A 57,671-nucleotide genomic window follows, 5' to 3' on the forward strand; every position below is an offset into this window, starting at 1 on the left:
GTCATCGTCAGCTCTCTATTCTAGATAAAGCCCCCTTCGCTAACGCGTTGGGGGCTTTTCTTTGTCAGCAGTTTGGTAATAATTCTTAGATTAACAGCCGCCAATCTCATTCAGTAAAATAATTATATTTGGTGCCAGTGCTCGATGTCAGAAAGTTTAGCGCTAGATATTTCGGTCAAAACTCAAACCTTCCTACTTACCAATTTGATGTGATACTATTTATTCACTTCTAGAATCTACTATCTGTCATTTATTTTGGAGCACATTATGGGCGTTTCACTCTACTATACTGCTGAACGTTCTACTCTTTTGACTCAACAGGAGCAAGAAAAGATTGCGTCAATAGTCGATGACTATAATGAAAATTTTGAGCATGCAGATGATGCGGAGACTTTTGATCTCTATGCATATGATGACAGTGAGTCAGAGGTCATATTAGCAGGAGCTACAAAGCTGCCTGCTAGTATGGATGTAGAAAATCTTATGTATACCCTAGAACATTGGCTACAATGTTTGACTCAGATTCGCCTTGCGATAACTGATGCAGAATGGCATGTACATTTAGACGATAACGATGCTGTGTGGGTAAATGATAAGTGGCAGATGGAAGAGTAGCGCTTTATTACTATTATTATTTGTATAACTGCCTAGAGCAGCTTCTATAAGCTCATAAAATATTTACACAAAAAAGCTCTCAACTGGATAACAGGCTGAGAGCTTTTTTATGAGAAATTATTTTAGTCTGCTTAATTTTTACTATTATCTATATAGACAATTCAAGTATCAGAAATATATCTATAATATGAATATACCCTTCATAATCTGCTCAAAATGATTTGACTTCTATCATTATAGCTGCTAATTTTAAACTGTACTTTTATTACAGGTATGTAAAAAATATATCTAAACCTTGTAGCCAATTTAATCTAGGATGAGTCAAATTGTCTGCTCGTAATACCTTACTCTTATTCTCATAATTATCAAAAGGAATTGATAATGAAGTTAGCTCCTCTTTTTTCAATTGGTGCTTTAGCCGCTATTAGCCTTCTTGGCTGTTCTAACCAGTCTGCTGATACGACTGATGGTTCATCAGCTACTTCTCAAGAAACTACCGTACTAAGGTTTTCACATTTTTGGCCAGCAACCTCATCTATCAGTAAAGAAGTCTTCGAGCCTTGGGCAAAACAGATAGAAACAGATTCTGACGGCCGTCTAAAAGTTGAGCTGTATCCATCAGCGGGTCTTGCTAAAGCAGACGTTACTTATGAATCTGCTGCCAAAGGTACGATCGATATCGGTTCACAAGCGCATGGTTATACCAACGGTCGCTTTCCTTTGACTCAGATCACTGAACTTCCAGGTTTATCAAATTCAGCAACCCAAATGGGCTGTATGCTACAGACCTTATATGATGACGGTACTTTAGCAGGTGAATACGAAGACTCACATTTATTATTTATGTACGGGGCTGGACCTGGGGCGCTTCATACAACTGATAAGCTAATTCGAACACCTGAAGACATGAAAGGTATGCGTATTCGCCGTCCTTCAGCTGTTGCTGGTGATATTATTGAAAGCGCTGGTGCTTCGCCAGTAGGTTTACCTGCTAATGATATGTATACCTCGTTACAGCGCGGCGTTGTTGATGGTTTGAGTTTCCCTTGGGAAGCAGTAACAGCATTTAAAATTGATGAGATTACCAAGTATCATACCAATATTCCTTTCTATAGCTCAGCGCTTATGGTCACGATGAATAAGGACAAATATGACAACTTACCTGATGATCTAAAACAAGTTTTGGATAAAAACTCAGGGATGGCATTAGCTAATAAGGTCGGTGAAGTGTTTGATAAACATGACCAAATGGCAATTCAAGCTGCTAAAGATAAAGGTGATGAAATTATCGAAATTCCTGATCCATTAAATGATCCAGACTGGAAAGGGCCACTTGAAAGAGGAACACAAAAATATCTAAAGGATGTTAATGCTTTGGGGTTGGATGCTGATAGTGTCTATGAAAAAGCAAAAGCTGCCAGTGCTGCCTGTAAGGTTTAACCTATTGGAGGTGTCACATGGCATTTTTAGTCAAGCTCAGCGTCTTAATCTCTAGATTATGCCAATTTATCGGTGGGATCAGTCTCATCATCATCGTACTAACCACCATGCTCGACGTCAGCGCGCGCTACATATTCAAACTCACCGGTGGTGAGTTTGGCTTTACCGTCAAAGGCAGTGTAGAGATCGTCTCCTACTTCATGCTATTTGCATTACTAGCTGCCTTTGCTGCCTTCGTTGAACGCTCACAAATCATCGTCGACGTCTTCACCCAGAAAATGCCCCAATCTATAAAGGGCTACCTCATGGCTATCTTTATGCTGGGCTTCTTCGTCATCGGCATCGTCTTCTCATGGGGACTCTACGAGAGCGCCATTGACGCTATGGAGTTTGGGAAAGTTACCCAAGACTTAAGACTCTCTATGATGCCTATCTACCTGATCAGTGCCTTGTTAAGTGCTTTTCTAGCCATACGCTCATTGATCGAATCTATTAACATATTTAAGACAGGCGAATTCTTTGACGCCGAGGAGACAGGCGCATGAGTCCAGAAATTATCGGTGCGATTGGCCTAGTTGTCATGATCCTGCTTGTCGTCTTACGCGTACCCGTCGCACTTGCCATGTTAGGGGTGGGCTTAGTCGGTTTTGGTGCGGTCACCGCGCTTAGTGGTGCTCTGCAAATGCTCAAAGACATCCCAGTTGATGTCTTAGCAAAGTATGACTTTAGTGCCATTCCCTTATTTATTCTGATGGGCGTGTTTGCAACTCACTCCGGCATGGCAGGTAAACTCTTTGAAGCCACCCGAACTATATTTGGCGGGGTGAGGGGGAGTCTTGGTATTGCAGGTATCGGTTCATCCGGTATCTTTGCCTCTATCTCAGGCTCATCACTCGCCACTGCCTCCACCATGACCAAAGTGGCGTTACCGCAAATGGAGAAGTACGGCTATCAGCCAGGCTTTGCCTGCGGTATTTTAGCTGCTGGTGGTACGCTTGGTATTATGATTCCGCCCAGTATTGCGCTACTGGTCTATGCCATCTTAACCCAGCAGTCAGTAGGTGACATGTTCATCGCTGGGTTCCTACCGGGTATGCTCGGTATGGTGATGTACTCACTTACCGTCATGGTGATGGTACGCTGGAAACCACATTTAGCAAAACGTGGTGAGAAAACCACGTGGAAAGCCAAGCTACTGTCACTAACGGGTCTGATACCATTTAGCTTTATCTTTATTGTGATTATTGCCGGTATCTTCTTTGGGTTATTTACTCCAACAGAAGGCGCCGCAGTAGGAGCGTTTGTCTCATGGGCTTATGCCTTTGCTAAAGGCATGCGTCTAGATGGTCTTAAGCAGTCATTGATTGAGACGCTAGCACTCTCTGCAGTGGTGTTCTTTATGCTATTGGGTGCAGAGGCATTGGGGTATTTTATCTCAGTCTCACGCTTGTCTTATACGCTGGCATCTTGGATCGGTGGGTTGGCGGTCAGTCCAATGATTGTGCTGATCTGTATCCTGTTCATGTACTTCCTATTAGGACTGTTCATGGATGCGTTAGCAATGCTAGTAATCACCATTCCCGTGGTATATCCAATCATTCTAGCGTTAGGGTTTGATCCAGTCTGGTTTGGCATCATTGCGGTATTGACGGTGGAGCTTGGTTTGATTACGCCGCCGATGGGGATGAATATCTTTGTGATTAAGGCGATGGCACCGCACATTAAGCTGAGTGATATGTTCCGCGGGGTGGCTCCATTCATTGTCTCTGATGTAATCCGTTTGGTTATCTTGGTGATGTTCCCTGCCATCTCGCTTGTGCTGTTGGGGTAGCGGAATATAAACTGAAACTTAAACCATAGCTTATAAGTTATTGTATGAAGCCATATTGCTTACGCAGCAGTGTGGCTTTTTTAGTGTCTGATATTTTGACTAAGAATTAAGAGAAGGATATTTTAGAAACTCACAATCTATGACACTGCGTGATGGTAACTTTTCTTAGTGTTATAAAGGCTTATGAATGTAGTAAACTGGTTTTCATTCATTTTCCTATATAACTTTATAAGTAGAGATAGTCATGGCTGTCGATTTTAGTAATACGCTCATCGTCGCAATTTCTGCGACGGCACTTTTTGATTTGACTGAATCAGAAAACTATTTGCTAAAGCTGCTAGAGCAACGACCTACAAATGCTATAAAAGAGTTTAGGGAGTACATGACCGAGCGTGAAAATGATCCCTTGAATATCGGTGCAGGTTATCCGCTGATTAAAGCGTTACTAAACCTAAATAAGTATTCTGATAATAGTGATGGACGAGATTCAGACATTGAAACACCATTGGTCGAAGTCGTGATTGTCTCAAAAAGCAGCCCAGACACTGGTATTCAGGTGCTTAATGCAATTCTAGAACATGATATCAATATCTCCCGTTCTGCTTTTATTTCAGGTAGCCCTGTTGCGCCTTATATCAAAGACTTTAATGTTGATCTGTTCTTGACCACCAATCGCGACGATGCCCAGCAAGTTGCGGATGCCAATATCTGTGCCTGTGCCATACTAGACGCTACGCCTGTGAATACTTATGAGCTGGATACTGAGCAGCTGCGTATTGCCTTTGATGGGGATGCAGTGCTTTTTGATGATTCAGGTGAACTGCTATACAAACAAAAAGGGCTGCGAGCCTTTCATGATCGTGAAGTACAAATGCGTGATTTGCCGATTGAAAAAGGCCCTTATGCTGAATTGTTAATTAAATTGTCAAATCTGCAAGAGCGCCTACCTGCTGGTCTAAAATACTCACCAATAAAAATTGCGCTGGTGACCGCGCGCAATGCACCAGCTGACTTGCGTGCTATTAAGACATTGCGAGAGTGGGGAGTGAATGTTGATATGGCGTTTTTTTTGGGAGGATTAGAGAAAACAGCAGTACTCAGAACATTTGCGCCGCATATCTTCTTTGATGATTCAATCAAGCACATTGATGCAGCACGTCGGTTTATTCCTACGGCCTTGGTTCCGTATCATTCGACGTCATTATTGCATGGTGACAACTATCTCACTGTTGATGAAGATGCATCACTGTTGTCGTTCAAACCTGCTGTGCACCCACTATTTGCTGTAAATCATTAAGTAGGCATAAAAAATCTAGGTAATAAGGATAGGATGGTATATGAATTGGCAGCAATTGCTTAATTTGATTGTAGTACGAATAAAGCAGGTCATTGGGCTGTATGCTTTTGTGCTTATACCGATGTGGGGCATGTTTTTTCTAAATGAAGTGGCCCTATTTGGTATGTGGAACATCTTTGGCATCGTACCGCGTGCTTTAGATGTGGGTAGTATTATAGGGGTGTTTGCTTCATGGACCATGCATGGCAATTTGTCACATTTGACTGGCAATACGGTGACGCTATTACAGATTTTGTTTTTGTTTGGACTGTTTGAGAAGAATGCTTATAGCACGGTGATTAAACTGGTGGTTGCCTCGGGACTGGTCACTTGGGTTATAGGGTCGCCATCTTCTATTCATATTGGCGCATCAGGACTTTGTTTTGCAATGTTAGGTTATATGATAGGCGGGGCTATATTTGCGCGGCGCTGGGGTTATCTGATTGCTTGTATTGTTATGGGAACTGGCTATTGGCTGACCATTAAGCAAGGATTGATGCCGCAACAAGGTATCTCATTTGCGGCACATTTTGGTGGCTTGTGCGCTGGGCTACTCCTAGGAGCTAATTCAAAGCATACTTATTCAGCCGCTTCTCAACGCTATTAAAAGCAACTGGATGTCAGTATTTAATGAACCAGCATAATCATAACCGTACTAAGCGTTATAGGATCAGACGATTTCATCAGTACAGATTTTGATAAATAAAGGATCGTCTGTAGTCAGCTCTCGCCACGCAGTGGTCTGTTTAACATGTTCATTCACCGTCAGTGTGTTACCTTTTTCTGGTATTACGTAGTCTGCTCGGGCAGGTGTAGTGCAATCTATTACCTGTAAAATCTTCTGCACGCTTCTGCGTCTTTCAAACAAATACAAATTAACTAAATGCATATCTGGATTGTCAGCATGCATGCTAGCATTGCCCGTATCTGCCGCAATAAAGCGCAAGACTTGTGGTTTAACATAAGACCATGGGCGAAACCATTCCGTGCTTTCTGCTGTTTTGACAACTTCTACGCCTTCTGGCAGATCTCGCACTTGTTGACCATACCAGCTGTATTCCTGGTTTATCTGAAATGCAAACATCCCAATAGCAGCAAATAAGGGAATCAGCCATTTAGGTGCACGTTTGCCTGCCAGTTTGCTGAGGTGAGTTATGATAAGTGCTAGTCCAGCCATACCAAATGCGGCAGCGATGGTAGCGATAAACTCAAAAAGCATAAAATATTCCTTAATGCGTTAGATGTGTCTAATTGAACCTATTAGATAAAGTAAAAATCTAAAATTTAGTTATTATAGCTATAGGATAAAAAAATCACCCACAAGCAGCTACTGCCTGTGAGTGATATATAGTAACAGAAGATATATCCTCAGTTGTGAGCTTAGTGGTCGACTGCACCGCCAGCGCCACGTGGAGAACGTACGCTCTCAACCAGCTCCTGAATATGTGCTGGTGGTGGCGCAGTAGCATAAGATACAGCGAATGCTACGATGAAGTTAAGCAATGCACCAACTGCACCAAATGATAGTGGTGAGATACCAAATAACCAGTACTCTTCAGTATCAGGGAAGTTCGCTGTACCACTGATGAAGAACCAACCTTTGAACATAAAGATATAGACAAGAACGACTATTAAACCAGTCAACATACCAGCGATAGCGCCAAGATTGTTGATGCGTTTAGAGAAAATACCCATCATTAACACAGGGAACAATGAAGAGGCAGCAATACCGAAGGCCAGTGCTACGACCTGTGCGGCAAACCCTGGCGGATTCATACCTAAGTAAGTTGCTACTACAATCGCCACACCCATAGTGATACGAGCATATTTTAGCTCTTGTTTATCAGTGATATCTGGGTTTAAGTTACGTTTGATTAAGTCATGACTGATGGCTGATGAAATTGCGAGCAGTAGGCCTGCAGCGGTTGATAGTGCTGCTGCCAAACCACCTGCAGCAATCAGACCAATAACCCATGGTGGAAGCTGTGCAATTTCTGGATTCGCTAGAACTAAGATATCAGCGTTAACATCAAGCTCGTTACCTGCCCATCCAGCGTTAGCAAAACGACCATCAAGCTCTGCATCATGTGCAATACGAGCGGTTTCTACCGCTGCAGTTGCTGCAGCAACATCGCCACCGTCAGTTTGAGCAGTATTGAGGGCGATCTGAGCAGCACCTAACCCACTATCACTGTACAACTGAATACGACCATCATTGTTTAGATCGTTATACTTGATAAGACCTGTTTCTTCCCATGTCATCATCCAGTCTGGACGTTGATCATATTCTAGAGGCGCTTCTGCAACCCCTTGTGGGTAAACGGTGTCAATTAGGTTTAGACGAGCCATAGCACCTACTGCTGGAGCAGTAAAGTATAGTAGCGAGATAAATACCAGTGTCCAACCTGCTGTCCAACGTGCATCAGCCACTTTAGGTACAGTGAAAAAACGAATGATAACGTGTGGTAGACCTGCTGTACCGATCATTAGCGTCAAGGTAAATAGCACCATGTTTAGCTTGTTAGGAACATCAGCCGTATAAGAGGCAAATCCTAAGTCAGTCACAACTTGGTTAAGCTTAGTCAAAATAGGGACACCTGACTCGACATGGTTTGAAAACAAACCAAGGCCTGGAATCGGGTTACCGGTCAACTCAAGTGAAATAAAGACAGCAGGAATAGTATAGGCAATCATCAGAACCACATACTGTGCAACCTGCGTATAGGTAATCCCTTTCATACCACCAAGTACGGCATAGAAGAAGACAACAATAGCCGCAATGATAAGACCAGTACTACTCTCAACTTCTAAGAAGCGCGAGAATGCAACACCAGCACCGGTCATCTGACCGATAACGTAAGTGGTCGATGCGGTAATCAAACAGACCACAGCAATCATAGCAGCCGTTTTTGAGTAAAAACGATCGCCGATAAAATCAGGAACCGTGAACTTACCGAACTTACGTAAATAAGGCGCTAAAAGCATCGCTAGCAGAACGTAACCGCCAGTCCAACCCATCAAATAGGTAGAAGCGCCATAACCACTAGCAGCAATAAGACCTGCCATTGAGATAAATGACGCCGCACTCATCCAGTCAGCAGCTGTTGCCATACCGTTAACGACCGGATGGACACCACCACCAGCAACATAAAATTCACTGGTTGAACCAGCACGAGCCCAAATCGCGATACCGAAATAGAGAGCGAAGGATAGACCCACAAAAATAAGATTAATTACAAATTGACTCATGGGGCTATTCCTCGTCTACGCCATATTGTTTGTCTAACTTATTCATACGCCAAGCGTAAAAGAAAATTAGGATGATAAATATACCAATGGATCCTTGCTGAGCAAACCAAAAGCCCAGATCAGTACCACCGATTTTGATACCAGCTAACAATGGACGAAACAAGATACCAAAGCCATATGAGCATAGCGCCCAAACAACCAAGCTGCCGAGAATGAGACGAATATTGGCGCGCCAATATCCAGATGGATCGTTGTGGTTTTCCATAGGACAACTCCTTTTGTCTTACCTAAAAAATATCAACCATATAAAAAGAACTGCGATTATTTCTTACCACGAAAAGTATAAAAAATAGTCAGGTACTGCTTTATATAGTGAAAACGATGATGCGTGATAGTACGTTTAATGCTCGGTAATTCTCTACTTCAAATAAAAGTAGTTAACTATTTAAGCATCGTATTGACCTAAACCATCGAATGGCAAAAATAACGTTTCTTGAGGAAGACAGAAGGGTGGACTATCCAGTGTCTTTTTAACAATCTCGTCTTCCTGACAAGAGTTTTAATCTTTTTAACACGCTAACCTGTTGTGCTTCTTGTACTGATTAATAGCCTCGATAACCATAAAACAGTCTAAACGGATATAGAATTTATATTAGCACGGTTTAATAAAGATAATTGCAAACTACTACGCATAAATAATAAGTAAATTACTAAAAATTAGTTTGCTAAATATTTATTAAAGAACCTAACGTTACGGCAACCGAGTAATTTATACGATTAAATTATCACTTAATCTATTCTATATAAGATGAAACATAAGCATTATTTATTTTAAAAATAACTATATAAAGTCGATAAGTAAACGTGATGGTCGCATGTCGCTCAATATCTATATCATGCACGTGTCTTTTTGGTATCAGGTATTTTGCACAGAGGCTTATATAGTCCATGGCAATCAAAATATGATATCGATATGAAATTTAAGTAACGCGTATAAAGAATGAATAAGGAGCCCATATGAACGAAGGGATAGTAGGTTGGTTTAATAACATCGTAAATTATGGTGTCGGTATTATCTGGGGTAACAACGATTGGCTGATTGCTAGTAACCCTTGGTATGGATTACTGATGTTCTTACTAATTGGTGCGGGTCTTTACTTCACCGTCGTGACACGTTTTATTCAGTTTCGTCATTTTGGTCATATGTGGAAGTTGCTACGCGTGTCCAACCAAGGACGCAAAGATGGTGGTATTAGCTCATTTGAAGCATTGATGACGTCGCTGGCCGCGCGTGTTGGTACTGGTAACTTGGCAGGTGTGGCAATTGCCATCTATTTGGGTGGACCAGGTGCTGTATTCTGGATGTGGATGACGGCACTGGTCGGTATGTCGACCAGCTTTATCGAGTCAACCTTAGCACAGGCATATAAAGTACCGCACAACGATAATGTGTACCGCGGTGGCCCTGCTTATTACATCGAAAAAGGTCTAGGCAAGCGCTGGCTTGCCGTGTTTTTCTCATTATGTTTGTTAGTGGCCTTTGGTTTGGCATTTAATGGCGTACAATCCAATACCATCGCTCAAGCGACCAACGAAGCCTTTGGTGTGCCAACGTGGATGACAGGTTTGGTATTGGTAGTACTGGTAGCGCCAGTGGTATTCGGTGGTTTACGCTCAGTAGCTCGTATCGCAGGTAAAATCGTACCAGTGATGGCTATCTTGTACATCTTGCTAGCGCTATTCATTATCGTGACTAATTTCAGTCAATTCCCAGCAGCGATCGCGTTGATTGTAAAATCAGCATTTGGCTTTGAGCAGGCAGCAGGCGGTGTCATCGGTTATGGTATTGCGCAGGCAATGATTAACGGTATCAAACGTGGCTTGTTTTCTAACGAAGCAGGTATGGGTTCAGCGCCGAATGCTGCAGCAACGGCAAAGAGTCATCCTGATCATCCAGCAGTGCAAGGTTTTATGCAGATGCTAGGTGTATTTATGGATACCCTTATCATTTGTACCGCGACGGCGTCGATCATTATCTTGTCTGGCGTGGTCGACCCTAATGTCGAGCAAGAAGGTATTCAGTTAACCCAGCTAGCCTTATCACAGTATGTGGGTGACCTAGGTGTGGTGTTCGTGGCGATTGCGATTTTCTTCTTCTCATTTACGTCTATCATCGCCAACTATAGCTACGGTGAGTCAAATCTTGAATTTATCTCTGGTGCCAAAAACGCCAAAGTAATGATTATGGTTTTCCGCTTCCTAGTGTTAGGTATGGTATTTATTGGGTCTGTTGCTAGCCTACCTGCTATATGGAACTTCGCTGACTTGTCTATGGGTCTGATGGCCTTGGTCAACTTAGTCACAATTTTGCTCTTGTCTCCTGTAGCGCTAAGAATACTACGTGACTATGAGCGTCAGGTAAAAGAGGGTAAAACAGGTGATCAGATTAAGTTTGATCCTGATAACTTTGTAAAACTCAGAGATGAAGCCAACCGTGATGCTTGGACAGATTAAGCAGCATTAATTGGTAAAAATAGCTTGTTCTAAGCATTAAAAAACCGCCTTTCTCTTCTTAAGAGAAAGGCGGTTTTTATTGGAGCACAGTTTTAATGATATTAACTGTACCAGATTAAATCAGAATTATCCTGATTTACATGTTTGGGTAGTTAGGACCACCGCCACCTTCTGGCGTTACCCAAGTGATGTTCTGTGAAGGGTCTTTAATATCACAGGTCTTACAATGCACGCAGTTCTGCGCATTGATGACAAACTTAGCGCCTTCAGCGTCTTTGACCACTTCATACACACCCGCTGGGCAGTATAAACGTGCAGGCTCAGCGTACAACGGTAAGTTGATTGAGATAGGTACCGTTGGATCAGTAAGTTTTAGATGCGTTGGCTGATCTTCTGCATGGTTGGTGTTAGAGATAAATACTGACGATAACTTGTCAAATACCAGCTTACCATCAGGCTTAAGATAAGTTGGTTGATAAGCATGATTAGCACGCTCCAACTGATCGTAATCTGGGATATTGTCATGCAAAGTGAATGGCATTTTACCTTTTAACAAGTTGTGCTCGATAAAGGTGAAAGCGCCGCCCATGAACAGACCCATACGGTGAATCGCAGGTGAGAAGTTGCGCGACTCATAGTTATCTTGATACAACCATGACTCTTTATACATTGTGCTATAAGCAACCACTTCATCATGCTGGCGTTCAGCTTGCAGCGCCTCAAAGATAGCTTCGGCTGCGAGCATGCCTGACTTCATTGAGGTATGTGTACCTTTGATTTTTGCTGGGTTTAAGAAACCAGCATCATCACCTACCAACACGCCACCTGGGAAGGTGAACTTCGGTAGTGAGTTTAGACCACCTTTGGTCAACGCACGTGCGCCGTAAGAAATACGCTTACCGCCTTCTAAAACGTTTTTGATAACAGGATGTGTTTTTAAGCGCTGCATTTCATCAAATGGAGACACGTAAGGGTTGTGGTAAGACAGATCTGCTACAAGACCAAAGCTTACTTGGTTGTTTTCATCAAAGTATAACCACCAGCCACCAGTAGAGCCAGTTTCAGTTAATGGCCAACCAAGACCATGCATGACAACGCCTTGCTCATGCTTTTCAGGCTCAACTTCCCATAGCTCTTTTAGACCGATACCATAATGCTGAGGATCAGAATCTTTATCTAGATCAAAACGGCTGATTAAGCGTTTGCCTAAATGCCCACGGCTACCTTCGGCAAAAATAGTATATTTGGCAAGGAGCTCATAACCAGGCTCAAAACTTGGCTTGGCTTCACCATTGGCGGCCACACCCATATCACCCGTTAACACACCTCTGACCGAACCGTCGTCGTTGTATAAGATGTCATCGGCAGGGAAGCCTGGGAACATCATAACTTCAAGCTCTTCTGCCTGTACGGCTAACCAACGAACGACATTACCTAGCGAGACAATATAGTTGCCATCGTTGTGCATTGGACCTGGAATTAAAGAGTCAGGCACTTTAGTTGAGCGTGTGGCAGAGTTTAGATAATAAAAACGATCTTCTGTCGCTGGCACGTTAAGCGGTGCGCCTTTTTCTTTCCAGTCAGGAATCAGCTCATTTAGAGCGCGTGGCTCGATGACTGCACCAGACAACGTATGGGCACCAAACTCAGAGCCTTTTTCGACCACACAAACCATAAACTCATCATTACCAGCTTCAATAGCGAGCTGACGCAAACGTATGGCAGCAGACAGACCTGCAGGTCCACCGCCAACAATGATGACATCGAACTCCATTGATTCGCGTTCGACTTCAGGTTCCGCGGAAACTGGCGCTACGACTGGTTCTACTTTATCTAGCGTTGCGGTCTCTGTCGCTACTGGTGCGTCAGCATTCACAGTATTACCATCAATAACTGGCGTTTGATTGTCTTGCTCTTGCATACCTACTCCTAAACTTTTAGTGGCTTATCTCAGGGCATCATTAGCTTAACAACTGAATAATAGACTTGCGGCGCTAACGTCACTCAGACATATGGCTGCCCGATAAAACTGTCTTTGCGGCATCAATTGACCCGTCATGGTTAATACCAATTTATCTAAGAATATCAACGCATAACGTAAGATGTGTCATCAATACAACACCCACTTGACCATTTCAATAAAAAATCGTTACTCATTATAAAAGAAAAGTCCTACAAACACGATACGCATTTATGAGTATCGATGCTAAGGTAATGTTAAGAAAATGAGGTTGTTATAACGATAAAGTTTCATCATACCTGAAACAAAAATTTATAGTAATAATAGATAAGCCAAACTTTGAATACTAAATAAAGGGATTAATAATGAATAACGACAATAATAGTGTTGAAGGCAGTCATAAAAAATTAATAGAAGCCCCAACCAGTAAGCCTTCTAGCCTAGGCAGCTTAGATAATTTGGATGCACTAAGCCAGTATATTAAGTCTACGAAAGGCACTCGCGAAGGGCGTGCAATACCACCGCTTGAAAAATGGCATCCTAAAGATATTGCTGATATGGATTTGACTATCAAAGCAAACGGAGAGTGGTGGCATGAAGGCGGTCAAATGACCCGTGAGTCATTGGTCAGTTTATTTGCGACTATTTTGTGGAAAGAAGAAAATAATGGTGTTATCGAATACTTTTTGAAAACCCCAGTACAAAAAATCCGTATTCAAGTAGAAGATGCACCACTGTTGATTAACGATGTTGGTATCGTGCAGGAAGATGACATGAGCTGGTTAGAGTTCACGACGACGACCGGTGATGTGGTACGCTTGGATAATGAGCATCCTATTATATTAAAAGCGTATAATTCTAATAAGAGCGATTCTAATGAAAGCGACTTTAATAACAGCGACTTCAATAACAGTAATCAAGCGAATCAAGCGAATCAAGTGAGTACAGCTGACGATGTTGCAGATTCTCAGGAATCAGCGTCTACAGAACAGGTACGCCCTTACATGACGGTCAGAAATGGATTGACTGCGCTTATCGGCCGTAATACTTTTTATCACCTGACTGAAATTGGAGCGTTATCAGAAGAAAATGGCAAGACGATATTGACGCTACAGAGTGGTGGCCAGTCTTATTCATTATCGATGCCTACTGATTAAGTATTATGTTTATCTATTAATTGCTGCATGCCGATGAGTGCTATAATTTTATAATGTCGCCTGATTCTGTTAGTTTAAACAATCATTATCGTATAAAGGTAGTCGATAGAGAGCTGACTTAGAGTAACGCCATACACGCAATATATATAGCGCATTTAATGGGGTAATGAGATTGATGAATAATATGATAATGGCATTAGCATAAAGATGGATATCAAAAACCAGACAGTCGGAAAGCTCAGACCATGTGTCGATATATCTGTTGACCAAAGTCTCAAAGCTATGGATCTAGTAGATGTCAATAAACATGCTGGTAACACAGTTGTAAGCGATAAAAACCGTAGCGCGCCCATTGGCGTGTTTGATTCTGGTGTTGGCGGTTTGTCTGTTTATTTGCATTTAGCACAGCAGCTGCCTACTGAGCGTTATGTATATTATGCCGATACGCTAAATGTACCTTATGGTAATCGTGACAGCGAAGATATTGAAGCGCTAACGCTAAAGGCCGTAGAGTGGTTACATCAGCAAGGCTGTAAGATAATAGTTATTGCTTGCAACAGTGCCTCGGCATATGCGCTAGATACCGCCCGACGTTGCTATCCACATATACCTATTGTGGGTCTTGTCCCTGCATTAAAGCCTGCGGTACTAGCCAGTAAGAGTTCTCATGTAGCGGTGCTAGCAACCAAAGCGACGTTGAATGGCACCTTATTAAATGATGTTATCATCAATTTTGCTCAACCTAATAACACAGTAGTCACTAAGTATTTTGATCCGCAACTGGTACCTTGGGTAGAAGCAGGTATGTCAGAACAAGACGAGACCGCTGAAAGATTACGTCAACAGGTACGAATATTTGCTAATGAAGGTGTCGATCAGTTAGTGCTGGGATGTACACATTATCCGTTTTTTAAGACATTCTTATTGGATGAGATTGTACAGCAGCAGCTATCAATACAAGTCATTGATTCTGGTCAAGCGATTGCTGAACGAGTTAGACAGCTATTGATTGCAAACAACTTATCTGCATCATTGATGAGTGAAAAACAAGAAAATCTGTCACAAAAAATCAGTAAGAAAAATACCATTACTAGACCGCCATTAACTTTTCATGCCACTAAATATAGTGATAGACTATGCGCTTTAGTTGAGCGCTTACTCGGTACAGAAATGGCATTGCAATACTACTCTCATTAGTTATTATCAAAGCTAGTGATATCAATATGCTGTATGCAACGCTGACTCAGTTAAAATAAATTGAGTGCATCTTTTTAAGCTAAGAGTATGCTAGGCTGAACAAGACAAGATTTTTGTGTTCTATTTTACATCCTATCCTTTTTATGTCACGACCTACGCTTAGAGGTAATTGTGCCGAATCGTCGCTATCATATTCATATTATATGCGCTGACAATGACCAGTTGTTGGTTCTAGACAGCTTAGCGATATTTTTTCAGGCGCGCGCATTTCTGACCTATGATGTTTCTAGTAAATTATCTAAAGCCTCTTTTTATGGGCGCCAGTGTATTGATTCTTGTGATTACGCAGTCATGATTGTTGGCGACAGCTATGGAACTGTGCAAAAAAACGGTGTCAGCCAGATGCATTTGAGTTATCTAAATGCCAAAGCGAAGCTTAAGCCGCTAATTGTTCTTGTCAAAAACCACTCTCCAGACGCTGTTATCAGTCGTCAACTTCAAGAGTTTATTAAGTTAGTCACCAAGCAAGATAATCAACTACATTACTATGATACGGAAGAAGATATTGAGCCATTGCTAGTACAGGCTCATTATAATGCCGTCGCCAATAATAAAATGGTAGGTGGCTGGGTCAGAGCGAACGACGAAGAGAATACGACTAGTAAAAAGGTCGTGTATGAGAAGCCAGTCGATGTATTACCTAGTACTACCGAGGTAGAGAAAAACAGTGCTGATGACGAAGACTTTATATCGGATAAGGTTAGTGAGCCAATTGAGTTAACGGAGTTTTTTGAGATTCAATATAGTGCCCAAGCTTATGAGGGCGGCAATCTAACGGACGTGACCCGATCACTAACACTCTCGTGGCACGAGATACTCATGACACTCATGAGAATACCGTCTACTTTTTCGAGCTATGGCTTGCAAAATGCCATCAATCGTTTGATTACCGCTAAAGCGGAAATAGACATCAAAAAAGAGATGCCAAACGTTCATGCTGTCTCACGCTGCCAAATCTCTCAAGCTGATATCAATAATTTGCAACGTCAGCTAGTCGGTGCAAATTGGATACAACTGATGACTTATGGTACGCGTGTATCACAAGAGCTTTGGAAGCTTACCTTCTACGCAAAAAACCTACTGCAAAATCATACCTCAAGTACAAATAAACAAGACGAGTAATTATTTGCTAGCGTACTCAATAATAGCCATCTAAAACGTCCATTTTGGCATCACGACTACGTTTTGTAATACAAAGCATACGTGCAATGCTTGTGAATCTTCTTCAGACCCGTAATAATAAAGTCAGTCAGTTAACAACGTTGGCTGTTTGAGAATGAGAACTATAATATTAATAATTAGGGAGAGCGTACGATGAGCAATGCTAAAAATGACGAGTTAAAAAAAGAGATTGATGGTCTAGAAAAGTCTATGCATGATGCTGATCAGTTTCATACGTTAGAAGAGCAAGTAGCAGATATGAAACGTCGCGGTATAGATCCTAGCAAGGCCTACAAAGATTTAGACAGTAAAGCCGAAGATGAAGATTGGGGCGATGCGACTTGGAAAGAGAATGGTAAGTGGGAGCCAAAAACGGCAGCCGATTTAGACGATAAAGCTCGCGAAAACTGGAATGGTGATAATGGTCAGCCTAAGCCACCACCTATCGTTTAGATACATATTTTGAGAAAATGAGATAAGTATCTATTGATACCTATCTATGAATAAAAAGCCACGCTATCGTTAGCGTGGCTTTTTTGATGCATTTAAATAGCATCACTTATCTTGCTACTATGAACCTTGGTCTATACGAACAAGCTTGATAGTGCCATCGGCATCAGTAACGCGGCGATAACGTGTATTGCCAGAAGTTGATGAGCTCACTGATGGTTGAGATGAGTAGCTACTAGGAGCAGTCGTTTGCTGCTGAATCAATTGCCCCATGCGATCGGCAGGTGCAGGATTTAGGGGTTGGCTGTTTGCAGGCTGGCCGTATTGAGTTTGACTCGGTGCTGCATTACCAACGATGGCGCGATAGAACTTCTGGCCTGCGCGACCGTCAGCTGGGAAAATACCGCGACTAGTCTGGTATTGTTGGATAGCGGTACGAGTATTGTCTCCGATGATGCCATCTACACCGCCAATGTCATAACCTGCGTTTAGCAACGCTTGTTGAATATCTTTGGCCTGCTGGCGGCTGATACCAGGATCATCTGTCGGCCAAGCAGTGATAAAGTCTGTTTTGCTGCTGTCTTCGCGAGTGATTAGATCTGATAAGTGTGCGATAGCCAGCGCGTAGTTTTCTGATGCGTTATAAGAGTAGAAAGTGTCGAAATTTTTGCCCACCAAGAAAGCAGGGCCTTCCATACCAGCGGGTAATAATAAGCCTGCACTGCTCAAATCATATGGTAGCGGACTGCCATTAGCCAACGTCAGACCTTGGTCGCGCCAGTGGCTTATTGACTTTTTGTCTTTACGATTAGAAGCGGCCCAAAATCCATCAGGTAGTTTGACTTCATAGCCCCAAGGCTCGCCAGTACGATAGCCGCGATTGTCCAAGAAGTTTGCCGTAGAAGCGAGTGCATCAGGTACGCTATTGACCAAATCACGACGTCCATCACCATCGAAATCGACTGCCAATTCTAAGAAAGTACTCGGCATAAACTGTGTCTGTCCAAAAGCGCCTGCCCATGATCCTGTCATATCATTTGGTGCGATATCACCGTTTTGCACGATTTTTAGCGCATTGGCGTACTCACCTTGGAAGTAGCTTTGACGACGATCAAAACAAGATAAGGTCGCTAAAGACTCAAATAATGGTTTCTTACCTAGCGTTTGACCAAAGTTAGATTCTACGCCCCAGACACCGAGCACATGCTCAGCTTTTACGCCATAACGTGACTCGATTTGACGTAGCGTCGAGCCCCATTGACGCTTGGCTCGGATACCGTCCTCGACACGCTCTTTGTCTACCAATGCTGATAAATAGTCCCAGACGTCTTTTTGAAACTCTGGTTGATAATTCAGTGACTGAATGACACTAGGATCAGGCTGGCTTGGGCGATAGTTATTAAAAGTATAGCCATCAACACCGCTAAATTTGCTAGAGTTTTTTAGATTGTCTAAGCACTGCTGAAACTCACTATTGGATAAATCAGGTGCTGGCGGCTGTGCGGCTTGAGCAGTGGTAGCAAGGCTGATGCCGACAGCAACACTAAGCAGCGACAAAGTAGAAAAAGGAGTCAAACGCATGAAAATATCCTATAAACGTTAAAATAGTTATCGAAAGGCAAAAAATGATATTAACGTAGAGTAACCAATCTAAACAGTAAAGAAAAGCTGTCGAAGTACCAAGGTTATAAATGGTTACGATAAATTGACGCTGCCGTGAGATTAGAAGAGGATTTCATAGAGCTGAAAATGCAAAGCGTTAAACAGTACTTTATTGCGAGGACTATCTTTAGGAGATATAACCTGTTTATTTAGCTAACACACTATCTAGTTCTTCTATAAAGCTATGAATCCGCGCCGCATTTTTACCCAAATCACTCTGTCCAACTCGTGACTTACTGCGGATATCAACCCAGCGCTCGCTATCGTTATCAATCACACGAATGATCACATCATCTTTAAAGCCAAACCAAACAGTCGTCTCTGTTGCTTCGATGATGCCTTTATCGGCATCAACATTTACTAGCTCCCACCCTAAATTTTCTATGGCTTGTTTGGATGCCTTAACCAATTCAGGCTTTGACTGAGCATAGGTCAGTGTCTGCAAATCAGGATAGGCGGTACGTTGTTGTTCAGCTACTTCTGCGCCTGTGTACTCTACGGGATTCGGTGCATCTGCACGTAGTGGAGCAATCTTGACAAACTCAGGCGGATTCACTAAATCGGTAGAAATATCGTGAATAGGCGGTAAATTTTTGGCCGTGTTCATCATGCTAAGCGGGACAGCAATTGCAGCGACAGCAAATACGGCTGAGGCTAATGCGCTCCCAATACTGGCTGTATTTCGTTTAAATAATAGCTGAATAGCTAACAATACCAATGCTGCGATACTAGCAAATAACCCAAATTTAAACCCTGCAAACGCAGTGCCTAATTCTACAACGCCAAACTTATACAATGGGCCTGCCAGAGCAACTAGCAGAATAGCAGTTATACTCATTAGACCAACTATCATTTTCATTCAATTTCTCCGTTGCGATTTAGCGGCTTGTTAAAGGTTATATGAGTTTTTTATTTATTGCTCAATAGCCAAACGTGTTCTATGACGGTGATATCAGGTGCAGAACCTATAGAAGAAGGCTTATTCGCTAGCTCACAGATTTGATAGTGAGCGCTATAATACTGCTCTAGTTGGTTGGCATTAATAGAGAAGGGTGGTCCATTCTTTTTACGCTGATCGTAATTTAGCGTGAGTAAAAGCTGCGGTGTTATTTCATTGTTAGCACCATCAGCTTTACTGGTATCGCTACTAAGTTTCCGCACTTGCTCACTATATTTCACACGCATATCGGCTGGCAGGGCGATTAATGCCGCTTTATCATATACTGCATCAATAGAGCCAACATCTTCAAAAGTCAGTGCAAAAATATCAGCGACCCATAAAGTGATGGTCTGTCCCGACAACTGGCCTTGATAGTATCTAATCATTGGGTTGTCTGCCTGTTGATAGACGGTAGGTTCGATGTTTTGCTCAGCAAAGAATTCTTGTACGGCTGTTTTGACCAACTCAACGCCCACCACGTCATAGCCTTGCGTCGCTAGCCAAACCATATCGATAGATTTACCACAAAGCGGAACGAAAATTCGGCTACCCGCAGTTAAATTGAGGCGGTTAAAGTACTCAATCAATAATGGATTGACCATAGATTGATTGAATCCAATGCGACCTTCTTGCCAACGTTTTTGCCAAAACTCAGGGTTCATGCTGCAATCCTCTATCTGCAAGTTTCTATATATACGGTTCTAATCTTTATCTGATATATCAAAGGAATAACTAATAAAAAGCCAAACACCTATAGTATAAGTGTTTGGCTGGTATCTAACATTGGGCTAAGAAATTTTTTGAATAAATAATGTCTTATTCAATTTAGCTAACCATATATTTGCTAAATTCTTTACGCAGTTTGGCAAGCTTTGGCGGTATTGCAAAGTTGCAATAAGCTTGTCCTGGATTTCTGTTGAAGAAATCTTGATGTGAGTCTTCTGCTTGATAGAATTCAACGGCAGGATGTACTTCCGTCACCACATTGACACCCATATCGCGTAACTTATTGATGGTACGGTCAACGGTCGGTTTTTGACTATCTTCGGTATAAAAGACCACGCTGCGATACTGACTACCGACGTCATTGCCTTGACGATCCATCGTGGTGGGATCATGCGTGGCAAAAAAGACATCGAGTATTACTTCTAACGGGACAATAGACTCATCAAATTCGACTTTGATGACTTCGACATGGCCAGTTGTACCACTACAGACAGCTTCATAATTGGCAGAGACAGCATCGCCGCCCATGTAGCCTGAGACGACAGATTGCACACCTTTTACCGATAAAAATACAGACTCGGTGCACCAGAAGCAGCCGCCACCTAATACGATCGTTTGCATAATTTTTTCCTATTATTATAAATATGGGTTAAGTGCTATATTTGGTAGTGATGCTCTCGTTTTTCAATGCTTCTTTCAAACGTCTCATTACCCTTGGCACTATTTATTCAGCTTAGCAGGCAAGCCAAAGGCGATAAGTAACAAACAGTAATGTTATAATGGGCTTTTGCTATCTTACTTCTTTATCAACTGATAATGACAAGCAAAAACTACCAAGCAAAATTCACCAAGTAATTCTTAATTTCAGTTCTATTCTAAAAACGAGTCGTCCCATGAGCCAATCCCAGCCTGCTATCAAACATGACACCCTATTTGATAAACCGTTTACCACGCCACTGGATAAGGCTGCACGCTTTTCATTTGATGAGCAAGTGGTGGCTTGTTTCCCTGACATGATTCGCCGCAGTGTACCCGGTTATGGTCAGGTACTGGCGATGCTGCCTATATTCGCCCGTCGTCATTGCAAGTATCGTCAGCAGAGCGATAGTGGTCAGCGTGTTAGTCGTGTTTATGACTTGGGCTGCTCACTGGGTGCAGCCAGCATGACGCTAGCTGGTGAGTTCGACTCACAAGACTTACAGATTAAAGCAATTGATATTTCGCCTGCGATGACGACCGAGGCGACCACGCTACTGAGTGAGAATTATCCTAAGCATGACATCGAAGTGATCACAGCAGATATCCGCGATGTTGAGCTTGAGCCGTGCGATATGGTGATTTTGAACTTGACGCTACAGTTTTTGCCAGCTGCTGATAGGGTCGCAGTATTAGAGAAGATTTATGCGGCATTGAGCGAAGGCGGCATATTGGTACTGACTGAAAAAACCCATGCGTTTGATGAGCAGTATGATGCGTGGTTGGTAGAGCGTTATTATGACTTTAAACGTGCCAATGGCTACACCGAGATGGAAATCAGTGGCAAGCGTAATGCGTTAGAAAATGTCCTCATTACTGACACGTTAGATGAGCATCATGCACGGTTAGATCAGGTTGGTTTTGCGCGTCATCTGACGTGGTTTCAGTTTTTGAATTTTGTCTCTATTGTGGCGTTTAAATAGGATTTACTTTGGGAGCGAACAAGGTGTTCATATGATTCCGTCTATAGTTGAACAAAATATTCATCAAGTGTTAATAAAAAAAATGAGCGTACAATCATTTGAGCAATGGTTATATGAAGATGATGTATTAGAGTCTAGCAACCCTGATTTGTATCTTGAACTGATTTCATTTAATTATAGTTCTGAAGATAATTTTTATTACCGTTTTTATGATAGTTTTGCGCAATACGTCCGTTTTTATAAATTTGAAGCTGATCGCATAAAAGGGTACTTAAACTCAATTATTGATAGAGATGGAAATTGTAGTAATGCGATTTGGGTGATGTATGAGTTATATTGTAAGGGTTATGGTTTTCTCGGCAAGCTAGGAATTATATACGGGTTCTGCCTAGTAGACTACGAAACTTCGGAATCTAACCATAATATAGATACTATCTTAGATAAGTTGTATCCCGAGATTATTGATGATGCTAAAAATGTACGGAACTGGTTAGAAGAAGGCAAAGTTGTTTTCAAAAGTCAGGACAATGGTTATGGTGTTTTTGAATACGACGATCTTCGTAGTGAAACGGAAATTCTGCAAGGAAATGCGTAGTTCACGAATTTCAAAGAGTTTACATATTAAAACTTATCTTTCTTTATTTTAACCCTTTTAATTTTATTCATTTGAATATTAATCAATACGGTAACCTGCTTTTATGCTCAACGACACTATCATCAACGCAGAACGCGAATTATATTTAACCCTGCTAGAGCTGGCACAGCAGCAGCCGAGCGCTTATGAATGGCTCAAGCAATTACCAACATGGCTAGGTGACATAAAAGACAAAGCCAACTATGCGCACGCGCCTGCCTACCAAGCGTCAGTTGCTCGTTTGCCAAACTTAGCTGTCAATCATGTCGATCTAAACAGCGATACATTGACGATTGAGGCAGATCTAAATGAGTCTCAGCGCAAACAAACAACAGCACTATTAAAGCAGTTGATGCCGTGGCGTAAAGGCCCATTTCAGATTGGCGGTCAAATCGGCGATGATGAGTCAGGTATTAAGATTGATACCGAGTGGCACAGTGACTGGAAATGGCAACGGGTCGCACCGCATTTGGGTGAGTTAAAAGGTCGCCGAGTATTAGATGTGGGCGGTGGCTCTGGTTATCACGGCTGGCGTATGGCAGGGGCAGGAGCGGATACGGTCATTATCGTTGATCCATCATGCTTGTTTTACCATCAGTTTATGGCGATTCGTCATTTCGTTGGTACAGCAGATGCTCATGCTCATACCCATGATAGGGGCCGTTATCGCACGCATTATATTCCTGTACCGCTTGAAGCCTTACCTGAGCACAGTCAGCTGTTTGATACCGTATTTAGCATGGGCGTACTTTACCATCGTCAGTCACCGTTTGAGCATTTACAACAGCTTAAAGGACAGTTAGTCAAAGGTGGTGAGTTGGTACTTGAGACGTTGGTGATTGAAGGTGATGCCAATACTGTACTGGTGCCGCATGACCGCTACGCGCAGATGAATAATGTCTATTTCTTGCCATCGGTGGCGGCATTAATTGGCTGGTTAGAGAAAGCAGGGTTTTTAGATGTGCGCTGCGTCGATGTGGCAGTCACCTCGACTGAAGAACAACGACAAACCGAATGGATGGCCTATCATTCGTTAGCAGACTTCTTAGATCCTAATGATTCTACTAAGACCGTCGAAGGATATCCTGCTCCCATGCGTGCGACTTTGATTGCCAAAAAGTAGCATTGATGGTGGTAGCTAACATAAGAAAAACACTATGAAGACATTAAAGACTTTGATTGTAGCTACCATCAGCTTGCTATCGCTACCTGCTATAGCAGGTTATGGAACTGTATCCGAAGGCTGGGGCTTTGTACAAGACGACTGGCAGGTGGTTTGTGATAATACGCGGACTTGTCGAGCGGCTGGTTACGCTATTGAAGCACTCATAGATGAGCCTGCCTCAATCTTGTTCACAGCATTGCCTAGAGTAGCTCTGCCAAAAGCGCAAATTCAGTTTGTATCAGAAGCACTGCTAGATGATCTTAAGCCTGCTGAGCTTTGGCTGAATAATAAAAACTATGGTGTACTGCAAGCCAACAAAGAAGACAGTCTACTATACGACTTATCAGCTAAGCAGATGCAGACCCTGCTTGATCATGCTCGTGTCGCGACCAAGATAGAGATTAGAGTAGGCGACAACCACTGGCAGATTAGCGATAAAGGCATGTCAGCAGTATTGCTTAAGCTGGACGATGAGCAAGGTCGAGTAGGGATGCCGATAGCATTGGTCAGTAAGAATAATCCAAATCGTCAACGTCCTAAAGCAGCCTTGCCAAAACCAATTATTCAAAAAGCATTTGCGTATTCAGCAAAAGATAACAAAACACTCACTCCATCAAAGCTGGCGTATTTTCAGAAAAATATTGATAAGTGGGTCGATATTAATGCCGAGCAGCTTATAGGGTCCAAGGACGCGATGGGCGACTGTGAGCTGATTAACCCAAAAACTGAAACATATCAGCGGATGTCAGAGTATGGCTCTGCGATGCTTGATTGGGACTTTATACCGGTTGATGATCGCTATACGTTAGCCGCGCATAGTTGCTGGCTAGGTGCTTACAATTCTAGTAATGGCTATTGGCTCATTGATAATACAAAACCTAGCAAGCCTATGCTTATCACGACAGCAGGGAATGATTATTTTGATGGTGAGATTTCCGCCACTCACAAAGACCGAGGCATTGGTGATTGCTGGAGCCGTACTGCATGGACATGGAATGGTGAGACATTTGCTAAGAGTGAAGAGTCTAGTACGGGCATGTGCCGAGGTTTTGCTGGTGGAGCGTGGGACCTACCAACGTATGTGAGTCAGGTTATAAGAAATGATGCTAGGGCTCAGTAGCTTTTTGATTTAGAAGACTTTGATCTAAGAAGCCTTGATTTAAAAGGCCCTGATTCAAATGACTGACACCTTATCAAGCGCAGCAGTCATAGGCTGTATATTACGTTTTTAGTTTTGCTACTCATGTTTTAAGCGATATCAAAGAATAGTGATAAAAATGGCTAATTAGATTAACCATTTTTTGAAAGCGACTTCCATGACTATCTTAAGGATAAAACCAACAGAACCTGCGCCTAGGGCTAAGAATATCCAAAAAGTACCAGCGCGCCCCGCTTCAGACGTTTTAGAGATATCCCACATAATAAAAAACAAGAAAGCGATGAATATCGGCAACAAGACGTACAGTCCCCAACTGGTGACAGTACTGGCGGCAATAGCAAACATGGCGTAATCCTATAATAGAGTAGTAACGCGTCTTCTATATCTTAGAAGAGCCGTACAAACCATTATTATAACGTGGAAGCAGTCAGGTATAAACGACTGCCCAGTATTGAGCAACAGTAACGCTACAATTCCTGTTATGAGTTATTTATCAGTTTTGGATCATTGATATTAGTCAGCCCAAATCACGATAACGGTAAGATTTTAGTGCTAATTTTGGCGCAAATGGTGCAATAAAGCGCAAAGATTGTTATATTTACAGGTTACTTATCTTTTTACATTATTCTATCCCTGCAATGTCGGTCGCTATTACAATAAGCAGTTATCGATTGCTCGCATTCGCACCGTTTTTGTTGTTTATTTAATTGAGTTCAAATTCCTATGTCACAAGCCCAAATTGATACGCTTGCATCCCTATTTAATGATGCAATTCAAACCCTACAAGCAGATGGTACGCTACCAAGCGATTGGCAAAATAACAGTCAAATTACCCGTACAAAAGATTTAAGTCACGGTGATTTTGCCAGTAATATCGCGCTAACGGCAGCGAAAGCGGCTAAAGCCAATCCGCGTCAACTTGCTGAAAAAATCGTCAGCGCATTGCCTGACAATCAAGACATTCGCCAAGTAGAAATCGCAGGACCAGGGTTTATCAACGTATTCTTAAACTCGGAAGCTAAGTTTTCCGTATTGGACGATATCTTCACATTGCAAAATCGCTTTGGCTTGAGTAATCAGTTTGACGGTCAAAAAGTTCAAGTTGAATTCGTTTCTGCCAATCCAACGTCAAGTCTGCACGTCGGTCACGGTCGCGGTGCTGCATTTGGCATGAGCGTTGCTAACCTGCTAGAAGCTATTGGCTATGACGTTACGCGTGAATATTATGTCAATGACGCTGGTCGTCAAATGGACATCTTAGCCACCAGTACATATTTGCGTTATCTACAGCTAAATGGTGAAGAGATAACTTTCCCAGTCAACGCCTATCAAGGTGATTATGTCAGTGACATCGCCCAGACGCTAAAAACACAGCATGGCGATAGCTACGTACATAGCTTTGCAAACGTTGCCAAAGATGTGCCAGAAGATGCTCAGTTTGAGATTAATGCTGACGGCGAAAAGACCTTAGTTTCAGGTGATAAAGAAGCGCATATTGATGGCTTGATTGCCAATAGTAAGTCTTTGCTAGGTGACAGCTATGCGTTATTTTTAAACGCAGCCTTGAGCAGTATTTTGGCGGATATCAAAGACGACTTAAACGACTTTGGCGTGAGCTACGAGTGCTGGTTTAGCGAAAGATCTATCGATAGCGAGATTGAGCCTGTATTACAGATACTAGATGACAAAGGCTACCTATACGAAAAAGACGGCAACATCTGGTTTAAATCGACCGATTTTGGCGATGAGAAAGACCGTGTGGTACGCCGTGCCAATGGTCAATCAACGTATTTTGCTTCTGACATCGCTTATCATAAAAATAAGTTTGATCGCGGCTTTGATAAAGTCATCAACGTTTGGGGCGCAGACCACCATGGTTATGTCCCACGCGTAAAAGCTGCTCTATTGGCTCTTGGTATTGATGCTGAACGCCTTGATGTGGTACTTGTACAGTTTGTCGCGTTATGGCGCGGTAGTGAAAAAGTACAAATGTCTTCACGCTCAGGTCAGTTTGTGACCTTGCGTGAGCTACGTGCAGAAGTCGGTAACGATGCTGCACGATTCTACTACGTAGCGCGTAAGCCTGAAGTGCATGTTGATTTTGACTTAGAACTTGCCAAATCACAAAGTAAAGACAATCAAGTGTATTATATTCAGTATGCTCATGCGCGCGTTTGCCGCGTGTTAGAAAAACTGGCAACTTACGATTTGACCGTAGATGATGCCATCGGTTTGGCACATCAAGACTTGCTAAGTGCGCCAAACGAAGACGAGCTGATTAAACTGTTAGCAGGATATCCAGCAACGTTACTTCGTGCAGCGACTGGTTACGAGCCGCACGTCTTGACCAACTACCTAAAAGAGCTGGCGGCATTGTTCCATGGTTGGTATGACACCAACCGTATCTTGCCAATGAGCTTGACATCAGGTGAAACGCCAAGTCAAGATGAGCTAGACTTAATGCAAGCACGTTTGCGTCTGTCCAAAGCCGTTAGACAGGTACTGGCAAATGGGCTTAGCCTGCTAGGCTTGTCTGCACCGTCTAGCATGTAGTGCTTTTCTAATATGTGACATGAGTATAGACAGCTGATAGCATTAATTCGATGATGATAGTTAAATCCAGTAGGGAGAACGAGATCCATGCTAGCCAAAAAACCTAAAGGCGCAACAGAAAAGCGCAAATCAAGTAGCGTATCAGGCTTATTGTGGATGTTTGTTGGGGCCGTATTGACCCTTATGATTGGGGTGTTTATCTACCTCTCACCATTATTCAATTTCAGCCCCGCTGATGGTAGTGCTGAGAACGATCCTGATCGCCAAGTACAGCCACGTGTGGATACTGATACCGACAATGGCGATTATGAGTTCTACGATATTTTACCAAATCAAGAGATGGCAACCATCCCTGATGAAGATATCGCTGATATTGATAATGATCAAATAGGTGATATCAGTGCGTTTGAACCAGACGTCGTCGTGACTCAACCAGAGAGCGATGCAGGCAGTACAGAAACGGGTAGCTTCGGTGGTTCGGAAAATGCGACTGTCGAACCTGCTGGTGCTAACAATGCTGGGTCGAGTGAGGATATCGTTGTCGTTGAAGAAGATGCAACCTATGATGGTACGCCGCCTGCTACTAGCAACGCTACAACACGCAATAACAATGCAGCAGCAGGTACGGCAAGCATCCAAGCTGCCAAACCTGCGGCGACCTACATCTTGCAGATCAATAGCTTTAGTGATGCAGACGAAGCAGATCGTCGCCGTGCGCAAGTACTGATGGCAGGTGTCGATGCTCGCGTGGTCAAAAACACGACGGGTAATGGCTTGCCAATTTATCAAGTCATCTCGCGTCCTTTGAATAACCGTCAAGCAGTAACGACGGCACAGCAGCGCCTACAGAACAATGGTATAGACTCTATTATCGTTGAACAGCGTCGCTAGATGATGCAGTTTGCAGTTATTGTATTTATTAAAAAAAGCGTCGTAATGACGCCTTTTTTATCTCTTTATTTTATCAAAATCTTTCTAGCTGTTTTACCCTATTAAACGTCCATTAAGAGTATGGTTATGACCGTATCTAACTCAGTAACACCGCAAGCAGGCATTATTAAAGCGTTCTTTCAAAAATACTTTATCGATGCTTTTACTGGTATGGCTTTAGGGCTATTTGTCACGTTGATCGCAGGTCTGATTATCTCGCAAATCGGTGGTTGGTTAGATTTGCCAGCATTGGTCGCGGTCGGGAAACTTGCCTCGATATTAATGGGTGCTGGCATCGGTGTAGGTATCGCTTACTATCTCAAAGCGCCAACGCTAGTGATGCTTAGCTGCCTCGTAGCGGGTATGCTTGGTGCCCATTCCGAAGCACTAATGGCAGGAACGCTCTTTACGCCGCAAGTGGGTGGGCCTGCAACCTTTGTAGCACTGCCAGGCAATCCAATCGGTGCTTATCTGACTTCTGTATTTGCTTATCGTGCTGGTACTTGGGTCGCTGGTAAAACGAAGCTTGATATTTTATTGGTGCCATTGGTTGTATGCGGTATTGCTCTCTTAGTTTGCGCTCTGCTCAATCCGCCTATCGTAGCAGGGGTCGCAGCTATCGGTCAGGGTATTCATGCCGCTACTGAATTACAGCCTCTCTTAATGGGTATCGTCATCGCTGTGGTGGTTGGTATTTTATTAACCCTTCCAACGTCAAGTGCAGCTATTTGTATTGCCATTGGACTTGGTGGATTGGCGGGCGGGGCAGCAGTGGTAGGCTGTGCCGCGCATATGATTGGTTTTGCTGTTGCAAGTTTTAAAGACAATGGCGTTAGTGGTGTCATCTCTCAGGGCTTGGGTACTAGTATGTTGCAAATCCCTAACGTACTCAAAAAACCTATCGTTCTGCTACCTACTGTCATTGCTAGCGCTATCGTTGGGCCTATCGCGACCGTTGGTTTTGAATTAGCTTGTACCGCGACAGGTGCGGGTATGGGTACTGCTGGTTTGGTCGGTGTGTTTGGGGTGATTGAAGCATCACAAGAGATGATGAGCACTGGACAATTATGGACAGCGATTATTCTATTGATGTTTGTATTGCCTGCGGTGATTGCAGGATTAGTGGCTTATATCATGCGCCGTATGGGCTGGTTGGTCGCTGGTGATATGAAGCTGCCTTAATGCTTGGAGTATTGAACTGAAATATTATTAACAGTCTCAAAATTCAGTCTTATCCTCAATCAATAATGGCAACTCTCAAGAAGCCCAGCTACGACTATAGCTGGGCTTTTTATATATAAATCCATCAATTTCTTGTGATATAGGGAATGTTGATAACCTACTATTTAACGGTCTTTAGCTTCTTATGACGACGTGGTTTTAGTTTGCGAGACAGTTGATGGAAGTCGTTAAGGACTTGGCTATAGTGCGATGGAAATACACGTTGGATAGCATCGACTATCTTGGCATCGTTACCAATCAGGCAGCGCTGCTGGTTGGTCGCTGCTGCCTGTAGGATAATCCAAGCCGCTTCATTGGCATCGAATTTTAAGAATTTATTAAAACTTCTGATGGCTTTGGGCCCAGTACTCATGCCAATATCATGGATACTCTCATTACCGCGCGCGCTATTGGCAATATTGGTTTTGATCCCGCCCGGATGGATACAAGTTGCTGATACCCCGCAGTTCTGGATGTTTAGCTCTTGGCGTAAGCTCTCTGTGAAGCCGCGTACGGCAAATTTGCTAGAATTGTAGGCTGACTGTGATGGCTGAGCGGTCAAACCAAACAGACTTGAGGTATTGACAATATGTCCATGCTCGCCAAACTGGCTCTGTTTCACGCTGTTTTTGATTAACGGTAAAAACGCCTTAGTACCGTAAACCACACCCCAGAAGTTAATGTTCATTACCCATTCAAGCTCACTAATACTACTGCCTTCGACGGTAGAGTAGAGTGCGACACCTGCATTGTTAAAGATGAAATTTACTTTGCCATGATCGCTCATGACGCTATCAGCCCATGCTTCCACGGCTTTATTGTCTGATACATCGAGTACGGTCATAGTGACGTTGACATCATAATTGGCAAGTAACTGTTTGGTCGCTGCCAGCTGTTCAGGATTGATATCTGATAGTGCAACATGACAGCCCATTTTTGCTAAATGAATGGCCAGCTCACGTCCCATACCAGAGCCTGCGCCTGTGATAGCAGCGACATGGTTGCGATAGTAGGATGCAACGTCTGAGTCATCCAATGAAGTATGGTTAGAAGAAAACGGTAGATGTTGGCGCAATGAAGTCGCCATAGCAGTCACATGGTTGAGCATAATAAACAATCCTTTGTCTTATTAATCATATGGGTTGTACGGGATATATCTTGCGGTATATAAAATAAAGTATAAAGGTCAAAACAGTCTATCTACATTAGCATGGTTTGCACTGACGTTTACTCGCGATTGATAAACGCTGCTGTCATTTCAGGACAGAAGTAATGAAAGTCGCCAATTTTCAGTAGACGAGTTATCTAGTAGGCAAGCTATCCAACAGGTAAGCTGGTTAAATAATAGGCATAAAAAAAGCGTCTCAGCTTATTTAGCCAGACGCTTTTTAGTAGTCCGTTAATGATAACGGACTATTTATATCAATTATAAATTAAGCAATTTTAGGCACTTTACCTTCGTTAATCACGTCTGCATCAACCATTACAGTTTTAGCATTTTCCATGGAAGGTAGCTCATACATGGTCTCAAGTAGGGCGTTCTCTACAATCGAACGTAGACCACGTGCACCTGTCTTGCGTTCCATTGCTTTTTTGGCGATGGCATCTAGGGCTTCTTGAGTAAAGCTAATCTCAGCACCTTCCATGTCAAACAAGTACTTGTACTGTTTTACCAGTGCGTTCTTAGGTTCGGTCAGGATTTGTACCAAGGCTGCTTCATCAAGCTCTTTTAGCGCTGCAAGTACAGGTAGACGACCGATTAGCTCAGGAATCAGACCAAACTTGATCAAATCTTCTGGCTCGACTTCTTGTAGCAAGTCTGAGCTACGACGGCTGTCGTCTTTTGAGCTGACATCAGCGTTAAAACCAATACCGCCTTTTTCAGTACGCTGCTGAATGACTTTATCAAGTCCAGCAAATGCACCGCCAACGATGATTAAGATGTTGCTGGTATCCACTTGGATCAGCTCTTGCTGTGGGTGCTTACGACCACCGTGCGGCGGAATCGCAGCCACAGTACCTTCGATTAGCTTTAGCAACGCTTGCTGTACGCCTTCACCTGATACATCACGGGTAATAGATGGATTGTCGCCTTTTTTACTGATTTTGTCGATTTCATCAATATAGATGATACCTTGCTCAGCTTTGGCCACATCATAGTCAGAAGCTTGAAGTAGCTTTTGTACGATGTTTTCAACATCTTCACCAACATAACCAGCTTCAGTTAAGGTAGTGGCATCAGCCATCGCAAAAGGCACATCTAGCAGACGAGCCAAGGTTTGCGCAAGCAATGTCTTACCAGAACCAGTCGGACCGATTAGCAAGATATTACTCTTAGCCAATTCTACCATTGCATCGTCAGCGCCGATCTTGGCTTTTTTGCTGTCGTTGGCTAGCGTCTGGCTAACTTTTAGACGTTTGTAATGGTTATAGACGGCCACAGCCAATGCTTTTTTGGCAGCGTCCTGACCGATGACATATTCATCAAGCTTGGCACGCAGCTCTTTTGGCGTTGGTAGTTTTTTATTGACCCAAGAAGTGTCTACTTCGCTATCATCATCACTGTGCTCTGCGCTGTCTGCGATTAAGTCAGTACATAGCTCGATACATTCATTACAGATGTTGGCATCGTCAGCAGCAATCAGTTGCTGTACATCGCTTTTGGCTTTACCGCAAAACGAACACTGCGGGGTATTATCTTCTGCCATAAAAGGCGCTCCTAAAATTTAAAACTGGTTAGTTTATTTGTAGTATGTCGATTATCGTATCAATTCAATGGTCATACCTTCCAATAGATCAGGTATGACATTGATAACGGTTTACTGTACGGCAAATAAACTATAAAAGGTCTTATGATTGCACTCTCAATGAAGAGGCATCATGTTAATGCTTAGATTACAAAGACTCAGGACGACGCTCTAATACTTCGTCAACCAAACCATACTCTTTGGCTTCTTGTGCATCTAACCAATAATCACGCTCAACGTCTTTTTCGATTTTCTCTACTGGCTGCCCAGTGCGCTCAGCTAAGATACTATTTAGACGTGCACGAGTTTTAAGGATTTCACGAGCATTAATTTCGATATCTGTTGCTTGACCCTGCGCGCCGCCTGAAGGCTGATGAATCATAACGCGAGCATTAGCAAGTGAATAGCGCTTGCCTTTTTGACCAGCGGCCAATAGGAATGAACCCATGCTGTAAGCACCGCCCATACAGATAGTAGATACTTCAGGTTTGATGAAGTTCATGGTATCGAAAATAGCCAAGCCAGCGCTTACTGAGCCGCCTGGTGAGTTGATATACAAATGGATATCTTTGTCAGGGTTTTCAGCTTCTAAGAATAGCAACTGGGCAACGATAAGGTTAGCCATGTTGTCTTCGACCTGACCGGTCAAAAAGATAACGCGCTCACGTAATAGACGTGAAAAAATATCAAACGAGCGTTCACCGCGTGAGGACTGTTCAACCACCATAGGTACTAAAGCCGCTTGTGTGGTCTGTACTTCTTTGTGCGCACTCATCAGCATATCAAAATGCGGGTTGGCAGTGATGCGATCATAATCTGTCATAGAAAAGTCCTATCGATAAATGTATAAAATAAAAATGGATTGAATGATTTTATTGTCTAGTAGTTTTTGACTAATGGGTTGTTTATAAGGGGGCTGCGCTCACTATTCAAGCCTATAAAATGGGTTTGTGCATAAAATAGGTGAAAAACTGACCCTACGATATTGCTAGGACTAATTGCTTATATTGAAACGGGCACTAAAAATACGTCTAAAAGTAGATAAATACTATCTTATCTATTATCAAGTCATACAGATATTGATAGTACCTGTATCGACAGTATCTGTATCGATACAAATAGCGTAAATCATGTCTGACCTGACTTTTTAACATAGAATACCTGATTAATAGCCCTATAATCCACCTATCTTACTGACTAAGCCTGCAAATAGTTATGCGTTTAGTATTTTTGCTTATCTAATGTCCTCAGAGAGTATTGCGCTAACAATAACGCTAAAAAATGCACCGTTATGGACAAAATGTACCGTTTTGGTGCAAATATCTGCTGATTTTATAAATGACTGAGGCTCAAAAAACGTTTAGAAAATAGCTGGAAATATACGGTTATTTTTATCATTTAAGTTAAATAGAAAAAAGCGCAGACAAATCAAAGTTTTGAGTCGGTAAGGTTGTCTATTTGATTATCTGCTATCAAGAGTTGGCACAGTGCTTGTATCAATAAAAACATTGACGCTTTTATTTATAGTGGTGCGCTAGGCACGATAAATGGTGTAGGCTGTATTTCTTCGCTGTTATTCTGACATTACTGTAGTTAATGAACTGTAATTAACGATTGGCAATAGAATTCTTAGCGGATAGTAAATGAGAGTTGTCACATAAAATACTGAAACATATTTAATTGGTAAATGAGTATACAAAATGAGTTGGGCCTCTTCTTTAGCATTAAGCTTTGACACTGTTAGCAGTACAAGTACGGCCAAAGAGGGTACGGCTGATAACTCAAAAACGCGGCTTTATCATCGTAAGCATACGGGTGCCTTGATGGTACAGCGTGCTCTGTATCCTGAGCCAAGCGTACAGCAGGGTATTTGTCACATACTGATGTTGTACCCGCCAGCAGGTATCGCAGGTGGCGATACGCTGTCCATAGACCTAAATTTAGATAGTGGTAGCCACGCTGTTATCACCACACCAGGTGCAGGTAAATGGTATGGCAAAGACAGCGTCAGTCAAAAACATAAAGCTCCGTTGGGCGACGACGTTACTCACCGAAGTATGAGCCAAGACGAGATAGCTGCCTATGCGAGCCAACACGTACAAGCCAACCTCGCAGCAGATACCCGTTTAGAATGGCTGCCGCAAGAGAGTATCATTTATAACGAAGCCAATATGCATGCAGTGAGCCGTTTTGATTTGACGGATTCATCTAGCTTACTGACATGGGAGATTAGTGTCTTTGGACGGCAAGCTTACGACGAGCAGTTTTTGCAAGGGCATTATCATACTGGATTGAATATCTATCGAGATAGTAAGGTTATTGTTGCTGAGCGGGTGGCACAGACAGCACAAAGTCGCTGGTTTACCTCAAATTTAGGATTAGCGAACCAGCATATTTATGGATCGTTTTGGGCAGTACCTAGCTTAAGCGACGTCCATGACAATCTTGTACTCTCCGCGTCACAGACTACGCAATCGACCGAAACGGCCCAAGCAACTATCAAGCAGTCATTAACCCGCTATCTAGACAATACCGTAGCAGCATTACGCCAAGTCATTGCTCAAGCACACCTGCCTGTCTATTGCACTCATAATTGCCAAGCGATCAATATCCGCTACATCGGCTCAGATGTACGCGGTTGTTTTGAAGCGTTTTATCAGCTGAGAGAAGTATTGCGAGATCATTGGTGGCAACTTGAGCCTTGTCGTCCACGTATTTGGGACACTTAATACGGCCACTTTAAATAATGAGATTAAGATATATTGCGACTGTTTTTAATCGATATCAAATGCTTTGAAAACCCCTAATCTGCTATAAATATAATGATAAGTACAACAAGGAATTGTCATGCACCTGACCCCAACAGAAAAAGATAAACTCATGCTATTTACGGCTGGTATGGTGGCTGAGCGTCGCAAAAATCGCGGCGTAAAACTGAACTATCCCGAAGCCATTGCTTATATCAGTATGTTGCTGATGGAAGGCGCACGAGATGGTAAAAGAGTTGCCGAGCTGATGAGTGAAGGTGCTACGTATTTGTCTGCTGATGATGTCATGGAAGGTGTCGCAGAGATGGTAGATGAAGTACAAATCGAGGCGACTTTTCCTGATGGCACCAAACTGGTCACGGTACATAATCCCATCGTATAGTTCTGTCTATCACCGAAATGATTACTCCAAAATAAGGCGGCTCCCATGCAAGCAGGCGAATACCATATCCAAGATGGCGACATTATCTTAAACCAAGGTCGACAGGTACAGACCATCAGTGTCAGCAATACTGGAGATAGACCGATCCAAATCGGCTCGCATTATCATTTTTACGAGGTCAATGATGCGCTGAATTTTGATAGAGAACGGACACGTGGTTTTCGTCTAAATATCATCTCTGGAACCGCTGTACGTTTTGAGCCGGGGCAATCGCGGGAAGTAGAGTTGGTAGCATACGCTGGCAAGCAAGATGTATATGGTTTTGCTGGGCGTGTCATGGGCGCAGCTCATCTAGAAAAAACATCAGAGAGCGCCACTGATAAAAAGGCAACCGCTACTTCGCAGAAGCGAGTCAGTCGTCGTATTTATGCTGAGCATTTTGGTCCTACCACAGGCGATAAAGTTCGCTTAGCCGATACCGAGCTTTGGCTACAGGTTGAAGCTGACTTGACCAGTTATCAGGATACTGATCAGGCTGCAGCACTGCAAAACGGTGAGCGTGCTAGCAAACCTATCGAGATAAAAGGCGAAGAAGTTAAATTTGGCGGTGGTAAAGTCATCCGTGATGGTATGGGGCAAGGACAATTACTAGGCGCGGAAGTTGCCGATACGGTTATTACTAATGCATTAGTCGTTGACTATACAGGCATCTATAAAGCGGATATTGGTATCAAAGACGGTCGTATCAGTGCCATTGGCAAAGCGGGCAATCCTGATATCCAGCCTGCCATCGATATTCCTATTGGCGGAGCTACCGAAATCATCTCTGGTGAAGGCAAAATCCTGACAGCAGGTGGCGTCGATAGTCATATTCACTTTATCGCGCCTCAGCAGTGTGAGACGGCGCTTATGTCAGGGGTTACGACGATGCTAGGCGGCGGCACGGGGCCAGCTCAAGGAACGCTCGCTACTACTTGTACACCGGGGGCGTATCACATTGCCTCAATGCTAAAGTCTACCGACAGTATCCCTATGAATATTGGACTACTGGGTAAAGGCAATGTGAGTGTACCAGAACCCATTGCTGAACAAATCGAAGCAGGTGCCGTGGGGCTAAAACTACACGAAGATTGGGGTACAACGCCGCAAGCCATCGATAACTGTTTGAGCGTCGCTGACGACTATGATGTGCAGGTGGCCATTCATACCGATACTTTAAATGAAAGTGGCTATCTCGAAAGTACACTTGCTGCTTTTAAAAACCGCTGTATCCATACTTTTCATACTGAAGGGGCGGGCGGTGGCCATGCGCCCGATATTTTAAAGGCTATTGGCGAGTCGCATGTGCTGCCATCTTCAACCAACCCAACGCGACCATACACCGTCAATACCATTGATGAGCATCTCGATATGCTGATGGTTTGTCATCACCTGAGCCCTGCTATTGCTGAAGACGTAGCCTTTGCTGAGAGCCGTATTCGTCAAGAAACCATCGCCGCAGAAGATATCTTGCATGATTTGGGTGCTATCTCGATGATGAGTAGTGACTCACAAGCGATGGGGCGAGTGGGTGAAGTGGTCATCCGTACATGGCAAACCGCGCACAAAATGAAAGTTCAACGTGGCCATCTAGCGCCAGATGCAACGGCGAACATTGAGGATGAGCAACAGTACATCACTTTGACAGACTATGACCAAAGCGCGGATAACGACAACTTTCGTATCAAACGCTATATCGCAAAATATACCATAAATCCTGCGATTACTCACGGTATCAGCGATATGGTCGGCTCAATCGAAGTAGGTAAATGGGCAGATATGGTGCTCTGGTCGCCCAAGTTTTTTGGGGTAAAGCCTGAATGCATTATAAAAGGCGGGCTCATTGCTGCAGTACCGATGGGTGATATCAATGCCTCTATTCCCACACCCCAGCCTGTACATTATCGTCCTATGTTTGCGACATATCCAAAATCGGTCGCCCAAACTAGCATTACTTTTATGTCGCAAGCGGCGATCGACAAACAAGTGGATAAGCAGCTTGGATTGACCAAAGTCATTCAGCCAGTACACGGCATCCGTAAAATTCGTAAAGGCGATATGCGCTTTAACAGCTACTGCCCAGATATGGACATCAATCCTGAGACCTATGAAGTACGCGCTGATGGTAAGACACTCACCTGTGAGCCAGCTGATGTACTACCAATGGCACAGCGTTACTTTTTATTTTAGAGCTTATGATACACGTTTATAGGAGCTCTCTAAGACAGTGAGCCATAAACCATGTATGCCAATGGTCAGTTGGTTTCTTGAATGAGATCTTATCTTTATTCCCAACACTTTTACCATCAATACTATTGACCAATAGTTTGAGCAACAACAGCCAGAGAAGAATAATGAAAATATTTAATACCCGTTTAAGTACGCTTAGCGATACCCAAAAAGCACAATTGGTAGAACAGTATCAAGCCGATGATTACCTGCTGTTAAACTTTGATACTCGTCAGCATTCCCGCTTTAGAGCGATTACTGTCTCAGGTGAGGCAGTGGGTGTTGACCTACCTCGTACAGGCGTCTTAAAAGGCGATGACGTGCTTATCAATGCAGCAGGTGAGTTGATGCAAGTCATCGCCAAGCCGCAAGCGGTGACTAAGGTGACTGCTGACAATGACTTTCTACTAATGAAAGGCGCTTATCATTTGGGCAATCGTCATGTGCCGTTGATGTTTGACCACAGTTTTGATCAGGGTAATGCAGGCTATGCGCTGTATTTTGAAAACGATCATGTACTTGCACAAATGCTAGAAAACCTCGGTCTACATATCGAGTCTACCTCAGTGCCATTCGAACCCGAAACCGGCGCTTATCAAACGGGCCAAGGGCATGCGCATGGACACTCTCACTCCCACTCCCATGCACACTCGCATAGTGACTCTCATAGTCATCAGGAAAGTCATAGCCATGATGAAAGCCACAGCCACGAACATCAACATAGCCATAGTCATCATGATGCGCCTGTAGGTCGTTCAAATGATGGTTAATACCAGTGCTCAGCCTACTCAATCTGCCCAACTTGGACAGCTACTGATGCTTGCATCGAGCAATTTGCCGATTGGTAGCTATACCTATTCGCAAGGTGTGGAGTCAGCGATTGAGTCAGGGGTTGTCTCTGATGAAGCCAGTACGCTTACATTTATGCAAGACTATCTAGCGCTTGCAGTTATTGGCTACGAGCTGCCCGTATTAGGGCTAATAATGTGCGCGCTCAGCCAAGGTCATGAAGCGCTAGCAGCAAATTTAGCACATGATTATCACGCTGGCCTAGAGAGTAAAGAGTTTGTACTGGAGTCGCAGCAGTTGGCACAAGCCATGGTGTCTTGGCTCAACGAAGTCCTGAGTCTTGGCATACCGGTCGAAATACCTGAAGATGGATTTTTGCCGCTATTTGCTCATATTGCTCAGCATTGGCAGCTGCCACTAGCGCAGTCAATGACTACTTATGGATTTGCACAATTAGAGAATATGGTACTCGCTGCTGTGAAGACAGTGCCGCTAGGACAAATGGCAGGTCAGCGTATCCTGTGGCAATTGCAAAGCGATCTGGGTGCTCAGGTTGATGCTCTAAGCGCTAATGTGCAACAGGCTTTCGATGCTTTAATCACATCGATAAATACTATGGATACCTTAGATACAAGTGAAGAACCAGACTGCCAGCAGCTATGCCAAGACCTCTATGAATCGCTTAATATCTCGAATAATTTGCCCAATTTGGCTATTCTCTCAAGCATGCATGAGGAGCAATACAGTCGGTTGTTCCGCTCATAACTGTACTTTTATTTCTATTTATACTTATTAATATACAAACTGTTTTAGGAAATTAATATGTCTCTAACTCCGCTCAAACCAAAACACTCTCACGCTGCATCAGACGTACAGACTGATAGCGATAGCCAGAAACCGTCTTCTGCCTTATCGTGCTTACGCCTTGGTATTGGTGGGCCAGTTGGTAGTGGTAAGACTGCTTTGACGTTAAGGCTATGCCAAAACCTGCGCGATACGGTCAATATGGCTGTGGTGACCAATGACATCTATACCAAAGAAGATTCAGAGTTTTTGACCCGCAATGATGCCATGCCTGCTGAGCGTATCCGCGGTGTAGAGACGGGCGGCTGTCCGCATACGGCTATTCGCGAAGATGCTTCTATTAATCTGACTGCGATTGCTGAGCTACAAGCGACTTTTGAAGGTTTGGAGTTGATTATTATTGAGTCAGGTGGCGACAATCTAGCCGCGACATTTAGCCCAGAGCTGTCTGACTTGACCTTATACGTCATTGATGTCTCTGCAGGCGATAAGATACCTCGTAAAGGTGGCCCCGGTATCACCAAATCTGATTTGTTGATTATTAATAAGACTGACCTTGCACCAATGGTCGGTGCTTCGCTTGAAGTGATGGAACGCGATGCTAAAAAAATGCGTGGCGACAAGCCTTTTGTATTTAGCAATATGAAAACGGGTGATGGGCTAAATGAGATTATCGCCTTTATTAAAGAACATGGCATGCTGGCTTAGCTAGTCGCCCACATCGACAATTAGAATAGTCATAATAAGGAAAAATCGTATGATAAAGACTTTAAAAAACTCTCGCTTTTCACCAGCGCTCTCAGCTCGTCATATTGTATCTGGCTCAGCTGTGCTGATGACATCACTAACGCTACCGACATTGGCACAGGCGCACTCAGGACATATTCACTCGGCTACTATGCAAGCGCCGTCATTTTTGGGCACATTGCAAGCAGGACTGATGCATCCAGTGACCGGCCTTGACCATTTATTTTTGGCAGTCGGTATGGGCATGTTGTTTTATGGTCTACAAAAGCAGCGCTTAGGCATGATGTCATTGACGGCAGGGTTGTCATTAGGCGCGATATTGGGCACGGCTGGCGTACTGATTGGCGGTATTGCATTTGTTGCATCATCTGGGCTAATTGAAGTGGCGATATCACTGTCGGTGGTTGTATTAGCTATGGTCTTGATGAGCCAAAAAAGCAGACAAGAAGCATTCTCTGCTCAGACTCATACAGCACGCACGCCAAGTATTCAGCAGCTGTCATTGTTTGGTCTTGGTGGTCTGGCAGTGTTTCATGGCATGGCACATGCGATGGAAGTACCAGCGAATGTCGGTGTGAGCGGTCAGCTAGGATTTTATGCAGGGATGATGGTCACGATGCTAGCGCTATATGCAGTTGGTACGCTGGTTAGTCAGCAGTTGCAGCAACGCTTTAGTGATAGCTTGTGGTTACAGCGCGGGCTGGTACTGCTAGGATTGAGCGCCGTATTCGCACCTGTTTTGGTGTAAAGCGCGCTTTATAGTACAAGTACGATGTTTGCTGCTGAACTTACTTAGCTATCGAACGCCATAAAAAATGCGCCCCCGATCAAAAGGTCGGGGGCGCATTTTAGTTTTGATAACCGACTACAGCATATCTAAAAAGACAGCTGGTCGTATCAATTACATTGCTTGCTGCTGTTGTTGCTGAGCCGCTAGCAAGTCTTGGTAGCTGACTTCTTTGTCAGTAACTTTACCTTGTGCGATCAAGTAATCTACTACTTGGTCTTCTAGTACTACAGACTCAATGTTAGCGCGCTGCTGCTTGTCATTGGTGTAGTACTCGATAACTTCTGCTGGATCTTCGTAGTTTTCAGCGGCTTCTTTGATGAAGGTTTCTACACGCTCTTGATCTACTTCTAAGCCTTTGGTATCGATAACACGGGCAACGATGATGCCAAGACGGGCAGCACGTAGCGCTTGCTCTTCAAATAGCTCATTTGGCAGCATGTCTTTATCGAAGCTATCAGCATTTGCGCCGAACTGCTGAGAAAAACGTTGCATCATCATGTTGCGTTGACGCTCGATTTCTTGCTCTAGCATCGCGTTTGGTACATCAAACTCGTTCTTTTCTAATAATGCGTCAAAAGTCGCTTGCTTAACTTGGCTACGCGCAGCGTTTTTGATTTCGCGTTCCATGTTTTTGCGTACGTCTTCTTTCAACTTCTCAACGCCGCCTTCTTTTACGCCGAATAGCTCAAGGAACTCTTCGTTGATTTCAGGTAGCTTAGATTTTTCAACCAATTTTACGTTGATTTTGAACTGAGCTTCTTTACCAGCTAGGTTCTCAGCTTGGTAATCTTCTGGGAAAGTTACGTCGATAGTTTTTTCTTCGCCAGCTTTCATGCCTTTGATACCAGCTTCAAAACCTGGAATCATTTGGTTGCTACCGATAACTAGTTTGAAGTCTTCAGCAGAGCCGCCTTCGAATTTTTCGCCGTCGATAGAGCCTTCAAAGTCAAAAGTCACTTGGTTGTCTTTCGCAGCCATGCCCTTTTTCTCAACGAATTCTTCACGTTGCTTTTGTAGGTTTTCGATCATAGTATCAACGTCTTCTTCACTCACTTGTGCAGTGTGACGCTCAACTTCGATCTCATCGATACCTTGTACGTCAACTTCTGGGAAGATTTCAACAGTGGCTTGATATACCAAGAAATCGTCTTCAAGTTTTACGTCGTCGATGTTAGGCATGCCAACAGCACGGATGTCTTCAGATTTGATCGCTTCAAATACAGTATCACGGATTACATCGTTGATAACTTCTTGTTGAATGCCAGCACCGTACTGAGAGCGGATGTGTGACATAGGGACGTTACCTTTACGGAAACCGTCAATCTTGGCGGTTTTCGCAACTTGGCGAATACGGCCTTCAACTTTGTTTTGAATTTTTTCAACGGGCACTTTAACCGTTAGCTGGGTTTCTTTATTAGATAGCTTGTTGGTTGTGACTTGTAAATCTGTAGCCATGTTAATTACACCTTTAGGATTAAGTAGTACGTTTGATTAATGAAATAGTACTTAGGGTTAAATTGTAATAGACAGACCGCGCCTCAAATTACGGGCATGTACGACGGGCTGCCGTTGAAATAAATAGGGGATAGCGATAGCGCACAACGTCAAATTCAGTGCCAGTAGCAATCGCCGCTGATACCAAAAGGCAAATTTGCCCAAGTTGTTAGTGCTATCAAATATCAATCATAAACCGTTAATGCACCGCATAATAACGCTTTTTGGTGAATTATACAGCCAAATAACGGATTTCAACAAAATTTTAAAAGTAGAACAGTATAATCTATCTGTTTATTAAAGTAAAAATTATCTGTTTGATGGCATGTTTCCTTATGTTGCTTGCTCTTGTATGGCTTAATTTTATATAAAGATTTGACCATGTTCATAATCAATAAATAAGATAACGGATAAAAAACAGCGATAAGGTTGTAAACGTATTATGAGTATCAAGTGCACTTGTAGATAGTTATAAATAGAATAGTTATAAGGTGCTTATAAAGGTAGCTGCGCCAATAGATGCTGGATTGCCTGACCACGATGACTGATGCTGTTTTTATCAGCAGCGCTTAGACTCGCCGCACTGGTTTGCAACTCAGGTAACCAAAACAATGGATCATAGCCAAAACCGCCGTCACCATGTAGCGTATCCAAGATTTCGCCATGCCATAATCCTTGAGCGACAATCGGTAGCGGATCATCAGCATGGCGTACCATTGCCAGTACGCAAACGAACATACCTTTGATCGGAGTATCTGGATTTGCTGCGCGGATAGGCTGCAAGTCGGCGATGAGCTTGGCGTTATTTTTACTATCGTTGCCGTGCTCACCAGCGTAGCGAGCAGAGTAGATACCTGGCGCATTACCTAGTGCAGGCACGCACAGTCCTGAATCATCAGCGATAGCAGGCAGTCCACTGATACGGCTCGCATGACGGGCTTTGATAATGGCGTTTTCCACAAAGCTTAGACCATCCTCGATGGCGTCTTCGATATCGAGCTGACCTTGCGGGACAATCGTCACGTCCAAGTTCGCTTCGGCAAATAGCCGTTTAAATTCAGCCAATTTGCCTTTATTGTTACTGGCCAGTACCCATTGGTTGCCAGATGTCGGATGGGTAGCAGTTAACGAGGTATCAGTAGTGCTCATAGAGTTATTCCGTAATATAAAGATAATGAAGAGCTATTATTCGAGTAGGCTTTATTTATCTTCTGTAGCGCTAATCGGTAAATTGTTTGTCGATTGAAGTAGTTATACTAATCATGATAACGCATGAGTTTGGAAGGAGTGTGGTTACTGCTTAATAAATAACCAATCGCTATACAGATTGTACGGGCTATAACATTTGGTAACTGATATTATTGGTCACTATTGCTATAATAGATACCAAGCTAAAGTGAATTATATCTTATAGCTTGTGAATGTTAAGTTAATAAAAGTCTATAAAGTCAGAGACTTGGCTTTTTGGCGAAGAATAATAGCAATAAGTAACCGCTAGGTTAATTTTGGATTCATAATGATACGTGATATTGTATTGAGCAGTACCGTGTATCAAGCGATAAAGTTCATTTCAAACAATAAACTCAGCCAATTTAGTCCGCTATTTTATAGTGTTTTTTGCGGTGTAAAAATAGCGTAAAATTCAGTTTCTATAACCAAGTTTTTATAAACTAACGGCTAAACAGCAAGGATAAAATAATTATGTCAAACATTACTTTACCAGACCTACCATATGCAAAAGACGCACTAGAGCCACATATCAGTGCCGAAACGCTAGAGTATCATCATGACAAGCATCATGCTGCTTATGTAAACAAGCTAAAAGACATGTTGCCAGGTTCTGGTCTAGAAGACAAAACATTGCCAGAAATCATCGTAGCGACTGCTAAAGATGACAGCAAGCAAGGTATGTTCAACCAAGCAGCTCAAGTATGGAACCACACGTTCTACTGGAACTGCATGACGCCAACGAACGGCGGCGGCGAACCTACTGGCGATCTAAAAGCAAAAATCGAAGAAGATTTCGGTAGCTACGACAAGTTCCGTGAAGAGTTCAAAAACGCAGCATTGACTCAGTTTGGTTCAGGTTGGGCATGGCTAGTTGCTGATAAAGTCGGTGGCAAATTATCAATCGCCAAAACGGCTAATGCTGACACCCCACTTGCACATGACCAAGTCGCTGTATTGACTTGTGATGTATGGGAACACGCGTACTATGTAGATTATCGTAACCGTCGTCCTGACTATGTTGACACGTTCCTAGACAAGCTAGTGAACTGGGACTACGCAAACGCAAAATATAAAGGTCAAGATGCTGGCGTTGAAGAGTAACCTTTAACGACTAAGTATTTGATTGACAAAAAGGACACCGCGAGGTGTCCTTTTTTTATGTGATAACTTTCTCTATCGCTTTCTATTTCGATATCTGATCAAAACATATTTTTGATAGAGTAGTGCCATTATGCTATTAGGCGATACCGCCGTTTGCGCCGATATTTTGTCCAGTAACCCAAGCTGCTTCTTCACTGACCAAAAACGCCACCACACGAGCGATATCAACTGGTTCACCGATACGGTTAAATGGTGACATGCTAGCAAGTCTTTCTACCGTGTCATCCGCCTTACCTTGATGAAATAGCTCGGTATCAGTAGGGCCGGGAGATACTGCATTGACCGTGATGTTGCGCTCGCCGACTTCTTTGGCAAATATACGGGTCAGCTGATCGACTGCACCTTTGGTCGCACAGTAAGTGCCGTAACTAGGTAGCAGCATACGAGTAGTCGTACTTGAGAGGTTTACAACGCGGCCACCGTCATTGAGTTTAGTCGCAGCTTCACGCAATGTATTGAACGTGCCTTTTACATTTATAGCAAATATACGGTCAAAGTCTTCATCGGTGGTCTCGGCAATGGGTTTATTAATCATGATGCCTGCGCTATTGACCAAGATATCTGGCTTACCAAACGCGCTGATAGTGGCATCAAACATTGCTTCGACTTGCTTGGTATTGCTGACATCAGCTTGAACGGCGATTGCTTCACCGCCTGCTGCTTTAATCTGGCTTACGATATTATTGGCTGCTGAATCATCACTTGCATAATTAATGACGGTTTTAGCCCCTGATTTTGCGAGCGATAAGGCTATTTGCGCGCCGATGCCTTTTGATGAACCGGTTACAATCGCGACTTTATTTTTTAGTGTTGTCATCGATACTTTCTCCAATAGTATAAGTGAATATCAGCACGCTTATATTGCGTTTTGACTGATGTCTCTTGATTCATAGGATTATAAGTTACCAGTGTGCAAAACGAATAAGTAGAACGATTCTGTATGCTTGTTTTTAGATAAATTTATCTACTGTGTCTATGCGGATGTAAAGTGCATAAATAAGGATGCTCGTTGAAGGTAAGACTTGATGACTAAATGTTTTTCGGCAAATAGGTAATTATGCTTATACAGTATTTATCACTAATGCAGAGTTTCAATCACAGCTATAATACTTAAATAGAGTTATCAGCTATTAGATTTTTTATTTCAAGAATTGATAATGTCTTGTCTTTTTTTCTATGGACGACAGAATGGCAATTCGCGCATAGAGGAATTAAATCGGTTTCGGGATCTATGTCTTTAGGTGCTTCAAATTCCGATACAGGAACTATATGATGAACATGAATAAACCCTTCAGCATATTCTCCATAGAAACTTCCAAAGTTAAATCCGCAAGCAGCACAAGAGTTACCATGGATGGCAATTGCTTGCTTTCTGTATTTAGGATTTCTTTCATATGTAGTTACATAACGTTTTGATTTTTTGCCTTCACTGAAAGATTCAAGTGAATCCTGAAATTTTCCTACAGTTTCATCTGAAGTATAAGCCGTCTTTTTCTCTGAAACTTTGTTAGGAGTGACTCTAGAGATAATAAGATGGTAAGTCTCCTCATTGATAGCTCTTACTCCATCGCGCCAATAGTTAGATTTTCTCGAATCAGGAATTATCTCTAGATAATTTGAATCATCTTTTGCTAAAACTGCTTCTTCAAAGGGTATAAAGTCAGTAATGGTAGCAAAAAAGTCATTTTTATTACTTTCTTTGTCTGGGTAGGTCTTACCGATTTTAGCGATAGCGAAATAGTGAGGAGCATCAGATAGTCTATTTTTCGAGAAAGATTTATTTTTAAGACTTCCCTTGTAGTAAATAACATGAGTGCCTGGCTCTAGATATTTTAAATATCTTTTAGGAAAGTGGTAAAGGATACCAGTTTCATCAGCCCAAGCAGATTCATCGTTTTCAGTTATTATTGCGTACACTCTATTTCCTTATATTTTAAATTTCGCAGTATTATGGCTTCTATATAAGTAGCTTAATTTTTAATTATATCTATCACAAAACCTCAAACCCAAACTTACCCAGCGCTTCACGCAGCATCGCAATATTATAGTAAGCGTGTGCATTGACGGTATTTTGAAAGAAAATATAGAGCGTATCAAAATGCTGTCGCTGATTGGCAATCGCTTGCGCCCAGTCTTGCATCTCTGTCTCACTATAACGATAATCATGGCGATCAGCCGCACTCATCGCATCCCACCAGTTTAGATTATTGCCGTGCATACGCAGATAGCCAGTGCGTTCAGTGAATATCAACCGTGACGGCGGTAATCCGCTGACCTTGGGGTAATCAACGCTGCACCAAATGAGCCCTTGCTGCCGAAAGCTATCGACCACTTGCGGTGTGTGCCAGCCGTTATGACGAAACTCAATAGCGAGTGGATAGTCTTGAAACCAACTGACAAGCTCTGCTAGATAGAGACGATGCTCGCGAGTACGATCAAAGCCGTGTGGGAACTGGAGTAATAATGGTGCTAGAGCATTTGCTTCGATAAGTGGAGATAAGGCGTTTAGAAATGCTTGTGCATGCTCGGCAGTGCCTTTGCGAGCGTGGGTAAAGTCTTGATGCAGTTTGACGGCAAACTTTAACTGGCTGTCGGCTTGCACGTAGGCTTTATTGACCATACCCGCGAACGCTTTTTGCCCGATGAGTGCATAGAAAGTGCTATTGATTTCTACTGCGCCATATTGCTTGGCATATTCACGTAAGAAATCGGTCTTTTTAGTGCCGGTGGAATACAGTGTACCGAGCAAGTCGGTATCGCTATAGCCACCAGTGCCAAGGTAAATACGCGGGGTAGGGGAACTGTCCATGTTGACCACTCACTGCCGTTTTGGGTAATAAAGTTTGCTACGATATCTTTTGTCTTCGGTTATTCACTAAACTATTTCTTACGCGACCAGAGCCATTCAATCAATGCCAGTAGCGCATCGCTATCTGTGCCAACGGCATCTTCATTGTCGCTAAGCTCACGACTATGTAGTTCATGAGAAATAGCTGCACGTCCATCGTTAAAAAGCGATTGCGCGTAGTTGGTCGCGTCATCGACACCCATTAGTTTTACATAGGTAGATTTGTCGAGTTTTTCATCGCTACCTGCAGGCTTACCAAGTGTATCAGTCGTCATGGTGACGTCTAGCACATCGTCTTGGACTTGAAACGCCAGACCGATATGTTGGGCGCACTCTTGTAGTGCCATGCGCTGTGGAGCCGTTGCACCAGCACAGACGCCGCCCATGAGCATCGCCGCTTCAATCAATGCCCCTGTCTTATCACGGTGAATGGCTTCCAAATCATCCTGCGCGATATTGGCACTGGCTTCGGCATTGAGGTCTAGCATTTGACCTGACACCATGCGTCTGGCGCGCGGCGCAAATATAGCCATGAGTTGACTGGCGATATTTGCATCGAATGGTGCAAAGGTTGGCATCTCCGCGGTCAATACTTCAAAGGCTAGTGTCTGCAATACATCTCCTGCCAGCAGAGCCGTCGCTTCATCAAAGGCTATATGCGCAGTCGGCTGACCACGACGCAGCTCATCATCGTCCATACATGGCAAATCATCATGCACCAACGAATAAGTATGTAATAGCTCAACGGCCAATGCGGCACGGCGCGACATATCATAGTCTGAGTCGTTTTCTAGTAGCGCGTCCAGATCAGCATCGAGAGTATCGATATCATCAATGTCATCATTAGGCTCGTTTGTACGTTCATTATTGCTACTATTAATACTGGCAAAAGCGCTAGCAACCATCAGGGGGCGTACCAGTTTGCCTTGACCCGTCATCACATAACGGCAGGCATCTACTAGCGGGCTAGGGAGCTTGGCATAAGCAAACAAGACCTCGATGTCTTGCGCCAATTGCTCGCGTACAGCGCTATGAAACTGCTCAGTGCTTTGGAAAGAGACAAAGTTAGAAGGGATAACGCCAGTAGAGGTAGTGCTAGAAGTAAAGGAAACAGTCATAATCCAACCATTTATTAGGGATACAGTAAAACTTATTAGGGATAAGATAAAAACGCTATTAGTGTAGCATGATAGGTCATATCGCTTATGTGACACACGGTATCAATTGATTGTTTTTTGCATTTTTCTACCGAAGTTTATTTAAAAACAGTGCAATCTTAGCTGCAATATAACGACAAGATTTCGTTACCGATGGATGATGTCACTCTCTGGTTGAATATGTTCTGATAAAAGAGCAAGCTAGGCTGGCACGTTAATCTTATTACCGTAGAAAAGTGGTACTGAATGCTGACACTGAATAGCTAGCACTGACCAAGTAGCATCGATCAATTGGCACTTATTAGATAGCGCCAACGGACTGTCGTTCCAAAGAAGGCATGCATGAAGTCAACAACACGAAATAAATCTAAATTAACAATTCAGTATACATTTATTCACTAAAACACTTTTAGCGTAAGGTAAATGCTTGCAAGTGATTTAAGAGTGACTTGCGAGTATGGTATTAGCTTGTGACAGTTAGGGGCATAATCCCCTACACTAATTGACGTGAAAATGGTCTGATGGTGACCCTACTGGGTTTTTTCTCAGGATGTTCAATCGTCGATACCGAGTGTTAGACCAAATCTCAGTCAATATTTTGAACATCAGTACCTGCAACAGCAGTATATAAATGAAGCGTCATATGATGTCATGCAAGAGACGCAAAATACGTGCATCATGATGAACGCTGGATAATAAAGACATCTTCACTTGTGAGCTGGTTATATGTTTGTCTTTATAACATGACAAGCGCACAGTGCTATTACCCATTTTACTAACAGTAACTGGCTATTTATTTTAATTCAAAACGTAGCTTTCGTTATATAGAAAGGAGTTTCAAATGGTATACCAAGGAAATCGCATCACGGTGACAATGCTAGAGGATGGCATCGCCAACATGCAGTACAACGCCGAAAATGAGAGCGTGAACAAATTTGATGCCGAAACCAACAAGCAGTTTGGTGAAGCAGTTAGTGCGTTAGAAAAAGCCGACAACGTAAAAGGTCTTATCGTTACTTCAGCCAAAGGCGTGTTTATCGCTGGTGCTGATATCACAGAATTCGTCGGTTCTTTCAAAAAATCAGAAAGCGAGATCAAAGATTGGGTCGTTCATGTTAATGACGCTTTCAATCGTTTTGAAGACCTACCATTCCCTAAAGTTGCGGCTATCAATGGCGCGGCAATGGGCGGCGGTTGTGAAATGACTTTGGTTTGTGAATACCGTGTCATGAGTGACAAAGCGATCATCGGTTTACCAGAAACTCAGCTAGGTATCTTCCCAGGTTTTGGCGGTACAGTTCGTAGTACGCGTATCATCGGTATCGATAACGCACTTGAGCTGATCGCGACTGGTAGCCCAAAGAAAGCATTGGCAGCATTGAAGCTAGGCTTGGTTGACGCGACTGTACCTGCTGATGACTTGCAAGATGCAGCAATTGATCTAGTTAAAAAATGTATCTCAGGTGAGCTTGATTGGAAAGCAAAACGTGAAGAGAAATTGGCTCCAGTTAAGCTAAACCAACTTGAGCAAGCAATGGCGTTCAACAGTGCCAAAGGTGCTATTTTCGCTAAAGCCAATCCTAAGCAATACCCAGCACCATCGCTAGCAATCGAAGCTATTGAAAAACACGTTAACCTACCACGTGACAAAGCAATCGAAGTAGAAGCGGCTGGTTTTGCTAAAGCGGCTAAAACCCCACAAGCAGAAAGCTTGGTTGGTCTATTCTTAAACGATCAATTGGTCAAAAAATTAGCAAAACAGCACAGCAAACAAGCACATGACATCAGTGAAGCCGCTGTACTAGGCGCTGGTATCATGGGTGGCGGTATTGCTTATCAAGCAGCCAGCAAAGGCTTGCCAATCATCATGAAAGATATCAAGTCTGAGCAATTAGACCTTGGTATGGGCGAAGCAAGCAAATTGCTTGGCAAAATGGTAGAACGCGGCAAGATGACCCCAGCAAAAATGGGTGAAACCTTAAGCCGTATCCGTCCTACTTTGAACTACGGTGATTTTGCTGAGACTGATATCGTAATCGAAGCCGTTGTAGAAAATCCAAACGTGAAGCGTGCGGTACTAAAAGAAGTAGAAGGCTTGGTAAAAGACGACTGTATCCTAGCGTCAAACACCTCGACCATCTCTATTACGTTCCTAGCAGAAGCGCTTGAGCGTCCAGAAAACTTCGTCGGTATGCATTTCTTCAACCCAGTACACCGTATGCCATTGGTCGAAGTTATCCGCGGTGAGAAATCATCTGAAGAAGCCATCGCAACTACCGTTGCCCTTGCTTCTAAAATGGGTAAAGTGCCAGTAGTAGTTAACGACTGCCCAGGTTTCCTCGTAAACCGTGTATTGTTCCCATACTTTGGCGCGTTTGACTTGCTACTGAAGCAAGGTGCTGACTTTGCTCATGTCGATAAAGTTATGGAAAAATTCGGCTGGCCAATGGGCCCTGCATACCTAATCGACGTGGTCGGTCTAGATACAGGTGTACATGGCGCAGCAGTAATGGCGGATGGTTTCCCTGATCGTATGAAGCCTGACTACAAAGGTGCCATCCAGCATCTATATGAGAACGAGCGTCTAGGTCAGAAAAACGGTATCGGTTTCTATAAGTACGAAACTGATAAGCGTGGTAAGCCAAAGAAAGTTGCTGATGAAGCCACTTACGAGTTGCTAAAAGCCACAACTGACAGTGAAAAGCAAACGTTTGATGATCAAGCAATCATCGATCGCACTATGATTGCCTTCTGCAACGAAACCGTTCGCTGCCTAGAAGATAACATCGTAAGCACACCAAGCGAGGCCGACATGGCGATGATCATGGGCGTAGGTTTCCCGCCATTCCGTGGTGGCCCTTGCCGTTATGTCGACCAAATGGGTCTAGATAACTACTTGGCACTATGTGAAAAATACGCACATCTTGGCAAAGCTTATGAAGCGCCACAAAAGATTCGCGACATGGCAGCCGCAGGCGAGACTTTTTACGCAACAGCGTAATAGTCAGTCATTACTAGGATGAAGTGCAGTACGTTTGCTATTTTGCATGAAAGCAATTGAGACATGAATCGTCTCCAATAGCGAACGTACGATTATAGTTGGTTCAGTTTAATGCTAGTACGAGTAAATCAAGCGCAAATGTACCTATTGTACTTTGAGCGGGGTTAACAAGGTAATAGTCGTAAATTGGACTGACTACACTGACAATAAAAATTGAAAAGGAATATGGTATGACAACTTTAAGTCCAAAAGATGTGGTCATCGTAGATGGCGTACGCTCGGCAATGGGCAAAACCAAAAACGGTATGTTCCGTCATGTACGTGCTGATAGCATGTCAGCGGAACTAGTACGTGCGCTAGTAGAACGTAATGACTTTGATACCAATGATATCGAAGACATTATCTGGGGTTGTGTCAACCAGACGCTAGAGCAAGGCTTGAACATCGGTCGTAACATCGGTTTGCTAGCTGGTATCCCAAAGACTGCTGGTGGCCAAACGGTTAACCGTCTATGTGGTTCTTCTATGCAGGCACTACATACTGCCGCTGCACAAATCATGACCAACCAAGGTGATGTATTCATTATCGGTGGTGTTGAGCACATGGGTCACGTCGGCATGATGCACGGTGTTGATCTAAACCCTGCTGCTTCTAAGCACTATGCAAAAGCGTCAAACATGATGGGCTTGACTGCTGAAATGCTAGGTCGTATGAACAATATCACGCGCGAAGAGCAAGACGCGTTTGGTCTTGAGTCACATCGCCGTGCATGGGCTGCAACCACTGAAGGTCGTTTCGACAATGAAATCATCGGTATCGAAGGTCATGATGCTGCTGGACGTCTGCAACTATGTACGGTTGATGAAGTAATTCGTCCAGACGCAACGATGGAGCAAATGCAAAAGCTACGTCCAGCGTTTGATCCAAAAGGCGGTACAGTAACAGCGGCAACCTCATCTGCATTATCTGACGGTGCGTCAGCGATGCTAGTCATGAGCGCACAAAAAGCTAAAGATCTAGGTCTAAAGCCACGCGCCCGTATCCGTAGTATGGCTGTGGCTGGTTGTGATGCCGCTATCATGGGTTATGGTCCTGTACCTGCTACCCAAAAAGCATTGAAGCGTGCTGGCATGAGCATCGATGATATGCAAACCATCGAGCTAAACGAAGCATTTGCTGCTCAAGGTCTATCAGTGTTAAAAGGTCTGAACCTATCTGACAAGCAAGACATCGTTAACATCAACGGTGGTGCCATTGCTCTAGGTCATCCACTAGGATGTTCAGGTGCTCGTATCACAGTGACATTGCTAAACGCGATGGAGCAGTCAGATACTGAAATCGGTCTAGCGACAATGTGTATTGGTCTTGGCCAAGGTATCGCTACTATTATTGAGCGTGTTTAATCTCATTTACATAAACAAGATTATTTGAACACTTAATAAGTAGCTACTCGCTAACGAAAAACCTCTAGTCATAACGGCTAGAGGTTTTTTTATGGGTCAAATTAATAGTTGGTAAGCTAATAGATCACAGAGTCGAAAAACACAGTATTACGGCGATTAAAAATTATCTCCATTGACGCATTCATGAAACTATGACTAAATAAGAGAAAGATGAACCATGGCACTGTTTATGATAATTCTAAAATAGTTTTTAGTTGCAACTGTCAGCCGTACAAGGAGTGTACTATGTCTACTATGATTAATGATCGCACCTATCGAATCGCTCGTGAGAATACCCAAGCGATGATTGTCGATGTGCAAGAGCGCTTAACGCCGCATATCTATGATCACGAAAATATCGTCAAAAAAACCGTTACCTTGATTAAAGGGCTGCAAGCGCTCAATATTCCAATTATGCTCAATGAACAATATAAAAAAGGATTGGGCGATACCTTGCCAGAGCTGCGCGACGTACTCGAAGGAGACAATGCCAAGAGCTTTGAAAAGGTCACCTTTAGTGCCTGCGATAATAATGATTCATGGCACCATCTAGCGCAGCAGAACCGTAGTACTGTACTGCTTTTTGGTGCTGAAGCTCATGTCTGTATTATGCAGACGGCACTGGATTTATTGGATAATGGTATGCAGCCTGTCATTATTGGGGATGCAGTGGGTTCTCGTTTTCCTTATGACAAAAAGCAAGCAATTCGCCGTATTCGCCGTGCAGGGGGGGTGATCAGTACTGTAGAATCAATCTTATTTGAGCTATGCCGTAGCAGCGAAGATCCTGCGTTTAAAACCATTATTAATTTGATTAAGTAGGTGGTTAAGCTTTAGTTGCTTAAAGGCTTGGATAAATAGGGATTCAATTTGACCATTTATTTTCTAATTTATAATAGATAGCGCTTGGTAAAATAAGCGCTATTTTTTTGATAACGGTAATAGTCTTTTAACCATTGTTTGATACCAAACTAACTATAATATCTTGAGCAATGAAACTTAAAATAGCTAGAACTTATAAGCATTAAACCAATAACTAGAGAAAACCAGAGAAAATCAATGTCGCAAGCCAGCTCTATATCAGTCACTCATTCCGAATCTACTTCACATATCGACATCGACGATGTCACTCATTTCTTATTAGAGTTAGATGCGCTCAAACGCGTTAATCGCCGCAGCTATGTGACACAGACCACTCGCAAAGAAAACTCTGCCGAACATTCTTGGCATCTAGCAATGGCCTGTTGGTCAATTGCTGAATTATTTGCACTAGACGTCAATCATGAAAAATTGCTGAAGATGGCGTTGGTTCATGATTTAGGTGAGATTGATGCTGGCGATACTTTTTTATATGCTGATACGCGTACTGATGCACACGTCGAAGAGCGTGCCGGCATTGCCAGACTGCAACGTGAGCGAGGCAATGGCATTAGTGATTTGAGTGAGGTTTGGGAAGCGCAAGAAACAGGAAGCAGCAAAGAGAGTCAGTTGCTCAGAGTCGTTGATCGCTTATTGCCGTTTTTACTCAATCTAAATACCAACGGTAAAACGTGGGTTGAGCTTGGCGTTACGCGCTCGCAGGTGGCGGGTGCGCATGCATTTATCGAAGACAGCTTTCCTCCTATCCATGATTGGCTCTCACATAATATTGAATACGCAACTCAGCAAGGCTGGTTAATTGACGCGTAAGTCTGCATAAGTAACAGGCATAAAAAAAGCCCAGTTAAGCATTATGATTCACGCTTAACTGGGCTGATATTTTCAGTGCTTTTATACAAGCATGTTATTAAGCGTTTGCCATTCCTAGCAATTGACCCATTTGCACGACGCTATTGGCTTGCATACCATCTAGCCAGTCAGCCTTTGCTGCTTTTGGTAATACTACGATAGCCGTTGAGCCTAGATAGAAGCGTCCGAGCTCTTCGCCTGCTGCAAACTGCATATCGTGATCCGCTTCCTGTATATCATCCGTGCGGGTAATTTTGCCAGTGGCGACGGTTTCAATACCAGCGACGATCATAGCACCAACCATCACAACAGCTGCTTTGCCATACTTGGTATCAAACATACAGACCAGACGTTCATTACGCGCAAACAAGTCTGGCACGTTAGCCGCCGTAGTATTGTTGACCGAAAACAGTGTACCAGGTACATAGCGAGTCTTGGTCAATGTGCCAGTAAACGGCATATGCACACGGTGATAATTACTAGGTGCTAAGTAGATAGTTGCAAAACTACCATCAGCGAAATAACTGCCATCTTCACTATCAGCAAGTAGTTGGCCGACATCATAGTGACGACCTTTGGCTTGTAGTAGTTTATGGTCTTCGATTTGTCCTAGCTGAGAGATAATACCGTCCGCAGGGCTCACGATACCGTTTGCAGTAGCGTCGATGGTACGAGCATCTTCTTTTAACTCACGAGTGAAAAAGTCATTAAAACTCTCATAAGCGTTAAGGCTTTGGCGTTCGTACTCGTCTAAGCTGATATTATAAGCTTTGGCAAAGCTACGGATAAAGGTACGTTTGACATAAGGGTGGCGACTGGCGGCCAAACGTCCAGCGACTTTACTGAGCTTTTGCTGCGGTACAAGCTGTTGTAAGGTGGTAAATACATTCATAATAAGGCTACCAAAATAAGGTGTAATGTAAGAAATAATAGTTAAGTTAATGACGGTATTTTATCATGGACAGCATATTATTGTATGGCCATAATCTGTTAAGGAATTAGTAAATGAAAGCACTCATACAACGGGTGAAGCACGCTAGTGTGGTCGTCGATCAACAGTGTATTGGTGAGATTGAGCATGGGGTATTGGCATATATTGGCTTAGGGCACGAAGACGATTTCGCCGCTGCCCAGCGTATGATTGACAAAATATTGACCTATCGCATTTTTGAAAATGACGAAGATCCTGCCAAATTTGGTAAACTGGATAAAAACGTTCAGCAGGTCGGTGGTGGGCTATTATTAGTTTCACAATTTACCTTGATGGCAAAAACAGACAAAGGTCGCCGACCAGACTTTGGTGGTGCGATGGCACCTGCTGCGGCGCAAGCGCTATTTGAACAACTGGTCGATTATGCCAAAACTAAGTATCCAAATGTGGCAACTGGTCAGTTTGGTGCGGATATGCAAGTGTCGAGCGTTAATGATGGGCCGCTTAATTTTTTACTAGAAATCTGATTTTAGAGTGTCATCAAGCTGTCATAATTAATCCGTTTAATAGGTAGAGACTGGTGAGTATATATCGCCTTTTTACATGCTAGATTTTGTCCGCTAACACCGAGAATGTCCTATGTATAATGAGCAAATTTTGATTGTGGAAGATGAGCCTGCGATTCGTGAAATGGTTGTCATGACGCTAGAGATGGCTGGGTTTGATAGCTTGCAAGCGGCAGATGTGTCAGAGGCGCATCAGCAAGTGGTCGATCATAGACCGTCACTGATACTGTTAGATTGGATGTTGCCGGGTGACAAGAGTGGTGTGGATTTTTGTCGTATGCTAAAAAACGACGAGCTACTCTCTGAAATACCAGTCATTATGCTAACGGCAAAAAGTGAAGAAGACAGTAAGGTGCATGGTCTAGATGCAGGCGCAGATGATTATATGACCAAGCCTTTTTCGACTCGTGAGCTGATTTCTAGAATCAAAGCCGTACTACGCCGCAGTAGCGCGATGAGTAGCGACAAACCTATCGAAATTGGACAGTTAAGTCTAGATACCAAGAGTCAGCGCGTGACAGCTGCAGGTAAAATCGTTGATGTTGGGCCCACAGAGTATCGCCTATTGGCATTTTTTATGAGTCACCCTGAGCGCGCCTATACACGAACGCAGCTGCTCGATCAGGTATGGGGCGGCAATGTATATATCGAAGACCGAACCATCGATGTGCATATCAAACGTCTACGTAAATTACTGCGACCTTATGACTGTGATACATTGATACAGACGGTACGTGGAACAGGCTACCGATTTTCTAGCCTGATTGAGCCAAGTTAATCTTGTACAAATAATGCCGCAGCGATATAAAGGCCGCGGATAGTGGTAAGGATAAGAGATGGACAAGATAGCGCCAGCACAAAGTGAGCAATCAGCTCTATTAGAGCAAATATCTACTCAAAGTACAGCGGAGCAACTCAAAAAAATCGGCAGTGCATTACGAGCCTTGCGCGATGCAGTGATTTTGCTCAATAATAATGACGGTCTAGAATGGTGGAATCAGGCGGCACAAGACTTATTGCTGCTACAGCCAGAGGACAAAGGTCAGAACATCTTTGACTTTATTACTGTACCTGAGTTCCGCCAGTATTATGAAGGTACAACGATACCTAACGATGGCGTCCATATAGAATCGTGGCGAGATCCTAGTCGCTACTTGAAGTGCGAACTGACCCCTTTTG

Annotated in this window: 52 protein-coding genes (1 of these 52 running past the window's edge); 33 read left to right on the forward strand and 19 right to left on the reverse strand. The window is 43.3% G+C overall.

Annotated features, from left to right (window positions below; translation table 11 throughout):
- Nucleotides 1–267: 267 nt before the first annotated feature.
- The 6 genes from I3249_RS09815 (at nucleotide 268) to I3249_RS09840 (ending at nucleotide 5,829) form a co-directional block, all read left to right on the forward strand.
- On the forward strand, nucleotides 268–615 hold the full coding sequence (locus I3249_RS09815; protein ID WP_238069811.1) for a hypothetical protein: 348 nt from the start codon (nucleotides 268–270) through the stop codon (nucleotides 613–615).
- 381 nt (nucleotides 616–996) lie between these two features.
- On the forward strand, nucleotides 997–2,055 hold the full coding sequence (locus I3249_RS09820) for a TRAP transporter substrate-binding protein (RefSeq protein WP_102093490.1): 1,059 nt from the start codon (nucleotides 997–999) through the stop codon (nucleotides 2,053–2,055).
- Nucleotides 2,056–2,072: 17 nt separating this feature from the next.
- Nucleotides 2,073–2,600 carry a TRAP transporter small permease subunit gene (locus I3249_RS09825; RefSeq protein ID WP_201508194.1) on the forward strand — a complete coding sequence of 176 codons (528 nt, stop codon included), beginning with the start codon at nucleotides 2,073–2,075 and terminating at the stop codon, nucleotides 2,598–2,600.
- Nucleotides 2,597–3,886 (forward strand): TRAP transporter large permease, encoded by a 1,290-nt coding sequence (locus I3249_RS09830; protein ID WP_238069812.1) that lies wholly within the window; start codon nucleotides 2,597–2,599, stop codon nucleotides 3,884–3,886. The genes I3249_RS09825 and I3249_RS09830 overlap by 4 nt, the downstream gene beginning before the upstream one ends.
- A 244-nt stretch (nucleotides 3,887–4,130) precedes the next feature.
- The gene (locus I3249_RS09835) at nucleotides 4,131–5,183 is read left to right on the forward strand and encodes a 5'-nucleotidase (protein WP_238069813.1); all 1,053 of its coding nucleotides are present in this window, start codon (nucleotides 4,131–4,133) and stop codon (nucleotides 5,181–5,183) included.
- A gap of 40 nt (nucleotides 5,184–5,223) precedes the next feature.
- Nucleotides 5,224–5,829, forward strand: coding sequence for a rhomboid family intramembrane serine protease (locus I3249_RS09840; protein WP_238069814.1), 606 nt, complete (start codon nucleotides 5,224–5,226; stop codon nucleotides 5,827–5,829).
- 63 nt (nucleotides 5,830–5,892) lie between these two features.
- Here I3249_RS09840 and I3249_RS09845 read toward each other — a convergent pair whose 3' ends face one another.
- The 3 genes from I3249_RS09845 to I3249_RS09855 all read right to left on the reverse strand — a co-directional run bounded on the left by I3249_RS09845 (nucleotide 5,893) and on the right by I3249_RS09855 (nucleotide 8,736).
- On the reverse strand, nucleotides 5,893–6,441 hold the full coding sequence (locus I3249_RS09845) for a hypothetical protein (protein ID WP_238050710.1): 549 nt from the start codon (nucleotides 6,439–6,441) through the stop codon (nucleotides 5,893–5,895).
- 161 nt (nucleotides 6,442–6,602) lie between these two features.
- The gene (locus tag I3249_RS09850) at nucleotides 6,603–8,471 is read right to left on the reverse strand and encodes a sodium:solute symporter family protein (RefSeq protein WP_238069815.1); all 1,869 of its coding nucleotides are present in this window, start codon (nucleotides 8,469–8,471) and stop codon (nucleotides 6,603–6,605) included.
- A 4-nt stretch (nucleotides 8,472–8,475) separates the two neighbouring features.
- The gene (locus tag I3249_RS09855; protein WP_101205298.1) at nucleotides 8,476–8,736 is read right to left on the reverse strand and encodes a DUF4212 domain-containing protein; all 261 of its coding nucleotides are present in this window, start codon (nucleotides 8,734–8,736) and stop codon (nucleotides 8,476–8,478) included.
- 752 nt (nucleotides 8,737–9,488) lie between these two features.
- On the opposite strand from I3249_RS09855, the gene I3249_RS09860 reads away from it, so the two are divergent.
- The gene (locus tag I3249_RS09860) at nucleotides 9,489–10,985 is read left to right on the forward strand and encodes an alanine/glycine:cation symporter family protein (protein WP_238069816.1); all 1,497 of its coding nucleotides are present in this window, start codon (nucleotides 9,489–9,491) and stop codon (nucleotides 10,983–10,985) included.
- A 136-nt stretch (nucleotides 10,986–11,121) separates the two neighbouring features.
- On the opposite strand, the gene I3249_RS09865 is transcribed toward I3249_RS09860, so the two are convergent.
- Nucleotides 11,122–12,759 (reverse strand): electron transfer flavoprotein-ubiquinone oxidoreductase, encoded by a 1,638-nt coding sequence (locus I3249_RS09865; RefSeq protein ID WP_201579865.1) that lies wholly within the window; start codon nucleotides 12,757–12,759, stop codon nucleotides 11,122–11,124.
- Nucleotides 12,760–13,310: 551 nt separating this feature from the next.
- Here I3249_RS09865 and I3249_RS09870 point away from each other — a divergent pair.
- The 4 genes from I3249_RS09870 (at nucleotide 13,311) to I3249_RS09885 (ending at nucleotide 16,973) form a co-directional block, all read left to right on the forward strand.
- Nucleotides 13,311–14,102, forward strand: a complete 792-nt coding sequence (locus tag I3249_RS09870) for a DUF1285 domain-containing protein (RefSeq protein WP_238069817.1) — start codon at nucleotides 13,311–13,313, stop codon at nucleotides 14,100–14,102.
- A gap of 282 nt (nucleotides 14,103–14,384) precedes the next feature.
- Nucleotides 14,385–15,299 (forward strand): glutamate racemase, encoded by a 915-nt coding sequence (murI, locus tag I3249_RS09875; protein ID WP_238069862.1) that lies wholly within the window; start codon nucleotides 14,385–14,387, stop codon nucleotides 15,297–15,299.
- Between the two features lie 171 nt (nucleotides 15,300–15,470).
- On the forward strand, nucleotides 15,471–16,481 hold the full coding sequence (locus tag I3249_RS09880; RefSeq protein ID WP_238069818.1) for a DUF4062 domain-containing protein: 1,011 nt from the start codon (nucleotides 15,471–15,473) through the stop codon (nucleotides 16,479–16,481).
- 192 nt (nucleotides 16,482–16,673) lie between these two features.
- Nucleotides 16,674–16,973: a hypothetical protein gene (locus I3249_RS09885; protein ID WP_201569597.1), complete on the forward strand. Its 300-nt coding sequence runs from the start codon at nucleotides 16,674–16,676 to the stop codon at nucleotides 16,971–16,973.
- Nucleotides 16,974–17,090: 117 nt separating this feature from the next.
- On the opposite strand, the gene I3249_RS09890 is transcribed toward I3249_RS09885, so the two are convergent.
- The 4 genes from I3249_RS09890 to msrA all read right to left on the reverse strand — a co-directional run bounded on the left by I3249_RS09890 (nucleotide 17,091) and on the right by msrA (nucleotide 20,919).
- Nucleotides 17,091–18,551 carry a lytic murein transglycosylase gene (locus tag I3249_RS09890; RefSeq protein ID WP_238069820.1) on the reverse strand — a complete coding sequence of 487 codons (1,461 nt, stop codon included), beginning with the start codon at nucleotides 18,549–18,551 and terminating at the stop codon, nucleotides 17,091–17,093.
- A 226-nt stretch (nucleotides 18,552–18,777) separates the two neighbouring features.
- Nucleotides 18,778–19,491: a DUF1499 domain-containing protein gene (locus I3249_RS09895; RefSeq protein ID WP_238069822.1), complete on the reverse strand. Its 714-nt coding sequence runs from the start codon at nucleotides 19,489–19,491 to the stop codon at nucleotides 18,778–18,780.
- A gap of 50 nt (nucleotides 19,492–19,541) precedes the next feature.
- Entirely contained in the window at nucleotides 19,542–20,234 is a 693-nt protein-coding gene (tmpT, locus tag I3249_RS09900; protein WP_238069824.1) for a thiopurine S-methyltransferase, read from the reverse strand.
- A gap of 163 nt (nucleotides 20,235–20,397) precedes the next feature.
- Nucleotides 20,398–20,919: a peptide-methionine (S)-S-oxide reductase MsrA gene (gene msrA / locus I3249_RS09905; RefSeq protein WP_057761837.1), complete on the reverse strand. Its 522-nt coding sequence runs from the start codon at nucleotides 20,917–20,919 to the stop codon at nucleotides 20,398–20,400.
- A 272-nt stretch (nucleotides 20,920–21,191) separates the two neighbouring features.
- On the opposite strand from msrA, the gene cmoA reads away from it, so the two are divergent.
- From cmoA to I3249_RS09925, 4 genes are all read left to right on the forward strand, one after another.
- Nucleotides 21,192–21,977 carry a carboxy-S-adenosyl-L-methionine synthase CmoA gene (cmoA, locus tag I3249_RS09910; protein WP_179799506.1) on the forward strand — a complete coding sequence of 262 codons (786 nt, stop codon included), beginning with the start codon at nucleotides 21,192–21,194 and terminating at the stop codon, nucleotides 21,975–21,977.
- Between the two features lie 31 nt (nucleotides 21,978–22,008).
- A complete protein-coding gene (locus tag I3249_RS09915; protein WP_238069826.1) occupies nucleotides 22,009–22,572 on the forward strand; it encodes a hypothetical protein in 564 nt (187 codons plus the stop codon).
- Nucleotides 22,573–22,675: 103 nt separating this feature from the next.
- Nucleotides 22,676–23,734 carry a tRNA 5-methoxyuridine(34)/uridine 5-oxyacetic acid(34) synthase CmoB gene (cmoB, locus tag I3249_RS09920; protein ID WP_238069828.1) on the forward strand — a complete coding sequence of 353 codons (1,059 nt, stop codon included), beginning with the start codon at nucleotides 22,676–22,678 and terminating at the stop codon, nucleotides 23,732–23,734.
- A gap of 34 nt (nucleotides 23,735–23,768) precedes the next feature.
- On the forward strand, nucleotides 23,769–24,896 hold the full coding sequence (locus I3249_RS09925) for a DUF1176 domain-containing protein (RefSeq protein WP_238069829.1): 1,128 nt from the start codon (nucleotides 23,769–23,771) through the stop codon (nucleotides 24,894–24,896).
- 165 nt (nucleotides 24,897–25,061) lie between these two features.
- On the opposite strand, the gene I3249_RS09930 is transcribed toward I3249_RS09925, so the two are convergent.
- Entirely contained in the window at nucleotides 25,062–25,280 is a 219-nt protein-coding gene (locus I3249_RS09930; protein WP_101205310.1) for a DUF2788 domain-containing protein, read from the reverse strand.
- A 378-nt stretch (nucleotides 25,281–25,658) separates the two neighbouring features.
- On the opposite strand from I3249_RS09930, the gene argS reads away from it, so the two are divergent.
- The 3 genes from argS (at nucleotide 25,659) to I3249_RS09945 (ending at nucleotide 29,600) form a co-directional block, all read left to right on the forward strand.
- Nucleotides 25,659–27,488 carry an arginine--tRNA ligase gene (gene argS / locus I3249_RS09935; protein ID WP_238069830.1) on the forward strand — a complete coding sequence of 610 codons (1,830 nt, stop codon included), beginning with the start codon at nucleotides 25,659–25,661 and terminating at the stop codon, nucleotides 27,486–27,488.
- An 87-nt stretch (nucleotides 27,489–27,575) separates the two neighbouring features.
- Entirely contained in the window at nucleotides 27,576–28,379 is an 804-nt protein-coding gene (locus I3249_RS09940) for an SPOR domain-containing protein (protein ID WP_238069832.1), read from the forward strand.
- 126 nt (nucleotides 28,380–28,505) lie between these two features.
- A complete protein-coding gene (locus I3249_RS09945) occupies nucleotides 28,506–29,600 on the forward strand; it encodes a PTS sugar transporter subunit IIC (protein ID WP_238069834.1) in 1,095 nt (364 codons plus the stop codon).
- Between the two features lie 160 nt (nucleotides 29,601–29,760).
- Here the strand turns inward: I3249_RS09945 and I3249_RS09950 are convergent, their stop codons facing one another.
- The 3 genes from I3249_RS09950 to clpP all read right to left on the reverse strand — a co-directional run bounded on the left by I3249_RS09950 (nucleotide 29,761) and on the right by clpP (nucleotide 33,161).
- Nucleotides 29,761–30,747, reverse strand: a complete 987-nt coding sequence (locus I3249_RS09950) for an SDR family NAD(P)-dependent oxidoreductase (RefSeq protein ID WP_269137244.1) — start codon at nucleotides 30,745–30,747, stop codon at nucleotides 29,761–29,763.
- A gap of 325 nt (nucleotides 30,748–31,072) precedes the next feature.
- Nucleotides 31,073–32,347, reverse strand: coding sequence for an ATP-dependent protease ATP-binding subunit ClpX (clpX, locus tag I3249_RS09955; RefSeq protein WP_238069836.1), 1,275 nt, complete (start codon nucleotides 32,345–32,347; stop codon nucleotides 31,073–31,075).
- Between the two features lie 187 nt (nucleotides 32,348–32,534).
- The gene (clpP, locus tag I3249_RS09960; protein ID WP_197411852.1) at nucleotides 32,535–33,161 is read right to left on the reverse strand and encodes an ATP-dependent Clp endopeptidase proteolytic subunit ClpP; all 627 of its coding nucleotides are present in this window, start codon (nucleotides 33,159–33,161) and stop codon (nucleotides 32,535–32,537) included.
- Nucleotides 33,162–34,086: 925 nt separating this feature from the next.
- On the opposite strand from clpP, the gene I3249_RS09965 reads away from it, so the two are divergent.
- From I3249_RS09965 to I3249_RS09995, 7 genes are all read left to right on the forward strand, one after another.
- Nucleotides 34,087–35,115 (forward strand): urease accessory protein UreD, encoded by a 1,029-nt coding sequence (locus tag I3249_RS09965; protein ID WP_238069838.1) that lies wholly within the window; start codon nucleotides 34,087–34,089, stop codon nucleotides 35,113–35,115.
- Between the two features lie 118 nt (nucleotides 35,116–35,233).
- Nucleotides 35,234–35,536 carry an urease subunit gamma gene (ureA, locus tag I3249_RS09970; RefSeq protein ID WP_057761815.1) on the forward strand — a complete coding sequence of 101 codons (303 nt, stop codon included), beginning with the start codon at nucleotides 35,234–35,236 and terminating at the stop codon, nucleotides 35,534–35,536.
- A gap of 45 nt (nucleotides 35,537–35,581) precedes the next feature.
- Nucleotides 35,582–37,765, forward strand: coding sequence for an urease subunit alpha (ureC, locus tag I3249_RS09975; protein WP_238069839.1), 2,184 nt, complete (start codon nucleotides 35,582–35,584; stop codon nucleotides 37,763–37,765).
- A 164-nt stretch (nucleotides 37,766–37,929) separates the two neighbouring features.
- Complete coding sequence (ureE, locus tag I3249_RS09980; protein WP_238069841.1) at nucleotides 37,930–38,574, forward strand: urease accessory protein UreE; 645 nt, start codon at nucleotides 37,930–37,932, stop codon at nucleotides 38,572–38,574.
- Nucleotides 38,564–39,358 carry an urease accessory UreF family protein gene (locus I3249_RS09985; protein ID WP_238069842.1) on the forward strand — a complete coding sequence of 265 codons (795 nt, stop codon included), beginning with the start codon at nucleotides 38,564–38,566 and terminating at the stop codon, nucleotides 39,356–39,358. Before ureE ends, I3249_RS09985 begins: the two co-directional genes overlap by 11 nt.
- Nucleotides 39,359–39,415: 57 nt before the next feature.
- Entirely contained in the window at nucleotides 39,416–40,105 is a 690-nt protein-coding gene (gene ureG / locus I3249_RS09990; RefSeq protein WP_238069843.1) for an urease accessory protein UreG, read from the forward strand.
- 49 nt (nucleotides 40,106–40,154) lie between these two features.
- Entirely contained in the window at nucleotides 40,155–40,892 is a 738-nt protein-coding gene (locus I3249_RS09995; protein WP_238069844.1) for a HupE/UreJ family protein, read from the forward strand.
- A 153-nt stretch (nucleotides 40,893–41,045) separates the two neighbouring features.
- Here I3249_RS09995 and tig read toward each other — a convergent pair whose 3' ends face one another.
- Nucleotides 41,046–42,389, reverse strand: a complete 1,344-nt coding sequence (tig, locus tag I3249_RS10000; protein WP_102091742.1) for a trigger factor — start codon at nucleotides 42,387–42,389, stop codon at nucleotides 41,046–41,048.
- A 534-nt stretch (nucleotides 42,390–42,923) separates the two neighbouring features.
- Entirely contained in the window at nucleotides 42,924–43,577 is a 654-nt protein-coding gene (gene rdgB, locus I3249_RS10005) for an RdgB/HAM1 family non-canonical purine NTP pyrophosphatase (RefSeq protein WP_238069845.1), read from the reverse strand.
- Nucleotides 43,578–44,129: 552 nt separating this feature from the next.
- Here rdgB and I3249_RS10010 point away from each other — a divergent pair.
- Nucleotides 44,130–44,759: a superoxide dismutase gene (locus I3249_RS10010; RefSeq protein WP_101205324.1), complete on the forward strand. Its 630-nt coding sequence runs from the start codon at nucleotides 44,130–44,132 to the stop codon at nucleotides 44,757–44,759.
- Between the two features lie 136 nt (nucleotides 44,760–44,895).
- On the opposite strand, the gene I3249_RS10015 is transcribed toward I3249_RS10010, so the two are convergent.
- From I3249_RS10015 to I3249_RS10030, 4 genes are all read right to left on the reverse strand, one after another.
- Nucleotides 44,896–45,636, reverse strand: a complete 741-nt coding sequence (locus I3249_RS10015) for an SDR family oxidoreductase (protein ID WP_238069846.1) — start codon at nucleotides 45,634–45,636, stop codon at nucleotides 44,896–44,898.
- Nucleotides 45,637–45,929: 293 nt separating this feature from the next.
- A complete protein-coding gene (locus I3249_RS13135; RefSeq protein ID WP_101205326.1) occupies nucleotides 45,930–46,736 on the reverse strand; it encodes an HNH endonuclease in 807 nt (268 codons plus the stop codon).
- 73 nt (nucleotides 46,737–46,809) lie between these two features.
- Nucleotides 46,810–47,628, reverse strand: coding sequence for a DUF72 domain-containing protein (locus I3249_RS10025; RefSeq protein WP_238069847.1), 819 nt, complete (start codon nucleotides 47,626–47,628; stop codon nucleotides 46,810–46,812).
- A 71-nt stretch (nucleotides 47,629–47,699) separates the two neighbouring features.
- The gene (locus I3249_RS10030; protein ID WP_238069848.1) at nucleotides 47,700–48,785 is read right to left on the reverse strand and encodes a polyprenyl synthetase family protein; all 1,086 of its coding nucleotides are present in this window, start codon (nucleotides 48,783–48,785) and stop codon (nucleotides 47,700–47,702) included.
- A gap of 880 nt (nucleotides 48,786–49,665) precedes the next feature.
- Between I3249_RS10030 and fadB the strand changes: the two genes are divergently transcribed.
- The 4 genes from fadB (at nucleotide 49,666) to I3249_RS10050 (ending at nucleotide 54,956) form a co-directional block, all read left to right on the forward strand.
- Complete coding sequence (gene fadB / locus I3249_RS10035) at nucleotides 49,666–51,825, forward strand: fatty acid oxidation complex subunit alpha FadB (protein WP_238069850.1); 2,160 nt, start codon at nucleotides 49,666–49,668, stop codon at nucleotides 51,823–51,825.
- Between the two features lie 230 nt (nucleotides 51,826–52,055).
- Nucleotides 52,056–53,228 carry an acetyl-CoA C-acyltransferase FadA gene (gene fadA / locus I3249_RS10040; protein ID WP_057761795.1) on the forward strand — a complete coding sequence of 391 codons (1,173 nt, stop codon included), beginning with the start codon at nucleotides 52,056–52,058 and terminating at the stop codon, nucleotides 53,226–53,228.
- A 285-nt stretch (nucleotides 53,229–53,513) separates the two neighbouring features.
- Nucleotides 53,514–54,089, forward strand: a complete 576-nt coding sequence (locus tag I3249_RS10045) for an isochorismatase family protein (protein ID WP_101205330.1) — start codon at nucleotides 53,514–53,516, stop codon at nucleotides 54,087–54,089.
- 237 nt (nucleotides 54,090–54,326) lie between these two features.
- The gene (locus tag I3249_RS10050; protein ID WP_238069852.1) at nucleotides 54,327–54,956 is read left to right on the forward strand and encodes an HD domain-containing protein; all 630 of its coding nucleotides are present in this window, start codon (nucleotides 54,327–54,329) and stop codon (nucleotides 54,954–54,956) included.
- 97 nt (nucleotides 54,957–55,053) lie between these two features.
- Here I3249_RS10050 and asd read toward each other — a convergent pair whose 3' ends face one another.
- Nucleotides 55,054–55,887 carry an archaetidylserine decarboxylase gene (gene asd, locus I3249_RS10055; protein ID WP_238069854.1) on the reverse strand — a complete coding sequence of 278 codons (834 nt, stop codon included), beginning with the start codon at nucleotides 55,885–55,887 and terminating at the stop codon, nucleotides 55,054–55,056.
- A 113-nt stretch (nucleotides 55,888–56,000) separates the two neighbouring features.
- Between asd and dtd the strand changes: the two genes are divergently transcribed.
- From dtd to phoR, 3 genes are all read left to right on the forward strand, one after another.
- On the forward strand, nucleotides 56,001–56,453 hold the full coding sequence (dtd, locus tag I3249_RS10060) for a D-aminoacyl-tRNA deacylase (protein WP_238069855.1): 453 nt from the start codon (nucleotides 56,001–56,003) through the stop codon (nucleotides 56,451–56,453).
- A gap of 112 nt (nucleotides 56,454–56,565) precedes the next feature.
- Complete coding sequence (gene phoB / locus I3249_RS10065) at nucleotides 56,566–57,270, forward strand: phosphate regulon transcriptional regulator PhoB (RefSeq protein WP_057761786.1); 705 nt, start codon at nucleotides 56,566–56,568, stop codon at nucleotides 57,268–57,270.
- A 58-nt stretch (nucleotides 57,271–57,328) separates the two neighbouring features.
- Nucleotides 57,329–57,671: the 5' portion of a phosphate regulon sensor histidine kinase PhoR gene (gene phoR, locus I3249_RS10070; RefSeq protein ID WP_057761783.1), read on the forward strand. The gene runs 749 nt beyond the window's last position; 343 of the gene's 1,092 nt are visible here — the first part of the coding sequence; the start codon lies at nucleotides 57,329–57,331; the stop codon falls past the right edge of the window.

The organism is Psychrobacter sp. Ps1 (genome assembly GCF_022129425.1).
Lineage (GTDB): Bacteria > Pseudomonadota > Gammaproteobacteria > Pseudomonadales > Moraxellaceae > Psychrobacter.

Excerpts from the sequence above, each read along its gene's own strand:
- I3249_RS09815 (WP_238069811.1), top strand. The coding sequence starts at position 268 with ATGGGCGTTTCACTCTACTATACTGCTGAACGTTCTACTCTTTTGACT.
- I3249_RS09820 (WP_102093490.1), top strand. The coding sequence starts at position 997 with ATGAAGTTAGCTCCTCTTTTTTCAATTGGTGCTTTAGCCGCTATTAGC.
- I3249_RS09825 (WP_201508194.1), top strand. The coding sequence starts at position 2,073 with ATGGCATTTTTAGTCAAGCTCAGCGTCTTAATCTCTAGATTATGCCAA.
- I3249_RS09830 (WP_238069812.1), top strand. The coding sequence starts at position 2,597 with ATGAGTCCAGAAATTATCGGTGCGATTGGCCTAGTTGTCATGATCCTG.
- I3249_RS09835 (WP_238069813.1), top strand. The coding sequence starts at position 4,131 with ATGGCTGTCGATTTTAGTAATACGCTCATCGTCGCAATTTCTGCGACG.
- I3249_RS09840 (WP_238069814.1), top strand. The coding sequence starts at position 5,224 with ATGAATTGGCAGCAATTGCTTAATTTGATTGTAGTACGAATAAAGCAG.
- I3249_RS09845 (WP_238050710.1), bottom strand. The coding sequence starts at position 6,441 with ATGCTTTTTGAGTTTATCGCTACCATCGCTGCCGCATTTGGTATGGCT.
- I3249_RS09850 (WP_238069815.1), bottom strand. The coding sequence starts at position 8,471 with ATGAGTCAATTTGTAATTAATCTTATTTTTGTGGGTCTATCCTTCGCT.
- I3249_RS09855 (WP_101205298.1), bottom strand. The coding sequence starts at position 8,736 with ATGGAAAACCACAACGATCCATCTGGATATTGGCGCGCCAATATTCGT.
- I3249_RS09860 (WP_238069816.1), top strand. The coding sequence starts at position 9,489 with ATGAACGAAGGGATAGTAGGTTGGTTTAATAACATCGTAAATTATGGT.
- I3249_RS09865 (WP_201579865.1), bottom strand. The coding sequence starts at position 12,759 with ATGGAGTTCGATGTCATCATTGTTGGCGGTGGACCTGCAGGTCTGTCT.
- I3249_RS09870 (WP_238069817.1), top strand. The coding sequence starts at position 13,311 with ATGAATAACGACAATAATAGTGTTGAAGGCAGTCATAAAAAATTAATA.
- murI (WP_238069862.1), top strand. The coding sequence starts at position 14,385 with ATGGATCTAGTAGATGTCAATAAACATGCTGGTAACACAGTTGTAAGC.
- I3249_RS09885 (WP_201569597.1), top strand. The coding sequence starts at position 16,674 with ATGAGCAATGCTAAAAATGACGAGTTAAAAAAAGAGATTGATGGTCTA.
- I3249_RS09890 (WP_238069820.1), bottom strand. The coding sequence starts at position 18,551 with ATGCGTTTGACTCCTTTTTCTACTTTGTCGCTGCTTAGTGTTGCTGTC.
- I3249_RS09895 (WP_238069822.1), bottom strand. The coding sequence starts at position 19,491 with ATGAAAATGATAGTTGGTCTAATGAGTATAACTGCTATTCTGCTAGTT.
- tmpT (WP_238069824.1), bottom strand. The coding sequence starts at position 20,234 with ATGAACCCTGAGTTTTGGCAAAAACGTTGGCAAGAAGGTCGCATTGGA.
- msrA (WP_057761837.1), bottom strand. The coding sequence starts at position 20,919 with ATGCAAACGATCGTATTAGGTGGCGGCTGCTTCTGGTGCACCGAGTCT.
- cmoA (WP_179799506.1), top strand. The coding sequence starts at position 21,192 with ATGAGCCAATCCCAGCCTGCTATCAAACATGACACCCTATTTGATAAA.
- I3249_RS09915 (WP_238069826.1), top strand. The coding sequence starts at position 22,009 with ATGATTCCGTCTATAGTTGAACAAAATATTCATCAAGTGTTAATAAAA.
- cmoB (WP_238069828.1), top strand. The coding sequence starts at position 22,676 with ATGCTCAACGACACTATCATCAACGCAGAACGCGAATTATATTTAACC.
- I3249_RS09925 (WP_238069829.1), top strand. The coding sequence starts at position 23,769 with ATGAAGACATTAAAGACTTTGATTGTAGCTACCATCAGCTTGCTATCG.
- I3249_RS09930 (WP_101205310.1), bottom strand. The coding sequence starts at position 25,280 with ATGTTTGCTATTGCCGCCAGTACTGTCACCAGTTGGGGACTGTACGTC.
- argS (WP_238069830.1), top strand. The coding sequence starts at position 25,659 with ATGTCACAAGCCCAAATTGATACGCTTGCATCCCTATTTAATGATGCA.
- I3249_RS09940 (WP_238069832.1), top strand. The coding sequence starts at position 27,576 with ATGCTAGCCAAAAAACCTAAAGGCGCAACAGAAAAGCGCAAATCAAGT.
- I3249_RS09945 (WP_238069834.1), top strand. The coding sequence starts at position 28,506 with ATGACCGTATCTAACTCAGTAACACCGCAAGCAGGCATTATTAAAGCG.
- I3249_RS09950 (WP_269137244.1), bottom strand. The coding sequence starts at position 30,747 with ATGCTCAACCATGTGACTGCTATGGCGACTTCATTGCGCCAACATCTA.
- clpX (WP_238069836.1), bottom strand. The coding sequence starts at position 32,347 with ATGGCAGAAGATAATACCCCGCAGTGTTCGTTTTGCGGTAAAGCCAAA.
- clpP (WP_197411852.1), bottom strand. The coding sequence starts at position 33,161 with ATGAGTGCGCACAAAGAAGTACAGACCACACAAGCGGCTTTAGTACCT.
- I3249_RS09965 (WP_238069838.1), top strand. The coding sequence starts at position 34,087 with ATGAGTTGGGCCTCTTCTTTAGCATTAAGCTTTGACACTGTTAGCAGT.
- ureA (WP_057761815.1), top strand. The coding sequence starts at position 35,234 with ATGCACCTGACCCCAACAGAAAAAGATAAACTCATGCTATTTACGGCT.
- ureC (WP_238069839.1), top strand. The coding sequence starts at position 35,582 with ATGCAAGCAGGCGAATACCATATCCAAGATGGCGACATTATCTTAAAC.
- ureE (WP_238069841.1), top strand. The coding sequence starts at position 37,930 with ATGAAAATATTTAATACCCGTTTAAGTACGCTTAGCGATACCCAAAAA.
- I3249_RS09985 (WP_238069842.1), top strand. The coding sequence starts at position 38,564 with ATGATGGTTAATACCAGTGCTCAGCCTACTCAATCTGCCCAACTTGGA.
- ureG (WP_238069843.1), top strand. The coding sequence starts at position 39,416 with ATGTCTCTAACTCCGCTCAAACCAAAACACTCTCACGCTGCATCAGAC.
- I3249_RS09995 (WP_238069844.1), top strand. The coding sequence starts at position 40,155 with ATGATAAAGACTTTAAAAAACTCTCGCTTTTCACCAGCGCTCTCAGCT.
- tig (WP_102091742.1), bottom strand. The coding sequence starts at position 42,389 with ATGGCTACAGATTTACAAGTCACAACCAACAAGCTATCTAATAAAGAA.
- rdgB (WP_238069845.1), bottom strand. The coding sequence starts at position 43,577 with ATGAGCACTACTGATACCTCGTTAACTGCTACCCATCCGACATCTGGC.
- I3249_RS10010 (WP_101205324.1), top strand. The coding sequence starts at position 44,130 with ATGTCAAACATTACTTTACCAGACCTACCATATGCAAAAGACGCACTA.
- I3249_RS10015 (WP_238069846.1), bottom strand. The coding sequence starts at position 45,636 with ATGACAACACTAAAAAATAAAGTCGCGATTGTAACCGGTTCATCAAAA.
- I3249_RS10025 (WP_238069847.1), bottom strand. The coding sequence starts at position 47,628 with ATGGACAGTTCCCCTACCCCGCGTATTTACCTTGGCACTGGTGGCTAT.
- I3249_RS10030 (WP_238069848.1), bottom strand. The coding sequence starts at position 48,785 with ATGACTGTTTCCTTTACTTCTAGCACTACCTCTACTGGCGTTATCCCT.
- fadB (WP_238069850.1), top strand. The coding sequence starts at position 49,666 with ATGGTATACCAAGGAAATCGCATCACGGTGACAATGCTAGAGGATGGC.
- fadA (WP_057761795.1), top strand. The coding sequence starts at position 52,056 with ATGACAACTTTAAGTCCAAAAGATGTGGTCATCGTAGATGGCGTACGC.
- I3249_RS10045 (WP_101205330.1), top strand. The coding sequence starts at position 53,514 with ATGTCTACTATGATTAATGATCGCACCTATCGAATCGCTCGTGAGAAT.
- I3249_RS10050 (WP_238069852.1), top strand. The coding sequence starts at position 54,327 with ATGTCGCAAGCCAGCTCTATATCAGTCACTCATTCCGAATCTACTTCA.
- asd (WP_238069854.1), bottom strand. The coding sequence starts at position 55,887 with ATGAATGTATTTACCACCTTACAACAGCTTGTACCGCAGCAAAAGCTC.
- dtd (WP_238069855.1), top strand. The coding sequence starts at position 56,001 with ATGAAAGCACTCATACAACGGGTGAAGCACGCTAGTGTGGTCGTCGAT.
- phoB (WP_057761786.1), top strand. The coding sequence starts at position 56,566 with ATGTATAATGAGCAAATTTTGATTGTGGAAGATGAGCCTGCGATTCGT.